The organism is Sporosarcina sp. NCCP-2331 (genome assembly GCF_023707945.1).
Lineage (GTDB): Bacteria > Bacillota > Bacilli > Bacillales_A > Planococcaceae > Sporosarcina > Sporosarcina cascadiensis.
On record NZ_BRCD01000028.1, the window covers coordinates 1 to 47,866 of the forward strand.

At 48.0% G+C, this 47,866-nt stretch carries 40 protein-coding genes and 1 riboswitch; of the genes, 7 read left to right on the top strand and 33 right to left on the bottom strand.

The window, feature by feature from the left end:
• Positions 1-90: 90 nt before the first annotated feature.
• The 6 genes from rho to NCCP2331_RS14725 form a co-directional block, all read right to left on the bottom strand.
• Positions 91-1,374 carry a transcription termination factor Rho gene (gene rho / locus NCCP2331_RS14700; RefSeq protein ID WP_153720831.1) on the bottom strand — a complete coding sequence of 428 codons (1,284 nt, stop codon included), beginning with the start codon at positions 1,372-1,374 and terminating at the stop codon, positions 91-93.
• 159 nt (positions 1,375-1,533) lie between these two features.
• A complete protein-coding gene (gene glpX, locus NCCP2331_RS14705) occupies positions 1,534-2,499 on the bottom strand; it encodes a class II fructose-bisphosphatase (RefSeq protein WP_153720830.1) in 966 nt (321 codons plus the stop codon).
• 134 nt (positions 2,500-2,633) lie between these two features.
• Positions 2,634-3,911: a UDP-N-acetylglucosamine 1-carboxyvinyltransferase gene (locus tag NCCP2331_RS14710; protein WP_251671651.1), complete on the bottom strand. Its 1,278-nt coding sequence runs from the start codon at positions 3,909-3,911 to the stop codon at positions 2,634-2,636.
• Positions 3,912-3,969: 58 nt separating this feature from the next.
• Positions 3,970-4,617, bottom strand: coding sequence for a fructose-6-phosphate aldolase (gene fsa / locus NCCP2331_RS14715; RefSeq protein ID WP_153720828.1), 648 nt, complete (start codon positions 4,615-4,617; stop codon positions 3,970-3,972).
• A 730-nt stretch (positions 4,618-5,347) separates the two neighbouring features.
• Complete coding sequence (locus NCCP2331_RS14720; protein ID WP_153720966.1) at positions 5,348-6,205, bottom strand: class II fructose-bisphosphate aldolase; 858 nt, start codon at positions 6,203-6,205, stop codon at positions 5,348-5,350.
• Positions 6,206-6,295: 90 nt separating this feature from the next.
• Positions 6,296-6,664: a response regulator gene (locus NCCP2331_RS14725; protein WP_251671652.1), complete on the bottom strand. Its 369-nt coding sequence runs from the start codon at positions 6,662-6,664 to the stop codon at positions 6,296-6,298.
• Between the two features lie 1,033 nt (positions 6,665-7,697).
• Between NCCP2331_RS14725 and NCCP2331_RS14730 the strand changes: the two genes are divergently transcribed.
• Positions 7,698-8,225 carry a DUF2529 family protein gene (locus NCCP2331_RS14730; protein ID WP_251671653.1) on the top strand — a complete coding sequence of 176 codons (528 nt, stop codon included), beginning with the start codon at positions 7,698-7,700 and terminating at the stop codon, positions 8,223-8,225.
• Positions 8,226-8,270: 45 nt separating this feature from the next.
• On the opposite strand, the gene NCCP2331_RS14735 is transcribed toward NCCP2331_RS14730, so the two are convergent.
• From NCCP2331_RS14735 to NCCP2331_RS14775, 9 genes are all read right to left on the bottom strand, one after another.
• A complete protein-coding gene (locus NCCP2331_RS14735; RefSeq protein WP_251671654.1) occupies positions 8,271-9,872 on the bottom strand; it encodes a CTP synthase in 1,602 nt (533 codons plus the stop codon).
• A 301-nt stretch (positions 9,873-10,173) separates the two neighbouring features.
• Positions 10,174-10,746, bottom strand: coding sequence for a DNA-directed RNA polymerase subunit delta (gene rpoE / locus NCCP2331_RS14740; protein WP_251671655.1), 573 nt, complete (start codon positions 10,744-10,746; stop codon positions 10,174-10,176).
• A 531-nt stretch (positions 10,747-11,277) separates the two neighbouring features.
• Positions 11,278-14,535 (bottom strand): fused isobutyryl-CoA mutase/GTPase IcmF, encoded by a 3,258-nt coding sequence (gene icmF, locus NCCP2331_RS14745; RefSeq protein WP_251671656.1) that lies wholly within the window; start codon positions 14,533-14,535, stop codon positions 11,278-11,280.
• A gap of 66 nt (positions 14,536-14,601) precedes the next feature.
• Positions 14,602-15,219 (bottom strand): TetR/AcrR family transcriptional regulator, encoded by a 618-nt coding sequence (locus tag NCCP2331_RS14750; protein WP_251671657.1) that lies wholly within the window; start codon positions 15,217-15,219, stop codon positions 14,602-14,604.
• A gap of 17 nt (positions 15,220-15,236) precedes the next feature.
• Positions 15,237-16,376: an acyl-CoA dehydrogenase gene (locus NCCP2331_RS14755; protein ID WP_153720822.1), complete on the bottom strand. Its 1,140-nt coding sequence runs from the start codon at positions 16,374-16,376 to the stop codon at positions 15,237-15,239.
• 435 nt (positions 16,377-16,811) lie between these two features.
• Positions 16,812-17,948, bottom strand: a complete 1,137-nt coding sequence (locus NCCP2331_RS14760; RefSeq protein ID WP_251671658.1) for an acyl-CoA dehydrogenase — start codon at positions 17,946-17,948, stop codon at positions 16,812-16,814.
• Between the two features lie 35 nt (positions 17,949-17,983).
• Entirely contained in the window at positions 17,984-18,832 is an 849-nt protein-coding gene (locus NCCP2331_RS14765; protein WP_251671659.1) for a 3-hydroxybutyryl-CoA dehydrogenase, read from the bottom strand.
• Positions 18,833-18,852: 20 nt separating this feature from the next.
• The gene (locus tag NCCP2331_RS14770) at positions 18,853-20,046 is read right to left on the bottom strand and encodes an acetyl-CoA C-acetyltransferase (RefSeq protein ID WP_251671660.1); all 1,194 of its coding nucleotides are present in this window, start codon (positions 20,044-20,046) and stop codon (positions 18,853-18,855) included.
• A 152-nt stretch (positions 20,047-20,198) separates the two neighbouring features.
• Entirely contained in the window at positions 20,199-22,640 is a 2,442-nt protein-coding gene (locus NCCP2331_RS14775; protein WP_251671661.1) for a (Fe-S)-binding protein, read from the bottom strand.
• A 356-nt stretch (positions 22,641-22,996) separates the two neighbouring features.
• Between NCCP2331_RS14775 and NCCP2331_RS14780 the strand changes: the two genes are divergently transcribed.
• Positions 22,997-24,196, top strand: a complete 1,200-nt coding sequence (locus NCCP2331_RS14780; protein WP_251671662.1) for an iron-containing alcohol dehydrogenase — start codon at positions 22,997-22,999, stop codon at positions 24,194-24,196.
• Positions 24,197-24,226: 30 nt separating this feature from the next.
• The gene (locus NCCP2331_RS14785) at positions 24,227-24,517 is read left to right on the top strand and encodes a hypothetical protein (RefSeq protein ID WP_251671663.1); all 291 of its coding nucleotides are present in this window, start codon (positions 24,227-24,229) and stop codon (positions 24,515-24,517) included.
• Positions 24,518-25,409: 892 nt separating this feature from the next.
• Here the strand turns inward: NCCP2331_RS14785 and NCCP2331_RS14790 are convergent.
• The 12 genes from NCCP2331_RS14790 to NCCP2331_RS14845 all read right to left on the bottom strand — a co-directional run bounded on the left by NCCP2331_RS14790 (position 25,410) and on the right by NCCP2331_RS14845 (position 36,489).
• Positions 25,410-25,991 carry a cob(I)yrinic acid a,c-diamide adenosyltransferase gene (locus NCCP2331_RS14790; RefSeq protein WP_153720816.1) on the bottom strand — a complete coding sequence of 194 codons (582 nt, stop codon included), beginning with the start codon at positions 25,989-25,991 and terminating at the stop codon, positions 25,410-25,412.
• A complete protein-coding gene (locus NCCP2331_RS14795; protein ID WP_251671664.1) occupies positions 25,988-26,377 on the bottom strand; it encodes a bifunctional adenosylcobinamide kinase/adenosylcobinamide-phosphate guanylyltransferase in 390 nt (129 codons plus the stop codon). Before NCCP2331_RS14795 ends, NCCP2331_RS14790 begins: the two co-directional genes overlap by 4 nt.
• On the bottom strand, positions 26,329-26,922 hold the full coding sequence (locus NCCP2331_RS14800; protein WP_251671665.1) for a histidine phosphatase family protein: 594 nt from the start codon (positions 26,920-26,922) through the stop codon (positions 26,329-26,331). Before NCCP2331_RS14800 ends, NCCP2331_RS14795 begins: the two co-directional genes overlap by 49 nt.
• Entirely contained in the window at positions 26,883-27,647 is a 765-nt protein-coding gene (cobS, locus tag NCCP2331_RS14805; RefSeq protein ID WP_251671666.1) for an adenosylcobinamide-GDP ribazoletransferase, read from the bottom strand. Before cobS ends, NCCP2331_RS14800 begins: the two co-directional genes overlap by 40 nt.
• Before the next feature lie 43 nt (positions 27,648-27,690).
• Positions 27,691-28,263, bottom strand: a complete 573-nt coding sequence (locus NCCP2331_RS14810) for a bifunctional adenosylcobinamide kinase/adenosylcobinamide-phosphate guanylyltransferase (RefSeq protein WP_251671667.1) — start codon at positions 28,261-28,263, stop codon at positions 27,691-27,693.
• Positions 28,245-29,318 carry a threonine-phosphate decarboxylase CobD gene (gene cobD / locus NCCP2331_RS14815; RefSeq protein ID WP_251671668.1) on the bottom strand — a complete coding sequence of 358 codons (1,074 nt, stop codon included), beginning with the start codon at positions 29,316-29,318 and terminating at the stop codon, positions 28,245-28,247. Before cobD ends, NCCP2331_RS14810 begins: the two co-directional genes overlap by 19 nt.
• Entirely contained in the window at positions 29,305-30,270 is a 966-nt protein-coding gene (gene cbiB / locus NCCP2331_RS14820; protein ID WP_251671677.1) for an adenosylcobinamide-phosphate synthase CbiB, read from the bottom strand. The genes cobD and cbiB overlap by 14 nt, the downstream gene beginning before the upstream one ends.
• Positions 30,270-31,742, bottom strand: coding sequence for an adenosylcobinamide amidohydrolase (locus NCCP2331_RS14825; protein ID WP_251671669.1), 1,473 nt, complete (start codon positions 31,740-31,742; stop codon positions 30,270-30,272). Before NCCP2331_RS14825 ends, cbiB begins: the two co-directional genes overlap by 1 nt.
• 1 nt (position 31,743) lies before the next feature.
• Positions 31,744-32,736: a FecCD family ABC transporter permease gene (locus tag NCCP2331_RS14830; RefSeq protein WP_251671670.1), complete on the bottom strand. Its 993-nt coding sequence runs from the start codon at positions 32,734-32,736 to the stop codon at positions 31,744-31,746.
• Positions 32,729-33,721 (bottom strand): ABC transporter substrate-binding protein, encoded by a 993-nt coding sequence (locus NCCP2331_RS14835; protein ID WP_251671671.1) that lies wholly within the window; start codon positions 33,719-33,721, stop codon positions 32,729-32,731. The genes NCCP2331_RS14830 and NCCP2331_RS14835 overlap by 8 nt, the downstream gene beginning before the upstream one ends.
• A 141-nt stretch (positions 33,722-33,862) precedes the next feature.
• Positions 33,863-33,994: riboswitch (cobalamin riboswitch) on the bottom strand.
• A gap of 402 nt (positions 33,995-34,396) precedes the next feature.
• The gene (gene argS, locus NCCP2331_RS14840) at positions 34,397-36,064 is read right to left on the bottom strand and encodes an arginine--tRNA ligase (protein WP_251671672.1); all 1,668 of its coding nucleotides are present in this window, start codon (positions 36,062-36,064) and stop codon (positions 34,397-34,399) included.
• Positions 36,061-36,489, bottom strand: a complete 429-nt coding sequence (locus NCCP2331_RS14845; protein ID WP_153720807.1) for a YwiB family protein — start codon at positions 36,487-36,489, stop codon at positions 36,061-36,063. The genes argS and NCCP2331_RS14845 overlap by 4 nt, the downstream gene beginning before the upstream one ends.
• A 161-nt stretch (positions 36,490-36,650) precedes the next feature.
• Here NCCP2331_RS14845 and NCCP2331_RS14850 point away from each other — a divergent pair, with 161 nt between their 5' ends.
• Entirely contained in the window at positions 36,651-38,705 is a 2,055-nt protein-coding gene (locus NCCP2331_RS14850; protein ID WP_251671673.1) for a transglycosylase domain-containing protein, read from the top strand.
• A gap of 159 nt (positions 38,706-38,864) precedes the next feature.
• Here the strand turns inward: NCCP2331_RS14850 and tnpB are convergent, their stop codons facing one another.
• Together tnpB and NCCP2331_RS14860 are read right to left on the bottom strand one after the other, a co-directional pair.
• Positions 38,865-39,998 carry an IS200/IS605 family element RNA-guided endonuclease TnpB gene (gene tnpB / locus NCCP2331_RS14855; RefSeq protein ID WP_251671678.1) on the bottom strand — a complete coding sequence of 378 codons (1,134 nt, stop codon included), beginning with the start codon at positions 39,996-39,998 and terminating at the stop codon, positions 38,865-38,867.
• A 413-nt stretch (positions 39,999-40,411) separates the two neighbouring features.
• Entirely contained in the window at positions 40,412-40,930 is a 519-nt protein-coding gene (locus NCCP2331_RS14860) for a YwhD family protein (protein WP_251671674.1), read from the bottom strand.
• 67 nt (positions 40,931-40,997) lie between these two features.
• Here NCCP2331_RS14860 and NCCP2331_RS14865 point away from each other — a divergent pair, with 67 nt between their 5' ends.
• Positions 40,998-41,183, top strand: coding sequence for a 2-hydroxymuconate tautomerase (locus tag NCCP2331_RS14865; RefSeq protein WP_153720804.1), 186 nt, complete (start codon positions 40,998-41,000; stop codon positions 41,181-41,183).
• A 985-nt stretch (positions 41,184-42,168) separates the two neighbouring features.
• On the opposite strand, the gene NCCP2331_RS14870 is transcribed toward NCCP2331_RS14865, so the two are convergent.
• Together NCCP2331_RS14870 and NCCP2331_RS14875 are read right to left on the bottom strand one after the other, a co-directional pair.
• Positions 42,169-42,675 (bottom strand): YwgA family protein, encoded by a 507-nt coding sequence (locus tag NCCP2331_RS14870; protein WP_153720803.1) that lies wholly within the window; start codon positions 42,673-42,675, stop codon positions 42,169-42,171.
• Between the two features lie 17 nt (positions 42,676-42,692).
• Positions 42,693-43,985 (bottom strand): HD domain-containing protein, encoded by a 1,293-nt coding sequence (locus tag NCCP2331_RS14875; RefSeq protein WP_251671675.1) that lies wholly within the window; start codon positions 43,983-43,985, stop codon positions 42,693-42,695.
• A gap of 292 nt (positions 43,986-44,277) precedes the next feature.
• On the opposite strand from NCCP2331_RS14875, the gene NCCP2331_RS14880 reads away from it, so the two are divergent.
• Complete coding sequence (locus NCCP2331_RS14880; RefSeq protein ID WP_153720801.1) at positions 44,278-44,916, top strand: RsfA family transcriptional regulator; 639 nt, start codon at positions 44,278-44,280, stop codon at positions 44,914-44,916.
• Positions 44,917-44,932: 16 nt separating this feature from the next.
• Here the strand turns inward: NCCP2331_RS14880 and lipL are convergent, their stop codons facing one another.
• Both lipL and pta read right to left on the bottom strand, forming a co-directional pair.
• On the bottom strand, positions 44,933-45,769 hold the full coding sequence (lipL, locus tag NCCP2331_RS14885; RefSeq protein WP_251671676.1) for an octanoyl-[GcvH]:protein N-octanoyltransferase: 837 nt from the start codon (positions 45,767-45,769) through the stop codon (positions 44,933-44,935).
• Between the two features lie 59 nt (positions 45,770-45,828).
• Positions 45,829-46,800, bottom strand: a complete 972-nt coding sequence (gene pta / locus NCCP2331_RS14890; RefSeq protein WP_153720799.1) for a phosphate acetyltransferase — start codon at positions 46,798-46,800, stop codon at positions 45,829-45,831.
• 217 nt (positions 46,801-47,017) lie between these two features.
• On the opposite strand from pta, the gene hemQ reads away from it, so the two are divergent.
• Positions 47,018-47,767 carry a hydrogen peroxide-dependent heme synthase gene (gene hemQ, locus NCCP2331_RS14895; protein WP_153720798.1) on the top strand — a complete coding sequence of 250 codons (750 nt, stop codon included), beginning with the start codon at positions 47,018-47,020 and terminating at the stop codon, positions 47,765-47,767.
• Positions 47,768-47,866: the final 99 nt, after the last annotated feature.

The following is a 47,866-nucleotide window of genomic DNA, read 5'->3' on the forward strand; positions in this document are numbered from 1 at the left end:
GGCTCAAGCCATGCCCGCGGAAAGCGTCCCGTCTGTAGTGAAAATCCTCTAGCACTAAACTAATGCACAAAACTTTTTTATTTAAAATCCTTAAATCAATCCCTTACCCTTACGATGCGCCTTCATTTCTTCATTCAGCTTTTCAAAAAACTCTTCGTTGTTGTCGGATTGGCGGAGCTTTTTCATGAAGCGCTCGGTGAAGTCATTGGAGTCAGAGAAGGTTTTTCTGATGGCCCAGAGTTTTTCGAGTTTTTCCGGCGGAATAAGCAGTTCTTCTTTACGTGTTCCTGAGCGGCGGATGTCGAGTGCCGGGAAGATTCTGCGTTCGGCAAGGCTGCGGTCGAGATGCAGTTCCATGTTGCCGGTTCCTTTAAATTCTTCATAAATGACTTCGTCCATACGGGAGCCGGTTTCAATCAGAGCTGTTGCCAGAATGGTTAAGCTGCCGCCCTCTTCGATGTTGCGTGCGGCACCGAAGAATCGTTTCGGCCGGTGGAAAGCAGCCGGATCAATTCCGCCGGATAATGTTCGTCCGCTTGGGGGGATGACCAGGTTAAACGCACGTGCCAGACGGGTAATGGAGTCCATCAGGATGATGACATCACGTTTACTTTCGACAAGGCGCATTGCCCGTTCCAGTACCAGTTCTGCTACTTTGACATGATTCTGCGGTTCTTCATCGAATGTAGAACTGACCACATCGGCGTTTACAGAGCGTTCGATATCCGTTACCTCTTCCGGTCTTTCATCAATAAGCAAAACGATTAATTCTGCTTCCGGATGGTTTGTTGTGATGGAATTGGCAATTTCTTTCAGAAGCATCGTCTTCCCTGCTTTTGGCGGAGCAACGATTAGTCCGCGCTGGCCAAATCCAACAGGTGAGACGAGATCCATAATTCGTGTCGAAACATTACTTTTTGTCGTTTCCAATCGGATCTGCCGGTCTGGATATAAAGGAGTAAGTGCCGGGAAATGTACACGCTCGCGTGCTACTTCCGGGTTTTGGCCGTTTACTGCTTCTACCTGAAGCAGCCCGTAGTACCGCTCATTTTCTTTTGGCGGACGGACTTTTCCGGTAACTTTATCGCCGTTGCGCAGATCGAAGCGGCGGATTTGGGATGCCGATATGTAAATATCTTCGGAGCTCGAGGAATAGTTGATCGGACGCAAGAAACCATAGCCTTCCGACTGGATGATCTCCAACACACCTTCCATGAAGAAAAAGCCTTCTTCTTCTGCACGTGATTTCAAAATCGCAAATATCAATTCTTTCTTAGTCAGCTTGCTGTAGTTCGTAATCTTGTATTTTTTCGCAAGCGCGTACAGTTCCTTGAGCGTCATATTCTCTAGGTCTGCAAGGGTAATCATCGTCATTTATACGCACACCACTCTTCATTTATAGTATTAGGATTATTTGACACTATTAAACAGAAAGGAGGACACGTAATGTCCTTCCTTTCCGCAATAGCCTGCATTATGGATCGTTGATAGTCTCAGGAAATAGAAACCCGGCTGAACCGGGTGGTGAGGGAGTTAGTCTTGCATAACGAGAAGTGGTTTTTTCTTCATGCTGTGGCGACCTTCTACAAAACGGATTGTGCCTGATTTAGAACGCATGACAAGTGACTGTGTCCGGCAATAGGAACCTTTGAATTGCACGCCGTCCATTAATTCACCGTCTGTTACACCAGTTGCAGCGAAAATACAGTCATCGCCTTTTACCAGGTCATCCATTTTCAATACTTTATCGACATCGATGCCCATTTTGATGCAGCGTTCTCTTTCTTCATCATTTGAAGGAACGAGACGCCCTTGGATCTCTCCGCCCAGACATTTCAATCCGACTGCCGCGATTACGCCTTCAGGAGCACCGCCCATGCCGAATAAAATATCCACGCCTGTGTCATCGAATGCTGTATTCAATGCGGCAGCTACGTCGCCGTCTTCAATTAACTTGATACGCGCGCCTGCTGCACGGATCTCTTCGATAATTTCTTTATGACGCTCACGGTTCAATACAGAAGCTACCAGATCATTAACCGATTTGTTTTTCGCTTTCGCTACAGCTTTCAAGTTGTCTGTTACTGATGCATCTATATCAATCTTGCCGACCGCTTCAGGTCCGACTGCGATTTTGTCCATATACATATCAGGAGCATTCAGCAAATTGCCTTTGTCAGCAACTGCTAGTACAGCAAGCGCATTCCATCCGCCTGACGCTACGATATTCGTGCCTTCGAGCGGATCAACTGCTACGTCAACTGCCGGTCCGTGGCCTGTCCCGAGCTTTTCACCGATATACAGCATCGGTGCCTCGTCCATTTCGCCTTCACCAATGACGACTACGCCTTCCATTGGAATTGTATCAAATACTGTTCTCATGGCTTCTGTTGCTGCATCATCCGCTTCATTCTTCAAACCGCGTCCCATCCAGCGGGCTGCTGAAACTGCTGCCGCCTCTGTTACACGCACTAATTCCATCGATAAACTACGTTCCATACTGTTTTGTTCCTCCTGTTTGCGGTAAGGCGCTTGTCGCGTTTTACCTTTCATTTGCCTACGTCCGCACCCATGATTGCACGCTGTCTGGATGTGTCGTTATGGTCTATTATACACGAAATTACAAATTACTGTCACTCGGAAATTGAAGCTGCGGTCAGACCTTCTACTTTTTGAATATCGGCACCGAGATTTTGCAGCTTGGAGATGATCCGGCTATAGCCGCGTTCAATATGTTCGATATCCTGAATTTCTGTTTCTCCGCTTGCAATCAAACCGGCAATCATCAGCGCCGCACCTGCACGCAGATCAGATGCGCGCACTGTTGCCGCCTGCAATTGAGTAGGTCCTGCAATAATTGCAGAACGCCCTTCCACACGCCCGTCGGCATTCATTCGGCGAAGTTCGTCGATTTGCTTAAAACGCGCGGGATAAATCGTATCCGTTAAAATCGAGGAGCCCTGCGCCTGGGTCGACAGCACGCAGAACGGCTGCTGAAGATCCGTCGGGAATCCCGGATAAACCAGTGTTTTCACATCCACTGCTTCCAGCTTCTCCGTTTTCGGGATAAAAATCTGTTCCTCGCCCACTTCGATTTTGACGCCCATTTCACGAAGTTTGGCCGTAATTGCTTCGACGTGCAGTGGAATGACATTATCAATCGTAATACCATCGCCGACTGCCGCCGCCATTATCATATAGGTTCCCGTCTCAATTCGATCGGGGATGATCGTATGTTTCGTACCGTGTAAACTTTCTACCCCTTCGATTCGAATGACGTTTGTTCCGGCTCCTTTGATGTTCGCGCCCATATTGGACAATAGTGTTGCCACATCAATGATTTCCGGTTCTTTTGCTGCATTTTCAATCACTGTTTTTCCTTTTGCCATGACAGCAGCGAGCATGATATTAATGGTCGCTCCCACACTAACAACGTCTAAATAAATTTTGGCACCGCGCAGTTCATCTGCACGCAGATAAATCGCACCGTGTTCATTGGTCACTTTTGCACCGAGTGCTTCGAATCCTTTAATATGCTGATCGATTGGCCGCGGTCCTAAATGGCAGCCGCCGGGCAGTCCGATAACCGCGTGCTTAAACTTGCCGAGCAATGCACCCATCATGTAGGAGGATGCCCGAAGTTTCTTGACATTGCCGTTCGGCAGCGGCATAGATACAATTTCTGAAGGATCAATCGTCATTTTGCCGTCTTCCACTTGCACTTTGCCGCCGATTTCTTCCACCAGCAGCTGCAGTGTCTCTACATCAGAAATTTCCGGAAGACCTGCAATCGTTACCGGCGAATCAGCGAGAATAGCTGCAGGAATCAAAGCCACTGCACTATTCTTTGCGCCGCTTACTCTCACAGTCCCTTGCAGCTGTTTTCCACCTCTAATTTTGTAAACGTCCATTTCGATCTCCTTTTGTTTTGAATCCAGATACCATCACGCCGGAGCATGATTGATTCCGTCACTTATTCGTTCTGGTTTCCCAGTCTTGTAAAAACTGATCGATGCCTTTTGCTGTCAGCGGATGGGCGAATAAACTTTTCAATACATTAAATGGTGTCGTTGCAATATGCGCCCCTGCTAAAGCGGCAGCCGTAATATGTTGAGGATGTCTGATCGAAGCCGCAATAATTTGCGTGTCCAGATCATGAATCGTGAAAATATCTGAAATAGTTTCAATTAGTTCAGTTCCATTTTGTCCGATATCGTCTAAACGGCCAATAAAAGGTGACACATAAGTTGCGCCGGCACGAGCGGCCAGCAGTGCCTGGTTCGCACTGAAGATCAGCGTGACATTTGTTTTGATGCCCTCTGCAGCAAATACTGAACAGGCTTTCAGACCTTCAGGCGTCATCGGCAGCTTGACGGTAATATTTTCCGCAAGGGCAGCCAGTTCGCGTCCTTCTTTAATCATTCCTTCTGCATCCAGTGAAATTACTTCTGCGCTGACTGATCCGGGAACAAGTGCAGTAATTTCTTTCAAACGGTCATGGAATGAAATATCTTCTTTTGCCACCAATGAAGGATTGGTTGTTACGCCTGAGATAATCCCCCAGCTGTGTGCTTCTTTTATTTCATCAAAGTTTGCAGTATCTATGAAAAATTTCATGTAATGTTGCCTCCTAGTTTTTACTGTTAAAATACAGGCTCTTTATAAAAAAGCACGCTTCACAGTTTACTTTATGATAGTTTACGTAGTATGGGTTAGTAAGTGGAAGAAGACCGTTTCCCTGCGTTCCAGGCGGACGCGTTCGGGAGGGCCCTCGGTGAGCCAACTGGTCGCTTCGCTCCCTTTAGTTGTCTCATCCTATCGGGCTAATCCTCCCCGAGTCGCCGCCTTCCACTCCGGTACACTGGCTGGTATTTCAATACTTTTTATATGAGTGGCAGTATGAGCATACTATTTAGGCTTATTATGATAGGTTTAGCGTTTCATGCAATACTTAGCATTCTGCAAAGGCTTAGGTTCTTGTGATTATCGCGTTTACAAAGTGAAGAAACGAAACCACGCCAACTCAACTTACACTCTGCAAAAAGTCAGCACGTTATTACTTACCCACACCAGCGTAGGCGCAACTGCGGGGCGGTGCTAAGCAAACAGCGTCGGGTTCGCTTTGACGTATTTCTGCATTCTTTGTAGAAATTAAGGCAGTGATACACGTTCTTCGCCAGCTGGCTCAAAGCGTAAGGCAATCCCCCAGCGCCGAAGCATTGCCAAATTACAACATAGTTCTCTTAATACATACCAGACAAGTTATCAAGAAAAGATTTTAATCTAGACAAAAAACACAAAAGAAGGAGACATATTGCGCTCCTCCTTTGTTGCGGGTATTTCTGGATTACGCTTGCTGGGAACTGCCGAATTCGCGCATTTTGCCGATGACAGTTTTTTTGATTGCTTCACGCATCGGTGTAAGGAATTTACGCGGATCATAAACATCTGAATCTGCATTCAGTGTGTCACGGACCGCCTGTGTTCCTTGAATTTGGTTTTCTGTATTGACATTGATTTTAGACGTGCCCAATGAAATCGCACGCTGGATATCTTCAGTAGGGATTCCTGTTCCGCCATGAAGCACGAGAGGAATATCCCCTTGATTCGAGATTTCTTCCATTTCTTTAAAGCCCAGGTTCGGTTCCCCTTTATACGGACCGTGTACGGAACCAAGCGCGGGAGCCAGACAGTCAATACCTGTCTTTTCTACAAGTTCCCGGCATTCTGCAGGATCTGCATAAATTACGCCTTCTGCGATAATATCGTCTTCCTGTCCGCCGACAACACCAAGTTCAGCCTCTACAGAGACATTATGCTGTTTTGCCAATTCCACTACTTTTTTTGTAGTTTCGATATTTTCCGCAAGCGGCTTGGAAGAAGCGTCAATCATAACTGAAGTGAATCCTGCTTCAATTGCTTCTTTGCATTTTTCATAGCTGGAGCCGTGATCTAAATGAATTGCAACCGGCACAGTTGTTCCGTAGTCCTCCATCAGACCTTTGACCATCATGACAACTGTTTTGAAGCCGCCCATATAACGTGCCGCGCCTTCAGAAACTCCTAAAATGACGGGAGACTTCTCTTCTTCCGCAGCCTGCAGTATTGCTTGGGTATATTCTAAGTTATTTATATTAAATTGACCGATGGCATATCCTTCTTTTTTACCTTTAATCATCATATCTTTCATCGAGACGAGTGGCATAAAAATTTCCTCCTTGGCTTTCGACGGTTTGTCTGTTTCATTATTCTTTCTGCTCTCTAGCATATCAAATTCCATTCATTATTACTACTGTCAGACGTCTCGTCTTTCCAACCTGTTCAAGACTGTGTCGCGTACTTCAAATATATCAAAAGGTTTCGTGAAGTGGTGATCGACGCCAAGTTTTCCCGCTTCGTCAGTCAGTTCGATTTCACTGTAGGCCGTCATCATCATGACAAGCGCATCAGGCATTTGCTTCCTGATTTCGCGCAGTACTTCGACACCGTTCATGCCGGGCATTTTCATGTCCAGCAGGATACAGTCCGGCTTCATCTCACTAAGTATATGTAAGGCTTCCTTGCCGTTTGAGGCTAATGTTGGTTTAAGACCCGCTTGTTTGAATATTTCTTCCAGCAGCATACGTATGCCCGGCTGATCATCGACTATCAATATTTGCTTCAAATGAATTCCTCCTCAATACTTTTTTGACCATGAACCTTTTTTGAAATCTATATAAAGGATAGCAGTTTCATTGAACGTATTTTCAAATAAAAACCTTTTTTAATATGTGTTGATAACATAGCTTTTCAATTAGTGCTTTTTCCAGTCTTTAAAAAATGGTTAGCTGGTATGAGACCGTTTCCCTGCGTTCCAGGCGGACGTGTGTCTTGCGGGCCCGCGTTGAGCCAAGCGAACAGCGAAGGGTTCGCTTTGCCGTATTTTTGCGCTCTTTGCAGAAATTAAGGCAATACAGAGTTTCTTCTACATGCTGTTTTCGTTTCGCTCCCGCAAGTTGTCTCACCTGTCGGGCTGATCCTCCCAGAGTCGCCTAAAACCAGTGCTCCTAACGCTACGCTTTTACTCGCAAAAGCCGTTCTTCGTGACGGCTTTCACTCCGGTACACTGGCTAGTGTTTTAATTCTTTTTATGTGAGTGGCAGTATGAGCATAATATCTGAGATTATTGTGATAGGTGTGGTGTTTCATGCACTACTTAGCATTCTGCAAGGGCTAAGAATCTTGTGATCAATGCGTTTGCAAATCGAGTAACGGAAACAGGTCAACTTATCCACACTCTGCAAAAAAACAGCATGACATACATTATCCACAATAGCGAAGGCGCAACTGCGGGGTTAGCCGTTGCTGTGAGACTGCTGGCACGACTTTCGCCAGCAGGCTCACAGCGTAAGGCAATCCCCCAGCGCCGAAGCGGGTTTAAACTGCAAACCCACACTTCGCTCAAACTTCCTGCAAAGTCGGGCAGCGAAACCTGAACACACTAAATCGCGAAACGTACATGACAAGTCTTTTCCAATATTAATAGTTATATTTTTTTATTTGAGAACTTATTTTAGAAAGTTTAAAATGACGGTACTAGATTCATTTCATCCTAATGTATATTATTCGTAATACTTCCATTAATTCCTCTATTTAAAGTCATTGGTTTTTGCACTTCTTGCTTTAATTTCTTATACTGAACATTTGGAGGGATGAATATGAAGATGTTAACGACCCAGATTCGAGGTCTTTTGGAACGAATCGCGGATGGGCAGGAAGAGTCAATAGAAGAAACAGCGCGGCTGCTCGCACAGGCACTTGTTGGAGAAGGACGGATTGTGATAGCCGGTTTTGAAGAGATGGACGCAATCACAGCTACTGCTTTGCATGGAGCTGAGCCTTTGAAGCGAGCTGTCCGTTATACGGAGGACCTGTCGTTCACTGCAGCAGACCGTGTTTGGCTGCTTGCTCGAAAGGCGGATCATCCGTCTGCTCTTCAGCTGGCCAGGCAGCTGGCAGATGAATTCATTCCATTTGCCGTCTTGACAGCAGACCCGCATGACGAAACCAATGAACTCGCCGATCTGGCGTTTACGTATATCTCGACAGGGCTGAAAAAAGGATTGATCCCGGGTCCAGACGGTGAACGGATTGTGCAACCTCATGCCCTGGCAGCCTTGTTCGTCTATGAAGCAGTAAAATTATCGCTCGACGAGATGCTCGGCGATGATGACGATTTCGAATGAAAAAACGCCCGCAAAAGTGTTAAAAAACTTTTGCGGGCGTTTTGATTATTTACGGTTGTCCAATGCTGCACGGATGAATTCGCGGAACAATGGCTGTGGCCGAGTCGGGCGAGATGCGAACTCCGGATGGAACTGGCAGCCGATGAAGAATGGATGCTCTTGCAGCTCCATTACTTCGATCAGACGGCCGTCCGGGCTGATTCCCGACACGATGAAGCCGGCTTCTTCAAGCTGCGCGCGGTACGCCAGATTGATTTCATACCGGTGTCGGTGACGCTCGTAAACCAATTCTTCACCATATGCATTATACGCTTTCGTGTTCTCCGACAATTTACATGGATAAGAACCAAGACGCAATGTGCTGTCTGCTTCTTCAGCAGTATGGCAGTCAGGGTGGAATGTTGTGACATTGTGTTCAGTTACTGTGTCAAACTCCAATGAATGTGCCTTGTCGAGTCCGGCGACATTGCGGGCGATTTCTGCAGCAGCCAATTGCAGACCAAGACTGATGCCGAAGAACGGCACTTTATGTTCACGTGCATACGTAATCGCTTCAATTTTACCGTCAATTCCACGATCTCCGAAACCGCCGGGAACCAGGATTCCATCAGCGTCCCCGAGCAATTCTTCTACGTTTTCCGCAGTTACTTCTTCAGAATTAATCCATTTGATATCGATATCTGTACTGAATGCATATCCTGCATGACGCATAGCTTCCACCGCTGAAATATACGCATCCTGCAGTTCAACATATTTACCGACAAGCGCGATTTTCACTTTTTCTTTCAGTGATTTTACGACTTTCACCAGTTCTTCGATATCGGAAATATCCGGCTGCGGTGTTTCCAGTCCAAGATAATCCACAACAATCTGATCCATATGCTGTTCATTCAGACGAAGCGGCACTTCATAAAGTGTTTCAGCGTCAAGTGCTTCGATTACTTCTTCAGGCTTGATATTACAGAACAATGCAATCTTATCCTTCATTTCCTGAGGAACCGGATACTCACTGCGCACGACAATCATGTTCGGCTGGATTCCGAGACTTCTTAATTCCTTTACGCTGTGCTGTGTCGGTTTCGTCTTCATCTCGCCTGCTGCGTGAAGATATGGAATCAGGGTGTTGTGGATGTACATGACGTCATCTTTGCCAAGATCGGTCTTGAGCTGACGGATTGCTTCGAGGTAAGGCAATGATTCAATATCGCCGACACTTCCGCCGATTTCTGTGATCACGACGTCAGCATTCAGTGTTTCGCCGGCACGTTTGATCAGCTCTTTGATTTCATTCGTGATATGCGGAATGACTTGAACAGTCGCTCCTTTATATTCACCGCTGCGCTCTTTGCGGAGGACGAGATCATACACTTTCCCCATCGTCACATTCGAGTACTGGTTACATTGAATGTCAATGAAACGTTCGTAGTGACCGATATCAAGATCCGTTTCAGCTCCGTCTTCCGTTACGAAAACTTCGCCGTGCTGGTAAGGACTCATCATGCGCGGATCAATATTAATGTACGGATCAAATTTTTGATTCGTTACTTTTAAACCGCGGTTTTTCAGCAGCCGGCCGAGTGATGCTGCGTTAATTCCTTTGCCTAAAGACGATACGACGCCGCCGGTGATAAAGATATATTTTGTCATGTGTAGTTCCTCCATTTGTTCTATTTACATGCGCGAAGGCTGATGAAATCAATCTCGCCTCGGCGTGATTGGTCGGGATTTTGGATAAGCTTTGCGAAATTAGCTCCCCTCAAAATACCTGACATCCGCCGGAGGCCACATCTGAATCCAGCAATGTTACACCGCTGGATTCAGATGAAAATTAAAAAAAGCGCCCCAGTTGTAGCGAACTACAATAAGGAGCGCGTATACACGAATTCATGTGTCCTTTTCAGGAGCCCATACAAATCTTATATTTTCAGGCGCTAAAAGTCAAGTCTTGTTATTCTTCTTCCTCGTACTCTTCGTCTTCCTCTTCTTCTTCCTCGTCCTCTTCATCAAGGTCGAGTTCTTCATCAGGAATCACTTCTAAATCGTCATCAGGATCAATCAGATCTTCTTCGATTTCAACGACTTCTTCCTCGTCATCGTCTTCGTCATCTGCATCATCTTCCTCTTCGCCGAGTTCGACATATTCTTCGTCGAAGATCTCTTCGTCCTCGTCGTCGTCTTCCACTTCTTCGTCTTCATCATCATAATCTTTTTTCTTCTTTTTCTTCTTTCGGACTTTTACGACCGGAGCCGTTTCTTCTTCGATTTGATCAACCGGGTACCACTCACGCAGCCCCCAGCGATTGTCCTGGATCGCAAGGAAACGGCCGTCGATGTTCATGTCTGTGTAGAATTGAACAAGTTTATCTTTCATTACCTTATCAGAGACGCCTGTAAGTTTTTGGATTTCGTCCATCAACTGCTGCAAAGTCAGGGACTCGCGTCGTTCTGTAAGGATTTGGTAGGTAATATTAATGAACGACTCTTCTGCGAGCTGTTCTTTCGTCATTTCATGGATATTCAATTTATGGCACGTCCTTTCTTCAACACATAAGCATAGTTTACATTATATACAGTTTCGGTTCCAATATGCTACATTCTTTTGCTTCTCTTTACGTTTCTATACTCATTAATTGTCAGACATCCCAGATAGATAGACGCAAAGGCAAAGGGAATGGCCCCCAGTCCGCTGCTGTAAAAGATGAATGTGAGAAGAAACAGAAGTGCAATTATAACCGCATGATAATACCATCTCACCTTCATCACATCCCTTTCTCTTCGTTCCTTACATTATACGGATAAAGTTAGCAATTTATCCACTATGGAGCAGTTGTTGTTTTTCATATGTAAAATCCTGCAGAGTGCTATGAGCGCGAATGAAAGCCGCATGATCACGCAGCCGGCCGCTATGAGCATCCGCGCGGGCACTATGATCACCTGAACATTGCGCATGATCACCTGAACGCAGACGATGATCACCAGCCGCTCTCCCATGATCATCCGCAAATGAAATCTTAAAAAAGCTGCGCAAATTCACGCAGCTTTTGAGAGTGCTTTACATATTTCTTCGATACTGGCCGCCTACTTCATACAATGCATTTGTAATCTGGCCAAGGCTCGCAACCTGTACCGTTTTCATTAGTTCTGCAAAGACATTGCCTCCTGATACAGCTGTTTGCTGAAGATTCTGCAATGCCTGTTCCGCTTCATCGGCATATTTTGATTGGAAAGCGCGCAAGTTCCGTATTTGCACTTCTTTCTCTTCTTTCGTCGCCCGCGCAATTTCCATATTATCGATATCTTCTTCAGACGGCGGATTCGGGTTCAAATACGTATTGACGCCGATGATCGGCAGTTCGCCCGAGTGCTTTTTCATTTCGTAATACATCGATTCTTCCTGAATTTTACCGCGCTGATACTGCGTTTCCATTGAGCCGAGAACTCCGCCGCGGTCATTCAGCCGGTCGAATTCCTGCAACACGGCCTCTTCCACAAGGCTGGTCATTTCTTCAACAATGAAAGCCCCCTGCATCGGATTTTCATTTTTCGACAGACCATGTTCCTTCGTGATGATCATCTGGATCGCCATTGCGCGGCGCACGGATTCTTCCGTCGGTGTCGTGATCGCTTCGTCATAAGCGTTCGTGTGCAGGGAGTTACAGTTATCCTGCAGCGCCATCAGTGCCTGCAGTGTCGTGCGGATATCGTTGAAGTCAATTTCCTGCGCATGCAGGCTGCGGCCTGATGTCTGGATATGATACTTCAGTTTCTGGCTGCGTTCATTGGCGCCGTATTTATCACGCATCGCAACCGCCCAGATTCTGCGCGCGACACGGCCGATCACCGTATACTCGGGATCCAGACCGTTCGAGAAGAAGAATGACAGATTCGGTGCGAAATCGTCAATATTCATTCCGCGGCTCAAGTAATACTCGACATATGTGAAGCCGTTCGCCAATGTGAAAGCAAGCTGTGAAATCGGATTCGATCCCGCTTCCGCAATGTGATAGCCTGAAATCGATACGGAGTAATAATTGCGCACTTTTTTATCAATGAAATACTGCTGAATATCGCCCATCAGACGCAGCGCAAATTCTGTCGAGAAGATGCAGGTGTTCTGTCCCTGATCTTCCTTCAGAATGTCTGCCTGTACCGTTCCGCGGACCGTCTGGAATGTCAGCTCGCGCACTTCCGTAAACTCTTCAACCGAAAGCGTGCGGCCAAGCTCCTCTTCTTTTTTGCGGACTTGCTGATCAACGGCGGCATTCATGAACATCGCCAGAATGATCGGCGCGGGGCCGTTGATTGTCATCGAAACAGATGTGGACGGTGCACAAAGATCAAAGCCTGCATATAGTTTTTTCATATCTTCAAGCGTACAGATGCTGACCCCCGACTCGCCGACTTTACCGTAAATATCCGGTCTCTCGTCAGGATCTTCTCCATATAACGTGACCGAATCGAAAGCGGTGGACAGACGTTTCGCATCGTCGTCTTTTGATACATAGTGGAATCTGCGGTTTGTGCGTTCCGGCGTTCCCTCTCCTGCGAACTGGCGCTTCGGATCTTCCCCTTCACGTTTAAACGGAAAGACGCCGCCTGTGTACGGGAATGAGCCGGGAACATTCTCGCTGTACACCCAGCGCAGAATTTCTCCGTAATCTTTATATTGCGGCAAGACGACTTTCGGGACCTTCAATCCTGACAGACTCACCGTGTTAAGTGCCGTACGGATTTCTTTGTCGCGGATTTTCACCACATATTCATCTTGCTTATACGATTCTTTCAAAGTCTCCCAGTTTTCCAGTGTGCGTTTTGATTCACCTGACAACTGTTCTTCCACGCCCTCTTTCAAACTCGTTAATGAATCTAGTAATGCTTCATTAGAATCCGCTTCCCGAACGGCTTCTATCGCTCCTTCGAGCTGGAAAAGACGCCGCGCCAATTCTTCCTGCTGCTTCGATTTCGCGTGGTAGCTGCGGACAGTCGAGGCAATTTCACGCAGATAATGACTGCGGTCAGGCGGAATGATGACGGTCTGCACCTGTTTCGTAACAGAATCAGCATAATCCGTCGACCAGTCCAATCCGCATGAAGTATTCAGCTGATCGATCAGTGCAGCAAACAGCGTATTCGTTCCTTTATCGTTGAACTGGCTGGCGATGGTTCCGTAAACCGGCATCTTATCGAGTTCATCTTCAAAACGCATATGACTGCGCTGATACTGTTTGCGGACCTGATTGAGCGCATCTTCCGAACCTTTGCGTTCAAATTTATTGATAACAATTAAATCTGCGAAATCTATCATATCAATTTTTTCGAGCTGTGTAGGCGCACCGAATTCACTCGTCATGACATACATTGAAACGTCGGATATATCGGTGATCTGCGCGTCGCCCTGCCCGATTCCGCTCGTCTCGACAATAATCAAGTCGTATCCTGCGGCTTTCGTAACGTCGAGGACATCATGAATGGCAGTCGTCAGCTCAGAACGGGAGCCGCGTGTAGCCAGACTGCGCATATAGACACGGTTATTGAAGATGGCATTCATCCGGATTCTGTCACCGAGCAATGCTCCGCCAGTTTTTTGTTTCGTCGGATCGATGGACAAGATGGCAACGCGCTTGTCAGGAAACTCCTGCAGAAAACGGCGAATTAATTCATCCGTCAGAGAACTTTTCCCCGCGCCGCCTGTACCCGTGATGCCGAGTACCGGGGTCTTCTTGGAAAGTTTTCGTGCGTGCTCCAGCAATTCTTCAGCTGTCTGATCTTTTTTCAGATGCTTATCTTCTGCATAAGTAATCAAATTGGCCAGTACGCCCGGCGTTTCGGCCGTCAGCTGTTCAAGATTGGCCTCTTCATTTTCGACAGCAGTGGAGAAGTCGGACAGCTCCATGATGCGGTTGATCATTCCCTGCAGGCCCATTTTCCGTCCGTCTTCCGGAGAGAAAATCCATTGAATGCCGTATTCATGCAGCTCTTTGATTTCCTTCGGGATAATGACACCTCCGCCACCGCCGAAGATTTTAATATGTGAAGCGTTTCTTTCTTTCAGCAGATCATACATGTATTTGAAATATTCTACATGACCGCCTTGATAGGACGAGATCGCGATGCCCTGGACGTCTTCCTGAATGGCAGCGTTTACAACTTCCTCAACAGAGCGGTTATGCCCGAGATGAATGACCTCTGCCCCTGTTGACTGTAAGATTCTGCGCATAATATTGATCGAAGCGTCATGCCCGTCGAATAAGCTGGAAGCCGTCACGAAACGGATATGGTGCTTCGGCTTGTAAATTTCCTCAGTTGCCATTTAAATTCCGCCTTTCCATACAAAGAGACACACGCCGCAGCAAACTGCCCCGGCGAAGTCACTTGTTTATTTTGCCAGACCTTGAATAATCTGATCCGTCTGTATCTGAATGTACTGCTCCAATGAATAACTTTTGCGCAACGCCCATCTGCGGAACGACCACATCTGTCCCTGCACTAGAATATGATGCGCCGCAAGCGCTACTTCATTGGGACCGATCCGCAGATTGCCCGCTTCCATGCAGCGCCGTACGATCGTTTCAAACAGCTCGACCATTTCCAGCTCTTTTGTCAGCACATAGCGCAGCGCTTCACCGGGCAGCGATTTGGATTCCTGGTACATGACCAGGAACTCATCAGACATATGATCAATCACCTCGTAGTACTTTGCAATCGCCACACGCAGTCCTTCCACCGTGTTATCATTGGTGTCCAGTTCAGAAAGACGAACTTTCACCTCATGATAAATATGATCGCAGACAAGATAAAGAACATCTTCTTTCGTACGGATATACTCGTAAAGCGTGCCGATGCTGAAACCTGCCTCCTTGGCAATTTCACGCGTTGTCGTCCGATGGAACCCTTTCGCGATAAACAGCTTCACGGCCCCGCGGCTGATTTGTTCACGCCGTTTCTGAATCAAGTCTTCGTCTTTCACGGTAGATTTCACTTCATGTTTTGGCATAGAGTTCCCTCCCTCTGTTATTTTGTGAGCATACGAGAGATAACGAGGCGCTGTACTTCTTGTGTTCCTTCGTAAATTTGCGTAATTTTTGCGTCACGCATATAGCGTTCCACCGGATAATCTTTTGTATAACCGTAGCCGCCGAATACCTGAACCGCTTCTGTAGTTACTTTCATTGCGGTATCGCCGGCCATCAGTTTCGCCATGGCAGACGCTTTACCGTACGGCAGGTCGTTTGATTCGAGCCAGGCTGCCTGGTAGGTCAGCAGGCGGGATGCTTCGATTGACGTCGCCATATCCGCCAGTTTGAAGCTGATGCCTTGATTGGCAACGATCGGCTTGCCGAATTGCACGCGTTCTTTCGAGTAATTAACAGCTGCGTCCAAAGCGCCCTGTGCGATGCCGACTGCCTGCGCTGCGATTCCATTGCGTCCGCCGTCCAGTGTCTTCATCGCGATGATGAAGCCCTCGCCCTCTTCGCCGAGCAAATTTTCTTTCGGAACACGGCAGTTATCCAAAACGACTTCTGTGGTAGGTGAAGAACGGATCCCCATTTTCTTCTCTTTCTTCCCTACAGAGAAACCGTCAAATGTGCTTTCTACGATGAATGCGCTCGTTCCTTTGTGTTTTGATTCAGGATCGGTTACCGCAAATACGATGTATGTATCAGCAATTCCGCCGTTGGTAATGAAAATTTTCGAGCCGTTCAGCACATAGTCGTCGCCGTCTTTTTTCGCTGAAGTTTTCATTCCGCCTGCGTCAGATCCTGAACTTGCTTCTGTTAAACAGTATGCGCCAACTTTCTTGCCTTCTGCAAGTGGGCGCAGGTATTTTTGTTTTTGTTCTTCGTTGCCGTATTTGAATAAAGGCCATCCCGCGAGTGATGTGTGCGCGGAAAGTACGACGCCTGTAGATGCACAGACTCTGGAGAGTTCTTCTACTGCGATGACGTAGGCCAGGTAATCGCTGCCGATGCCGCCGTATTCTTCAGGCCACGGAATGCCTGTGAGGCCGAGTTCCGCCATTTTGTTGAAGATGTTCATGTCGAATGTTTCATCTTCGTCGCGCTGCGCTGCTGATGGTGCGACTTCCTTTTCCGCAAAGTCCCGTACCATTTTTCTGATCATTTCATGTTCTTCTGATAGTTTAAAGTCCATAGTTTTCTCCCGTCCTTTGTGTTTAATTGAAGTTTTTAATTTAGTGTTGCTGATAAAGGCTTGCTGTTTGGGAATTGGCGCTGCAGACGGGACGCTTTCCGGAGGGCGTGGCTTGAGCCTCCTCGTCGCTTCACTCCTGCGGGGTCTCAAGGCGCACGCTGACCCTCTCGGAGTCGCCCGTCTTCCGCGTCAATTCCCTACATGTATGTGTGATACATTGGTGTTTAAAGTTTTGTTGTAAGCAGTTAGTGAATACAAGTACGCAGTTCACCCCGGAACGAGCGTATCTCTTGAGGTGCCGCACCAATAAGTACCGGTCGCGCGCCAAAACAGTGTTTCAACGAACCAATCTACGCTGCCGGCGAACCAATCCGATCTTCCAACGCGCCAAACCCGCATCTCACCGAACCATTCACCACTCCCACCGCACCAAACTCAGCTGGTGAGGTGCTTGGCGATGACGACGCGCTGGATTTCGCTGGTGCCTTCATAGATTTGGCATACCTTGGCATCCCGGAAGTAGCGTTCTACGGGGTAGTCTTCGGTGTAGCCGTAGCCTCCGAAAATCTGGACTGCTTCTATGGAGTTGTCGACAGCTGCCTGGGAGGCGAATAGTTTGGCCATGGAAGCTTCTTTGCCGCATGGTTTGTCTTGCGCTCTCAGCCAGGCTGCTCTATAGACGAGCAGTCGTGCGGCTTCTGTGGCGGTTGCCATGTCTGCCAGTTTGAATCCCACGCCTTGATTGACGGCAATTGGTTTGCCGAATTGTTCGCGCTGCTGTGCATAGGCAGTTGCCGCTTCGAGTGAGGCTTCGGCAATCCCGAGCGCTTGGGCTGCGATGCCGATCCTGCCAACATCGAGATTTGCCATGGCGATTTTGAAGCCGCCGCCTTCTTCGCCTAAGCGGTTTTCGACGGGCACTTTCATGTTATCGAAGCTGAGTGCTACAGTCCGTGAACCGTGCAAACCCATTTTTCTTTCATCCTTGCCGATTGAAAGACCTGGGGTATCCCGGTCGACGATGAAAGCGGTGATACCGTATGTGCCTTTTTCAGGTGCCGTATTCGCAAACACGATATAGACATCGGCTTCTCCGCCGTTTGTGATAAATATTTTAGAGCCGTTAATCACATAATGATCATCTACCCGCTTAGCCCAGGTTTTCAATGAGCCTGCGTCCGAACCCGATGAAGCTTCCGTCAGACAGAAAGCTCCTAAAAATTCCCCGGAAGCCATTTTTGGCAAGTAGCGGTTTTTCTGTTCTTCACTGCCAAAGTAGAGGATGGGATTCATTCCCACTGAAGTATGGACTGACAGCACAACGCCCATGACCGCGCTTACTTTAGATAATTCGTGAATGGCGATAATGTAGGACAGGAAATCCATTTCGGAGCCTCCGTATTGTTCAGGAGCCGTGATGCCCATCAGACCGAGTTCCCCCATTCTTCCAAGCAGTTCACGCGGAAACTCTCCTGCTTCCATCCGCGGTATCCACGGTTCAATTTCCTTGTTCGCGAAATCACGGACCATCCGGCGCATCATTTGTTGTTCTTCTGATAAGTTGTAATCCATCTTCTTCACCTCACGCTTTCGGCTTATTCAATTGTTCAGTACGTATAGAAACCTCTGCCCGTTTTCTTGCCGAGCCATCCTGCTTTGACATACTTCCGCAGCAGCGGACAAGGACGGTATTTTGAATCTCCGAATCCTTCATACAGCGTCTCCATAATATAGAGGCATGTATCGAGCCCAATGAAATCTGCCAGTTGCAGCGGCCCCATCGGATGATTCATCCCCATCTTCATCACATCGTCGATCGCTTCTTTTGTTGCCACGCCTTCATACAGCGTAAAGATTGCTTCATTGATCATCGGCATTAATACACGGTTCGCGACAAATCCTGGATAGTCATTCACTTCGACCGGTGTTTTGCCGAGCCTGCGGGTCATTTCTTCGACTGCTTCATAGACTGCGTCGTCTGTCGCAAGTCCGCGGATAATTTCCACCAGCTGCATGACAGGAACCGGATTCATGAAATGCATGCCGATAACTTTTTCAGGCCGTTTTGTCGCGGCGCCGATTTCTGTGATCGGCAGTGATGACGTATTCGTCGCCAAAATTGTATGCTCCGGTGTGATTTCATCGAGCTGTGCGAAAATAGATGTTTTCACTTCCATGTTTTCAACAGCCGCTTCAATGACGAGATCCGCGTGTTTGGCATTTTGCAGATCGAGTGACTGTGTAAACCGGCCGAGAACTTCCTGCTTTTCTTCTTCCGTCATCCGCCCCTTCTCCACATTGCGTGACAGGTTTTTCGTAATGACAGCAAAGCCGCGGTTATATGCTTCTTCATTTATATCGTGGAGTGTTACTTGGTAGCCTGCCTGAGCGCAGACTTGAGCGATTCCGCCGCCCATCTGTCCTGCACCTATGATAAATACATGCTCTATCACCATCTGGTCTGCCTCCCCGTTCATTAGTTTTTAGGTACTTCAATCATAATGGCGTCCCCCTGCCCGCCGCCTGAACAAATGGCCGCGATGCCGATTCCGCCGCCGCGCCGTTTCAGTTCATTGGCAAGTGTCAGGACTACACGCGCCCCGCTTGCTCCGATCGGATGTCCGAGTGCGACTGCCCCGCCGTTGACGTTCACTTTTTCTTCGTCAAGATCGGCGATTTGCGAGCTGGCGAGTGCCACGACTGAGAATGCTTCATTGATTTCAAATAAATCGATTTCATCCAGTGATTTACCTGTCTTCTCAAGTAATGCTTTGATGACGTGTCCAGGTGTCTCCGGAAATCTTTCCGGTTCAATCGCAACTTCTGCATGACCCAGGATGACAGCAAGCGGTTCTTTGCCCTGCTTCTTCGCTTCGTCTTCGTTCATCAGTACAACCGCGCAAGCTCCGTCATTGACACCCGGCGCGTTGCCTGCAGTGATCGTGCCGTCTTTATCAAAAGCCGGACGTAATTTTGAAAGCGATTCCAAAGAACTGCCGCGTCTTGGTGCTTCGTCTTCAGAAACGACCAGTGCCTCGCCTTTACGCTGCGGAATGCTGACAGAAACGATTTCTTTCGCGAATAAACCGCTATCCATTGCTGCAAGAGCACGGTCATGGCTTCGTAATGCCCATTCATCCTGCGTTTCACGGCTCAATGAAAACTCATTGGCTGTGCTGTTGCCATATGTGCCCATGTGAACATGATTTGGTGAAAACGCACAGGTCAGGCCGTCGTAAATCATGCCGTCGACAAGTGTCGTGTCGCCCATCTTTAATCCTGAGCGTGCGCCCGGTAAATAATAAGGTGCATTGGACATTGATTCCATACCACCTGCTACGATGATGTTCTCTTCACCTAATCGGATCAGTTGATCGCCAAGTGTGATACTGCGCATTCCGGAAGCGCATACTTTATTGACGGTTTCTGTTTTCACACTATAAGGGATGCCGCCTTTTGTTGCTGCCTGTCTTGATGGGATTTGCCCCTGTCCCGCCTGTAAAACGGTACCCATGATTACTTCATCTACTTGCTCTCCTTGAACGCTTGAACGCTCGAGTGCCGCCTTGATCGCCGTTCCCCCCAGGTCACTGGCTGTCTGCGAGGATAATGCGCCCCCTAATTTACCAAATGGTGTTCTTGCCCCTTGTAAAATAACTGTTCTTGTCATTCCATTCCCTCCTATTTTCACTGACTGAACGCTCGCTCGACTGATGAGTAATAAACTAGAGGGCACAAAGACCCTCTGATTTATCCACTTAACATATTGTTAGCGTTTTAGATACTCTAATTGTACGTTACCACCATACAATTCGCAATAATTTAATTCTGCTTTCCATCCGTGTTATTCGGTGTTTCATCCGCGTTTTCCTCGGTTGCAGCCAATTCAGATTCGGCAACCGGTTCTTTCGTCGTAGTTTCAGCAGATCCCTCAGCCGAGGTTTCAGTCGGCTCATCTGCCGGTTCCTCGATTTTCACTTCCAAGGATTCGACCAGCGGCTCTTCAACTACTACTTCTGCAGATTCTTCCACAACCGGTATTTCAACCGGGGTTTCTTCTACAACTGCTTCTTCTATGACAGCCTCAACAGGTGCTTTTTCCACTGAAATTTCTGCAGATTCTTCAACAATTTCTTCTTCAGGCTGCGGAGCAAGCTGAACCTCGCCGAAGATTGAACGCTCGAGCAATTCTGCGATGTCGTATGTGCCGACCTGCTCTTCGACTTCAATCGCCTTCGTTCCGTCAGACAGCATCGTTAAACAGTACGGACAGCCGGATGAAATGATTCCCGGGCTGACTTCCATTGCCTGTTCTGTACGAGCTACGTTGACGCGCTGGCCAGTATCTTCCTCCATCCACATCATACCGCCGCCCGCTCCACAGCACATGCCGTCCTGGCGGTTACGTTTCATTTCGACCAGCTCTACGCCTGGTATTGCTTTCAGGATTTCACGCGGCTGATCGTAGACATCGTTATAGCGGCCCAAGTAACAGGAATCATGGAAGGTAATCGTTTCATTGATTGCGTGCTTAGGTACCAGCTTGCCTGCCATAACCAAGTCATACAGCAATTCTGTATGGTGTTTCACAATCGCTTTAAAGCCGAAGTCCGGATATTCATTCTTGAAAATATTATATGCGTGCGGATCAATCGTGACAATTTTCGAAACTTCCGCTTTTTCAAACTCTGCAATATTCGCAGTAGCCAGTTCCTGGAATAAGAATTCATTGCCTAGACGTCGCGGTGTATCTCCGGAGTTCTTCTCTTTATTACCGAGAATCGCGAAGCTTACGCCGGCTTCATTCAATAGATGTGCAAATGAAAGGGCGATCTTCTGCGAACGGTTGTCGAATGCACCCATCGAACCGACCCACAGCAAGTATTCGAAGTCTTCTTTTGCTTTCTTCGCTTCTTTCACTGTCGGGATGTGCAAGTCTGGACGTGCATCTCTCCAGTTTTCTTTCTCTTTACGATTCAAGCCCCATGGATTACCCTGACGTTCAATATTTGTCATCGCGCGCTGAGCATCTGCATCCATTTTACCTTCTGTCATGACTAAGTAACGGCGAAGGTCAATAATCTTATCCACGTGCTCATTCATTACCGGACACTGATCTTCACAGTTACGGCAAGTCGTACATGCCCAGATTTCTTCTTCTGTGATGACATCACCAATCAATGAAGGATTATACAGCTCATCAATCGAAACGCCTTCCGCTCCGGCAGCAAATGCCAGCTGATTGCCCTGCGTATTATTGAACATCAGCTGAGGCACCCAAGGCTTTTGCTTTGTCATGACGGCACCTGTATTTGTCAGATGATCACGCAATTTTGTAATCAAATCCATCGGTGACAGCATTTTCCCTGTGCCAGTTGCCGGACACATATTTGTACAACGCCCGCACTCTACACAAGCGTAGAAGTCGATCATTTGTGCTTGCGTGAAATCCGTAATCTTCCCTACACCCAGAGGCGGCATATCTTCTTCATCTTCCACTTCTTCAAGCGCCTCAAAATCGATAGGCTTCAAACGGCCTGCATGATCAAGTCGGTGGAAATACGTATTGACAGGTCCGGCAATCAAGTGCGCGTGCTTGGACTGTGGTACATAGACCAGGAAAGTCAGCAAAGTCAGCAAGTGCACCCACCAGCCAATGAAGAATATTGCCGCAGCAACGCCTTGAGGAACTCCGCTGAATACCATCGCGATGAGCGAGGCCATCGGTTCTGTCCAAGTCGTTCCTTCATTATGCCAAATCATATTTGCGCCGTTTGCAACAAGTGTCGATACCATAAGCGTACCGATGAAAATAAGGACTAATCCTGATTTCCAGCCGCGCTTCAAACGGACAAGTTTTTCAACGTAGCGACGGTAGAATGCCCACACGACTGCTACTAGAATGAGAAATACAACAATTTCCTGGAAGAATGTAAACGCTGGATACAACGGTCCTAACGGTAAATGTGATCCAGGTTTTAATCCTTTCCATATTAAATCAATTGCCCCAAATTGAACGAGCAGGAATCCGTAGAAAAATAGTACGTGGATTGCCCCGCTCTTTTTATCTTTTAACAGTTTCTTTTGTCCAAATACATAAACCCAAATCTTTCGAAGACGTTCTTTGACATTATTATCGAACTCTTCTTTTCTCCCCAGGCGGATAAATTGATAGCGCGTTTTCAGCAGATATAGAAACAGTCCGAATCCGTAAACGGTAACCGCCAGAAATAATATCCAGTTTGCGATGAGTAACACATTCATCTTATTCTCCCCTTCCTCTGTTTTCACGCCAGTGCAATCACGATAAAGCGCTTACGAGTAGTTTAACATATGTACAGTGTAAATTATGAATGAGCATTCAGTCAACTATTTTTCGAAAATTTATTTAAGCAAATATAAAAAGCGAGCAGGGGATATTTAACCTTGCCGAAAGATTGGAATCATTTATTACCTGTAATTCTGCGTGGTTATCAGGCGATAATCAATAGCTTTTGATACTAATAAGTATACTTTTCTATACTTTAAAATTATTTGTGCACATTTATATAATAACAGTATAGCAAATATTCTGATACTATAAGAAGAAATAGTTAGACACAGAATAGGAGCTGATCAGAATGAATCCAATCTACGCGCGCACTTATCAACAAGTTTTCAAGACCGCACTCGGTTTCCTGCCATGGCGTGAACCTGAACTGCTGCAGGGACCGGGAAGTCTAGAGCAGCTGCCGGAGAAAATAAAGAAGCTCGGAATCAGCAGTGTGCTGATCGTCACGGACCAGGACATTGCAAAGCTTCATTTGATGGATGGTCTGCTCACTGGACTTGATTTATTGGGAATTAAATACTTAGTTTTCGACCGCACCGTGCCGAATCCGACAATCGCGAATATCGAAGAAGCCCGCGCACTGTATGCGGCGAATCGCTGCGAGGCGCTCATCGCGTTCGGCGGCGGCTCGCCTATCGACTGCGCAAAAGCGGTCGGCGCCAGAATTGCGAGACCCTCAAAAAGCATCGCACAGCTGAAAGGCTCGTTACGCGTGCGCAAGGCAATTCCGCCTTTATTCGCAGTGCCCACCACTTCAGGCACGGGCAGCGAGGCGACACTTGCGGCCGTCGTGACGAATCCCGATACGAATGAAAAGTACGCCATTATGGATCCGTCATTGCTTCCGCATTACGCTGTTCTGGATCCTCTGCTGACGATGAAATTGCCGCCTTCCATTACAGCGACAACCGGGATGGATGCGTTGACGCATGCTGTGGAAGCGTATATCGGCAGAAGTAATACGAAAGAGACGAAGCAGTGGAGCCGGGAAGTTGTCAGGTTGGTCTTCGGCAATGTATACGAAGCATATTCCAACGGAGAGAACTTGGCAGCACGGACCAATATGCTGCAGGCCGCTTATTTGGGCGGCAAGGCGTTTACACGGGCGTTTGTCGGCAATGTGCATGCCATCGCGCACACCCTCGGCGGATTCTACAATGTGCCGCACGGCCTCGCGAACGCCATTATTATGCCGCATGTACTGGCGTATTACGGCAAGCATGTGTACGAGCCGCTGTCTGAGCTTGCAGATATAATCGGGATTGCCGCGCCTGGCGATACGAAGCAGAAGAAAGCGGAGATGTTCATTGAGGAGATCCGCGCCTTGAATCGCGCGATGGGTATTCCCGAGAAGGTGAGCGGGATTAAGCCGGAGGATATCCCGCTGATGGTCGGGCGGGCGGATGCAGAAGCGAACCCGCTGTACCCGGTGCCCCAGATCTTAAGCAAGAAGCAGTTTACTGAGCTTTATGAGTTGATTCGGGAGTGAGGTTACTAAGTACGTATGCGGATTTAGTTGATGTCCGTCCCGTTGCTCGACTATGCAGGAATTTTGAATGAAGTGTATGTTTGCAGATTGAAGCCGCTTCGGCGCTGGAGGATTGCCTTACGCTATGAGTCAGCTGGCGAAAAGCGCGGCTGCCTGCCAGAAGAAACTTCGCGGATGATCATAGTATCCGCTCAAGCGCTCATAGCCCAGCCTCAGTCGCTCATACACACCGGCCACGTGATCATTCAACTCGGCCGCATGATCATACCGCATCCCGTCATGATCATTGAACCAGGTTTCGCGCTCATAGCCGCTCCGTAGTTGCGTCTTCGCGGGTATGTGGAATGCAGGACATGTAGTTTTTGGTATGTTGTGAGTTTAGTAGTAAGGTTTCGTTGCACGACTTTGCAGGAGGTTTGAATGAAGTGTGGGGGCTTGCAGTTTAAACTCGCTTCGGCGCTGGGGGATTGCCTTACGCCATGAGCCAGCTGGCAAAGACCACGCCAGATGTCTCATAGCAACGGCCGACCCCGCAGTTGCGCCTTCGCTATTGTTGGAGAATGTATGTCATGCTGCTTTTTTACTAAGTGCAAATTTAGTTGGCGTAGTTTCGTTGCACGACTTTGCAGGAGGTTGGAATGAAGTGTGTGTTTACAGTTTAAACCCGCTTCGGCGCTGGGGGATTGCCTTACGCCATGAGCCAGCTGGCAAAGACCACGCCAGTTGTCTCATAGCAACGGCCGACCCCGCAGTTGCGCCTTCGCTATTGTTGGAGAATGTATGTCATGCTGCTTTTTGGCAGAATACGAGTTTAGTTGGTGTAGTTTGGTTGCTCGACAACGCAATTGTATCGATCTCAAGAACAGCCTTTGCAGAATAATAAGTATCGCGTGAAACACTGCACCTATCGTAATAATCTCAAATAGCATGCTCATACTGCATACTCACATAAAAATTATAGATCAGCCCGATAGGATGAGACAACTAGAGGGAGCGAAGCGACCAGTTGGCTCACCGAGGGCCCTCCCGAAAGCGTCCGCCTGGAACGCAGGGAAACGGTCTCTCCCCACCTTCTTATGCACTGAAAATCCTACTTGATTAGCATGCACTGCACAGCAAATCCCAATCTGCACACTAAGCATCTGCTGGCATTCACCCCATGACTTTATTCAAACAAAAAAACAGAAGCCGCAAAGCTCCTGTTTTTTACTGCTTACTTATCCTTCTTCTCACCCGTACGGAACACTTTCGCACTGCGGACATACTCATTATCCTTGATGCCGAGGCGTGCATTGACGATGCGGGCCGCTACGAAGAGGTAATCGGACAGGCGGTTCAGGTAGCGCTGGACAACCGGGGACACATCGTCAGCTGCGTTCATTAATGTTACGGTCACTCGCTCTGCGCGACGCGTGATCGTGCGTGCGATATGCAAAGTAGCAGCGGCCGGCGAGCCGCCCGGCAGGATAAACCGCTCCAGTTCAGGCGCTTCTTCCATCAGTTTGTCAATTCGCTCCTCAAGTACCGTAATTGGCTCTTCATCGAGTTTATAATGGCGCTCCTTCATCACATTCGCCAGATCACCGCCGCCGTCGAACAGTTCATTCTGAATCGTTTCCAAATCCGTCAGAATATCCCCGAACGTATCCTTATCCAGCTCCGTCATCGCTTTGCCGACGAAGGAATTCAGTTCATCGATCGTGCCGTATGCCTCCACGCGCAAGTCATCTTTTGCTACACGCCCTCCAATTAAACTAGTCGTTCCTTTGTCTCCTGTTTTCGTATAAATCTTCATTTGTCTTCACTCCTTTTAATTATTTGGGGTATGCCGTACCAGATCCGTGTGACGTCTGACGCTTCTTTGCATAATTGCTGATAGACTCTGCTGCAGCGGTCGCGCAGTTCACGCTGTTCTGCTTCGAGCGGCACCACGCCGCGGCCGATTTCTGTCAAAATGAATACCGTGTCCCGCTTGCTTACGGCCTGCACGGCTTCATTCGCCTGCTCTTCCGTCAACTGTGTGTTCTTCAGCCATTCATGCACATCCGTAATGACTAGACGTTCGCCGGGCTTTGCGGATGCTGCTGTTTCCATTGTACAAAAAAATGCCGGCTGATCTCCAATCCAGCGCTTTACGTACTCCGTTTTACCGTTATAGGCACCTCCGATATAGATGTGCATGGCTTCCCTTCTTTCCATTGCTGTTCATCCGCCCATTCGAATTGCCAGGCCGAACCATTCTGTACATTCCATTCCCAGAAGGGTTTTTGGTCTCTCGAAAACAAATCGAGCAATAAACGGATTACGCCACTGTGCGTCACCACTACCATTTCATTTGGCAATTCATGAACAGCAGCGAGGACCCGTGATTTCACTTGTTCCAGTGTCTCTCCGTTGCGCGGCGCTTTCTGCCACGGATCATCCAGCCATTGCCGGTAGTCCGTGTCATCCTTCAATTGTTCATATGTTTTCTCTTCAAAATCGCCGAAATGACATTCCCGCAAGCGCGGATCTTCCGTAAACACCGCCTGCGGAAAATAAATTGCTGCCGTCTGCCGGGTTCTTTTCAGGTCGCTGCCGTATACTTGTTCTACTTCAATTGGAAATTCAATAGCGTCTCTCTGAGTAGCTAGTAAATCGCAATCTGTCCAGCCGCAGTACTGTCGTTTTTCATTGGCAGTCGTTTTTAGATGGCGGACGATAAACAGACGATAAGGACGAGCCATAACAACACCTCCATTCCTTCAATAAATGCACCGCAAAGATCGCCCGTGACACCACCGAAATGCTTGACGGTCCAGCGCCGGTACAGCCAAACCGCGAGCGCGATTGTTATGGGCAAGACAAACACTATGGCGAATGAATGATATAGAACAACAAGTGCGATTATGATGATCAGACTGATAAAGACTGCGGCCAGCTGCATCCTGCCCAGCAGGAAATGTTGCTTAAAAAAGTGTGCCAGACCGCTTTGCTTGGCTGTTTCTGTTGTGGTGAAATACAAGATCATTGCTGAACGCGAAAGAATCGGCACCGCTATGAGTAAAGCCCAGCCGTGCGCCAGAGCGATGATTTCGATAAACAGGCCGATTTTCAAACCGAGCAATAGAAGTAAGGACAGTGTACCGAATGCGCCGAGCCGCGGATCTTCCATGATGGTCAGCCGTTTTTCACGATCCTGATAAGAGAAAAAGGCATCACCGAGATCTGCGAATCCATCTGCATGCAGACCGCCTGTCGCAATCAGCCCCGCCAGCAGAATGAGCATCGCGGCGAGAAAACTGTTCAGATCACTGACGATGTATGCTGTTCCTGCCAGCAGCATGCCAATCCCTCCGCCGATAAGCGGCAGCGCCATATACATGCCCGATACTTCTTTTTTCCCGAGCGGCAATTCTTTTTTAACAGGCAGCGAGGTGAAAAATTGGAGCGCCAGTAAAATGCTATTCATCTTCTCGCTCCTTTACGCCAAAATAGTTTGAATCGGCATCCATTCATATCGGGGCCTCACCTTTCCAGACGAGCGGCAGACCGTGGTCCATTTCGATTGCGTTATGGCTGAATTGAACGAGTTGCTGATGCTGCACACCAATTGCCCTGCGGTAGACTTCCGTTTCTTCCTCATAGTGCGGCCATTCGTCGAGTACTTCATTCGATACGATAACGAGCTGGGCAGCGATTTCACTTATCTCCAGCAGAGTGTTCATCAGCTGTTGCTGCTTCTGCGCAAGACATCCGGAGCGCCGCCAGCATGGATTACCGTCTTCGATTCCTTCATACATTTCATTCGCAAGCCACGTCGTCATGCAGTCCCAGAGTATGAGATCGCCTTCCTGCAATTGCGGGAGTGCAAGATGAAGATTGGTCGGCTGCTCGATCGTCAGCCACTGCGCATCTTTTCGATCCTGCCGATGCTTCGCGATCCGCGCCTGCATTTCTGCATCAAACGCCACGCCGGACGCAATATAAACGAGCCTGCCGCGCTGTGAGACGAGCAGGGTTTCAGCGTACGCACTTTTACCGCTGCGCGCGCCTCCGCTGATGAATGTCACTGTTGCGCGAACCATGCGTCCATCTCCTCCCGCAGTTGCTCCATCATCGCTGCCGTTTTCATACCAACACGCAGCCATCTGCCGTCCATTCCCCGAAAGTTCTCAGAATGACGCAAAACGTAACCTCTTCCCAATAAATAACGATAGAGCTTTCCGGCTTCCTGCGCTGGTTTAAATATCAGATAATTTGCCTGGGAGTCGACTACTTGGCAGCCGTGCAGGCGCAAGAAATCACTCATTTTCCGGCGTTCCTTTTCTGCATGGCGAACGGCTTGCTCACGGTACGCTTCTTCTTTTAAACAAAGCACACCAATTTCAGCCGCCAGCCCGTTGACATGCCAATGAGGAGCCTGCTGTTTGATCGAAGCAATAATAGCTGGTTCTGCCACCAGATAGCCGAGACGGATTCCAGGGATGGTGTACATTTTCGTCATGGAACGGACAACGATGACATGCGTATGCTGCTGTATATGTGCAATGAATGATTTTTCTTCATCTGCAAAATCAATGAATGCTTCATCAAGAACTACTTCTGCCCCGCAGTTTTTTGCTGCTTCCATAACAGTCAGCAATTCTGCAGGTGTCGGCAGCAGACCCGTTGGATTATTCGGCGTGCATAGATAGACTGCGTCTGCATTTGGCAAAGCCGCCAGAATTTTTTCGACAGGCAGCCGGAAAGCTTTTGCTTCATCTGCCTGAATGCAAACTACTTCTGCTTCATTGGCCGCTAGTGTCGCGCGGTATTCCGAAAACGTCGGGTCGATCAGTAAGACCCGTTTTTTCCGATAGCGTCTTGCAAGAAGTGACAATAGCTCAGCAGCTCCGTTGCCAGCGAGCACCTGCTGCGGATCGATGCCATGGTAGGCTGCAGCTGCCGATTTAAACGGTTCACCGTCCGGATCTGGATAACTTATTAGTTTCGTTATCAAATCAGGCCAAGCAGCTTCTACAGACGGTGGCAGCCCGGCCGGATTGCAGTTTTCACTGAAGTCGAGTACTTTTTCAGGAACGGGCAAGCCGATTGAATGATAGAGTCTCGCACTATTTGCGCCATGTTCAGGCAATTGCATACACCAACACTCCAATCACAGTAAATAACAGCCAGAACGTCCAGGATGCGATATGCATTTGTCTGATGGACGAGCGGATGTGTGACGCGGCAATGCGTAATGAGGCAGGCTGAGGAGGACCCATCTTCGCACGTTCTGAAACTTTGCCGCGATATGTATTTTTGCCGCCAAGCTCGATATTCAGCTGCCAGGCGGTTGCCGCTTCCAAGTAACCGCTGTTCGGACTCGGATGGCATTTCGCATCACGAAGCCAGCCTCCAAGACGCTTGCCCAATGAATGCCCGCCTTCATTCAGGCTGAATAAAATGAGCAGCAATCCAGTAATTCGCGATGGTATCACATTCAGCAGGTCATCCATGCGCGCGGATACTTTGCCGAATTGTTCATAGCGTTCATCTTTATAGCCGACCATGGAATCCAGTGTGTTGACCGCTTTATACAGCCACAGACCCGGCGCTCCGAGAAGAAACGCCCAGAACAGCGGTGCCGTGATGCCGTCCGATGTGTTTTCTGATACTGTCTCAATCGTACCGCGAGAAATCTCCGCACTGTTCAATTTATCCGTATCCCTGCCGACGATCCAGCTGAGTTTCTCCCGCGCTTGCGGCAAATCACCCGCCTCCAGTGGTTCACATACGGCAAGCGCTGCGTCCTGGAGGCTTTTCTGCGCTAAACCAGCCGCGATCAACAGTGCTTCCACCGTAATCCCGGCAAATATATGCAGCCGATAAGCAAAACTGACGAGCCAGAGGACGAGCGCAAATGTCGCGCCGACAATAATCAGCCACAGCAATGCACCTTTCATTGTGCGAAGCCTGCCTTTATTCAGCAGCTTCGTTAAATTGGCAATTGATGTGCCGATCCACTTGACGGGATGCGGCCAATTTGGCGGGTCACCGATGAGCCAGTCGAGCACCATACCGATCGTGATGGCAATAAAGTGAGCAGGTATCATTCGGATTCACCTTTCGCTTTCCGGTATGCATGAATTGCGCGCACCGTACATTCGTAGACACCTTGCCCGATCAGTTTCCCGAGCTGTGTGATTGGCCCTGCATACGGCAGTGAAGCGCCTTGCTGGGTTGACGCGATCAACAGGCTGTCCGTTGAGGTCCCTGTCGCAATCGTGCCGGATTCGGGGTCTTTGACTTGTTCATCCTGCAAGGCTTTCGTTTTCGCTTCCGTTGCGGTAATCATCGCTTGGACAAATGCTTCTTCCGAAAGCTGCCCGTTGATGAATACCCATGTATTAATGGTGCCGATATAGGGAATATCCTCACGCTGCCAAGATTTCGATACATCTACGGCATTGCCGACACCTGCAGTAACAGCGATGACAATGGAGCCGAATTCTCCTTGAAACTCTTCTATTTCCACATGTTCCGAACCAACCGCCGTCATCATCGCCACTGTATCAGTCAGATGATAGCCGTGTGCCCGTAAATAATCCGTGTTCTCACGCTGCACATCATCAATATCGTAATCCGCACGCACGCTTCGATTGACAAATGTCCGATACCAGCCAATTCCTGCATTATGCACGGCAGATGAAATCGTCTTCAGCGGCTGCTTTGTCTGCAGGAAAACATGATCTCCGCGAATCTCCAGCTCTTCTTTCATTACTCGGAATGGCTGGATCTCACCTTGCAGATCCGGGAGAAGTGTCATCTGAGGTTTTGGCATTTCAGGGTGAGCCTGTGTTTTGACGCGCGCCTGATAAACTGCATGTATTTCCTGCTCCAGCACCACCTCTTGCGGTGTACCGATAGCCGCCACTTCCCCCTTCTTCAACAATAACAACCGATCACAATAAAGTGCCGCCAGATTAATATCATGGAACACCGAGACAACAGTAATGCCTTTTTGATGTGCTTGATTGCGGATCGTATCGAGCAATTGCTGCTGATGCGCGATATCGAGATGATTCGTCGGTTCATCCAGCAATAAAATTGGTGCTTCCTGCGCGAGTGCCTGCGCAACAAAGACCCGCTGCTGCTCGCCTCCTGACAGCAATTCAATCGGCGTATCCACGTAGCGTGTGATGCCCGTATAATTCATTGCGTCCTGAACTGCCCGCTCGTCCTCTTCAGACCAACTTGAAAAAATACCCGACTGATGCGGATAGCGTCCGAGCCCGACCGTATCTTTCACGGAATGGGAAAACGCGTGCGCGTGCAGCTGCGGCAAGACTGCCACTTTGCGTGCGAACTGCTTCTGTGTGTAGGCAGCGGAATCCTGGCCATCGATCTTCACCATGCCGTGCTGTTTGGGCAGGATGCCTGAAATAATCTTCAGCAGCGTTGATTTCCCGCTGCCGTTCGGTCCGAGTATGCCGAGGATTTCTCCTTTTCCCACATGAAATGATACCTGCTTCACAATCGGTTCTTTGCCGTATCCTCCTGATAACTCCTGTACCTGCAGCATGTCACATCGCTCCTTTTCTGCGCTGTTTATAAAAGATATAAGCAAAAACCGGAGCCCCGATGAATGCCGTAATGACGCCTACAGGCAGTTCCGCCGGCGAAATAATGGTCCGTGCCACCAAATCGCAAATAATTAACAAAGTTGCACCGTTACATAACGACAGCGGCAGCACATGCCGGTGATCCGATCCCCATAACAGCCGCGTCATATGCGGCACCACTAACCCGACAAAGCCGATCGTCCCCGAAACAGCGACCGCCGAACCTGTCAGCACCGACCCGCCAAGTAAAATAAGCAGCTTGCGGCGTTTTACATTGACGCCCAAATGATGTGCCCGCTCTTCACCGAACAGCATCGCATTCAGTTCCCGGCGATTGAGCCAGAGAATGAACGAACCGCCAATAAAAAACGGCAGCACCATTGTAATATACTTCCAACCGCGCATCGATACGCTGCCAAGCAGCCAGCCGACAATCTGCCGCAGCTCTTCCTGTGTCAGCGCAATCATCAGCGACAGGACGGAGCCGAGAAACGAACCGAAAATAATTCCTGTTAATATAATCGTCTCCATCTTCATGGATCGATCGACCATACGGGCAAAACCGATGACCAAAAACATCGTAATCGCCGCACCGGCCATGCTGAATACCGGAAGTGTGAAAGAGCCCAGGAACGGCAGCGAAATACCAAAAAAGAGTGTGATCACAGCGCCTACAGAGGCACCGGATGACACTCCGAGGGTATATGGATCTGCTAATGGATTTTTCAGGAGCCCTTGGAAGGCTGCTCCCGATATGGCAAGTGACGCACCGACAATTCCTGCCAGCAGCACACGCGGCATGCGTATTTTCCACAGGATATTGCTCGCAGTTGCGTCCGTATGATTCCATAGCGTCTCTATAGGTATATTCACTGCACCGATCGATACACCAAGCCAGATTGCCACCAGGAAGGTGGCAATCGACACGGCATAGGCGAGGGCTGTTTTATTCACCAAAAACCTCTGGATAAACAGCTTTTGCAAAAGCTTCTAATCCGTCCGCTAAACGAGGACCTGTCCGGCTTGTGGTATTCTCATCTACTTGTACTACTTGATCTTCTTTCACTGCCGTGACTGTATCGAATCCGTCACGCTTTTTCACGCTTTCAATAATATCCGGCACATAGCTGTACATGACTAGGATCACATCGGGATTTTCATCGACGATCGTTTCAGGGCTCATCATCACCCAGCCATCTTCGGTCACTACGTTTTCCGCATTGATCATTTCTAAGAATTGTTGTGGGAAAGTATTTTTACCAGGCGCATAGATTTCAGGCGCATCGGATGTTTCCGCGAAGACGCGTTTCTTTTCCGTAATATCCGCTGCCTTCGTTTTGATTTCTTCCACTTTCGCTTTCATGTCTTCCACGATTTGATCGGCTTCTTTATTTTTATCCATAATTTCGCCGATCACTTTGATTGATTCATACGTTTCATCAAAAGTCTCTGCAGTCGGTACGACAATCACCGGAATGCCGGCTTCGCGAATTTGGTTCAGCCCTTCTTCGCTTGATGCCATCATCATTTCATGAGCAAACACAGCGTCAGGCTTCAGAGAAATCACCTTTTCGACGTTCACATTATAATCACCGACTGTATCCAATTTTGTTGCTTCTTCCGGATAATCATCGTTTTCTGTTACAGCAATCACTTTATCGCCTGCACCAATGCCGAATAAAGTTTCCGTGTTGCTCGGGATTAGCGAAATGACTTTCTCAGGAGCGCTTTCGAATGTAATATCTTCTCCTGCTGCATCATTGATTGTATACGGGTAGTTAGTTCCGTCTGTATCTTCCGCTTGTTTCTGATCAGAGCTTGCGTCTTCAGTAGCCTGACCGGAATCAGCCGGTGTTTCTTCTTTTTTATCGTTTCCGCATGCTGCGAGCAGCAAAACGGCGAGCATCGCTGTAAGTAATAACTGCCAAAATTTCTTCATTAACTATTTCCTCCTCGGGTGATTGTGGATGATTACACATGCTGCTTACAAAGACAAAAAACCCTCCGTAGATGCGGAGGATTAAGCGGATGAAGACCATAACAGGCTTCTTCCACTTTACCTATCCTCGTAGGCTGCTGCGGAACTGAATCCTAAAAGGCAGGTATCTGGCTTGTGCGCTTGGCACTTACAGTGGCGGGACCGCATCGGCTTTGAACCGATTTCCCCTTTCATCTCTGTTTGACTGAGAGAACCTTTTAGAATGTATGTAATTCGTAATCTGCTTTATTATACTACAATTCGACTGAATGTACAGAGAGGGCGTTGCGTGCTTGGGCTGTCTCCATTATCACATAGGGCGGACTGTTTCACCCAGCGCCGAATGAAAACAGCAAACGCGCGAAAATGATGTTGGAGCGCACCAAAACAGTGCTGCAACGCGCGAATACAGAACTTTCCCGCACCAATACAGCTTTGCACCGCGCCAATACAGACTTCAACCGCACCATTCCAGCCAACCACCGCACCATTCGGGCTTTCATTCGCGCAGAATGATCTTAATGCACTCCCGCCGGTGCTCATACTCCTCCGGCTATGATCACGGCCAGACAAATAAACAGCAAAAGCTGCCCGGTCAGTCATATAACATGACTCAGCGGACAGCTTTTAGATATCTTACATCCGTTCTGGTGCTTCGACGCCGACTAGTTTCAGTGCGTTTGCGATCGTCGTGCTTGTGGCGGTGATGAGTGCCAGACGTGCTTCGGAAAGCTCTTTGTTTTCCGGGTCCAGTACTTTATTGGCGTTATAGAAACTATGGAATGCGGCAGCGAGTTCCTGGATATAGGTCGTCACCCGGTGCGGTGCACGCAGACGGGCTGCGTCACTGACCAATTTCGGGAAGTCGCCGAGTTTCTTCAATAGTTCCAGTTCTTTTTCGTCATGCAGCAGTGTCACGTTTTCTGTTGACGGCTGCATATTCTGCTCTTTTGCCTGACGCAGGATGGAGCAGATGCGGGCATGTGCATACTGTGCATAGTAGACTGGATTTTCATTGGACTTGGAAACAGCAAGGTCCAGATCGAAGTCCATTTGTGCATCGCCTGAACGCATGGCGAAGAAATAACGCACCGCATCCAAGCCGACTTCTTCCACTAATTCGCGCAGTGTGACGGCTTTTCCTGTGCGTTTGCTCATCTTGAACTTTTCGCCGTCTTTGTACAATTGCACCATTTGCGCAACTTCAACTTCCAGCGTGTCCCGATCATAGCCGAGCGCCTGGATTGCAGCTTTCATGCGCGGAATATAGCCGTGGTGATCAGCGCCCCATATGTTGATGAGCTTATCGAAACCACGGCGCAGCTTATCTTCATGATAGGCGATATCCGGCGTTAAATAGGTGAACGATCCGTCCTGTTTGATCAGCACACGGTCTTTATCGTCGCCGAACGTAGTAGAACGGAACCATGTGGCTCCTTCTTCTTCATAGACATGACCATTTTCACGCAGTTTATCAAGCGCGACTTCAATTTTGCCGTTGTGGTATAACGAAGTTTCAGAGAACCAGTTGTCAAAATGAACACGGAAGTCCGCCAAATCTTTCTTCAGCTTGTCGAGTTCGATCTGCAGACCGTGTTCGCGGAAAAATGCCAAGCGCTCTTCTTCCGGAACTTTTGTATAACGGTCGCCATATTCATTGGCAAGTTCCTTCGCGATCCCAATAATGTCTGCACCCTGGTAGCCGTCCTCCGGCATTTCCTTCTCCAAACCGAGCGCTTCGAAATAACGGACTTCAATTGACTTAGCCAGATTATTAATTTGATTTCCCGCATCGTTAATATAGTATTCACGCGATACATCGTAACCCGCGAGATCAAGAATATTGCATAATGCATCACCTAAAGAAGCGCCCCGCGCATGCCCGAGGTGCAAGTCGCCTGTCGGATTGGCGGAAACGAATTCCACCTGCACTTTCTGATGCTGTCCACTTTCGGAATGCCCGTATTCGCTGCCCTGGTCGAGAATAAATTTCACGACGTCCGCTAAGCTGCCTGCCTTCACACGGATATTCAAAAAGCCGGGACCCGCAATTTCGATTGATTCGATCGCTGTGTCCGTTGTATCTAAATGTGCCAAAATCGCTTCTGCAATTGCACGCGGCGGTTGCTTCGCGAGTTTCGTCAGCTGCATTGCGATGTTCGCTGCATAGTCACCGTTCTCTTTATTTTTCGGCGATTCCAGTTTGATTTCCGGAATATCCGCTGGTTCCACTAGACCTGTTTTTTCAACAGCCTGCTGCAAAGCCGCTTTTATTTCTGACTGAATCTGTTCCACTGCATTCATTTTGGTACCTCCGAATAGGTTATAGTCAATTGATGTTTCCCCAATAAATTTCCTTCTGCATGCAAATCATAAGCCACTGAAAACCGTCCCGGTGTCCAATGAAGCTCCTTTGTGTCGACCAGCAAATCCATGACTGCCGGGCCGTTTCCGTATGTGCCGAAACGCGCATCGTCCGGACGGAAAGGCAGCCTCATCTGAACGCCGCCTTTGCGCATGATGAAGGCATCTTCTGCGTGCAGTTTCACCGTTGTGCGAACCGGCGGCATTCCTTCGTTCAGTTCCTCAAACAACAGATAAGCCTGTCCCTTTTTTTCGACGACCTGCCCTTTTGCCTGTATTTCATGCGCTTCCGCCGGTTGTCCGGGATGCTGAATCACTGAACGGAGCCGGACTTGCACCGCTTGCTGCTGGTTTGGTGCTTCCATTCGCTCACCGCCTTATGTAGATAGATTCACTTATTATACACTTCTTCCGCCGGTACTTTCAATGTTACCGAGTCCAAACTTTTTGCCATTCACCGTTTAATCTATGGGAAACCATACCATACTGACAAAAGATACTTGAATGGAACGGGATGGGATGTTCAATGAAACGTACCGACTATATAAAATCTACTAATCGAAAAAAGCTCAGAAAACGGTTTTTCTCACTCACCATCATGATGACTACAGCTGCCGTCACTGTTTTGATCGCACTACGACTCTATGCCCAGATACTCGGCGCACCTTCATTAAGTGTACCGAAAGCGTCTCTCTTTCTCGATCACAGCGGACATCAGATCGGCGACCATTTCTCACAGCAGCGCAGATATTGGATGAAACTTTCCGATATTTCACCGTTTCTGGCCGATGCATTTGTGGCAACAGAGGACCGGAAATTTTTTGAGCATCATGGATTCGATTACAAGCGGCTTGCAGGAGCCGTGCTGAAAGACGTCAAAACGATGAGCAAAGCACAGGGAGCCAGCACAATTACTCAGCAATATGCTAGAAATCTTTATTTAACGCATGAAAAATCGTGGACGAGAAAAATTCAAGAAGCACTTTTCGCTTACCGCTTAGAAGTGTTCTACGATAAGGATACGATTTTAGAAGGCTATTTAAATACGATCTATTTCGGACACGGGATGTACGGGGTAGAAGCAGCAAGCCGGTTTTATTTTTCAAAGTCCGCAAAGGAACTGACCCTTGAAGAAGCTGCTGCCATTGCAGCGATCGCGAAAGGCCCTTCCCTTTATTCGCCTCTGGCAAATCCGGAAAACTCCCGCAATCGCCAGTTGCTTGTGCTGAATCAAATGGAGAGCGGCGGTTATATTTCCGAAAATCAGCAAAAGCGTGCAATAGATGAGCCGATTGTATTGAAAACGGAAAGTTGGAAAGACGCGAAGCAAGTGGCACCGTATTTCTTGGACGCGGCTTGGCAGCAGGCCGAAGAACTGTTGATTGCAAAAGGCCGCGTGCCCGCTGAAGGCGGCTGGAAAATCCGTACGACTCTGAATCAGCATCATCAGAAAACGGCAGAAGAGGTGATTGGGCAGTGGATGCCTGAAAATGATTTACAAGTAGGATTCGTTTCAATGGCGGCAGATACAGGTTTTGTTACATCGATGGTGGGCGGAGTGAATTTTGCAGATAGTTCATTCAACCGGGTTACACAGGCAAAACGGCAGCCCGGTTCCGCAATGAAACCGATTTTATATGCGGCGGCTCTGGAAAAAGGCTTCAATCCACTGACGTTCATGACAGCCGAGAAAACTATTTTCACCTATGATGATGGCCGCTCAACGTATGAGCCGAGCAATATTAACGGCAAGTTTGCAGGCAAGCCGATTTCATTGGCACAGGCAATGGCAATTTCCGATAATATTTATGCAGTGAAAACGCTGGAGCAAATCGGTTATAAACCCTATACCAAAATGGCGCAGCGCCTCGGAATCGATGTATCGTTTCAGGAATCACCCGCCGTTGCACTCGGAACATCCGATGTGACGCTGATGGAAATGACGACCGCTTATAACCGCATCGCGTCAAAAGGCGCTGAGGTTGAGCCGCAGATGATTTTGTCGATTACGGATGCGAACGGGAAAATCGTCTATGAGTACGCGGATAAAAAACCGAAGCAAATCATTTCGGCGCAAGATGCTTTTGTATTATCACAAATGATGACCGGCATGTTCGACCCGGTGTTCAGCGACTATTTATCCTCCACTGGATTATCGATGCGGCCAAAACAGTCCCGCCCGTATGCCGCAAAGTCCGGCACAACGATTTCCGATCAGTACTTAATCGGTTTCTCTCCTTCATTGACCGCAGGGATTTGGACAGGTTTCGACCGCGGCAAACAGCTCGAAAACCTGGATGATAAGGCGGCATCGAAGAAGATCTGGATTGATTTTATGGAAACCGTGCATGAAGGAAGCATTCCGGAGCCTTTCCTGCCTCCTACAGGTGTTCAAAGCGTGATTGTCGATATCGAGACTGGCGGCATCGCGGTAAATGAATGCCCGAAACAGCGGGTTATGTATGTGAAAGATCAAGATGTCCCTAAAAAACTGTGTACCGACCGTTCACTAAGGGAACAAAATTCAGGTACAAAGAAAGAATCCAAACTGGAATTGTTTCCCTTTTCATTTTTCGAATGAAATGAATCGATTGAACTACTCCCACTTATCGCCCTTGCGGTCTGATTGAAGATGGGAGATTCTTGGGAACAAAGCATACTTGCCAGCGTATTTCTTTACTCGCAGAGGTTTCTTTTATTTACCAAGCTACTCCGTAGTTCCTACGGTTTTATTGTGTAGTTAGGCTAAGGATTGTAATCGAAGCCCTTCGCTTAGGATATTCAGACTGGCGTTGATATCTCTATCGTGAGGTGTTTGGCAATTAGAGCAAACCCATTTCCTAATGTCTAGTGACTTTTTTCCATCATTGTGACTACAAGTAGAGCATAATTGACTAGATGGAAACCACATGTCTATTTCAACTAGTAATTTTCCATACCAATCTGCTTTATATTTTAATTTCGTCACAAAGCTGGACCAGGACACATCAGAGATACTTTTAGCTAGTTTATGATTGCGTAGCATTCCTTTGACATTCAAGTCTTCGATACAGATCATATCGTGGTTTTTGATTAGTTCTGTAGTGACCTTATTAAGGAAGTCTTCTCGCTGATTCATTACTTTTTCATGTAATCTGGCTACCTTACGCTTTTGTTTTTGATAATTTTTCGCATCAAGAAGGTTAATCCCATTGTTTTTGGCTAACAAGGCACGTCTTGAAAGTGTCCGTTGTTCCCTTTTTAGTTTCTTCTCCATTTTTGATGTGAACTTATTGTTGTTGATCTTTCGACCGTCAGAAAGAATGGCGAAGTCAGTAATACCTAAGTCTATACCGATAGATGAACCTGTTTTCTCCAGGGGATGTATTTCGGTTTCGACTACAATGGATACAAAGTATTTGCCACTTGGATTTCGTCTGACGGTCGCATTCAGAATGCGCCCCTGTACTTCACGACTGTTGGCAAAACGAACAAGCCCTAGTTTAGGCAATTTCACTTTGTCGCCTGCAATGGCAATATTTCCATTGGTACACTTGGTCGTATACGATTGAACAGGGTTCTTTTTAGACTTGAAGCGTGGTGCTTTGTTTTGTTTCTGGAAGAATCTTGTATATGAATCCGCAAGATTTTTTAATGAGGACTGGAGGGCAATACTGTCAACTTCTTTTAGCCATAGTAATTCCTTTTTCAATTTCGTTAATTCAGCAGAACAAGTATGATAGGTTAATCCTTTGCCTGTCTTCTTGTAGGTATCATTCCATTGCCCTAAAAATTGATTGAATACGAAACGACTACATCCAATGGTTTTAGCAATGAGGACTGCCTGTTCCTTGGTTGGATAGATACGAAACTTATAGGCTTTATTGATGAGCATTGTTTTCACCTCACTTTGTATAGGAATACATGTTCCTATTCTATCACAATTAGAATCACTTTGGCCATCGCCAACCGGCATTCATCTCCCCTTATCGTTGGTCTTTGCCCTTCACACGATTGAAGAGGGAGTCTTCTGCCGGGAAATGATAAAAAAGCCTCGCCCTCCGATCCGCGGAGAGTGAGGCTTTTTTGACTGTTGCAAAGCTATTGGATGAATTTGCCCGCTTGGGTTTTACGGCGTCTTCAAAGAATAGTAATCTGCACCAGCTGTCCTAGATTACAGCAGCAAAGCTGTATGTACAGTTTACTTCCTTTACAGCCGACATTCAACCTCAAAGGGATGCCAAAATGAATTGTCACATTTTCGACTTATTTAGACGTTTTGCAATTCAGCCATTCTGGCAGAAAGTATTATTCGGTACGCAGTCCTTCATGCAATTCCGGCTTGCTGCGTTCCCATAATTCTGCATTGTGGGAGCGCAAAAAGTCAGCCAGGATCTTCTTTGAACGATCGTCCATTTCATCGACGATAATCTGGCGTTTCATCGACTTATCCATTCGGTTTACGTGATCCGCCAGCAATTTATAGCCTCGGCGTTTCTCCCGGTTAACGACCATTTCACATGCGGTGACACCTGCATAATATGGGCCTTCTTCACGATAATCAATCGTGACCCAGACGAGCCAGTATGGTTTTCCGCCTTCGGAGTCTTCGCGGTTGGTCGTAAATTTGATGCCCCGCTCTGTATCGCTGCGCGCATGCATTGCGCCCATTTCCACCTGCGCCGTGCCTTCTTCCACGTCAATGATGACAGGTGAGATATTTTCCAGCGACAATGATCCGATGCCAAATCCTTTATGGCCATCTGTCGGGTCGTTTTTAATAATGGTAAAGCCTAATTTCGGCTTGGAGTTTTGTTCATTCGCCATGTAAATCCCCCTCTATGTCTGTTATTATATGTACTATACCTGAATTTTCTGCTAAGGAGGAAGTAATATGCCAATCGTGACCGTAAAAATGTTCGAAGGCCGCACGGATGAGCAGAAGCGTGCGCTTTGTGAAAAAGTGACCGAGGCCGTGATTGAATCTGTTGGCGCACCTATTGAAAACGTCACTGTCATCATCGAGGAAATGTCCAAGAACCACATGTCCAAAGCCGGCGTCAGAGAGTGCGATAAGTAAACGTTAGGAAGGATTCTCTTGGTGAGGATCCTTTTTTTGCGGCCTGAATTTAGCATGATACAGTTCGCGTTGTGGATAGAATTCCGTTTCCCCTGCGTTCCAGGCGGACGCGTTCGGGAGGGCCCTCGGTGAGCCAAGCGAACAGCGAAGGGTTCGCTTTGCCGTATTTCTGCGGTCTTTGCAGAAATTAAGGCAATACAGAGTTCCTTCTGCACACTATTTTCGTTCGCTCCCTTTAGTTGTCTCATCCTATCGGGCTGATCCTCCCCGAGTCGCCTAAAACCAGTGCTCCTAACGCTGCGCTTTTACTCGCAAAAGCCGTCCTTCGTGACGGCTTTCACTCCGGTACACTGGCTGGTTTTTCAATAATTTTTATGTGAGTGGCAGTATGAGCATACCGTCTGAGACTTTTATGACAGGTGGTGTTTCATGCAATACTTATCATTCTGTAAAGGCTTAGATTCTTGTGATCAATGCATTTGCAAAGTCGAGAAACGGGACCAAGCCAACTAATCCATACTCCGCAAAAAAGCAGCATATCATAAATTCCCCACGCCAGCGTAGGCGCAACTGCGGGGTAGGCCGTGGCTATGAGACAACTGGCGCGGTCTTTGCCAGCTGGCTCATGGCGTAAGGCAATCCCCCAGCGCCGAAGCGGGTTCAAACTGCAAACACATACATTCTTCAAACTTCCTGCCAGGCCGAGCAACGGGAGCAACATCAACTAATTCCGCTCTCTGCGAAAAAGCAGCATAACATACATTCCCCACGCCAGCATAGGCGCAACTGCGGGGTAGGCCGTGGCCATGAGACAACTGGCGCGGTCTTCGCCAGCTGGCTCATGGCGTAAGGCAATCCCCCAGCGCCGAAGCGAGGTTAAACTGCAAACACACACTTCGCTCAAAACACCAGCAAAGTCGGGCAACCGGAACCAACCACAACCAAAAGGACCCTCAGCGATGAGAATCCTTTTTCATTTGCGTATTCAGCTGGCGGAGCAGGTTTGGAGTTCTTCTATGAACGCGAAGGCCTGGTCCATTTCCTGGTCCGTGAAATTCAGTTTATTTTTTACGATGCGCACCTTGGCCACTTGCTCTTCTTTGTCCAGCTGATCGAAAAACAGCAGTGTAGACACCAGCTCCAGAAAACGTGAAGACTTCTCATTCAGACGGCCGATACAGTCCGGCAGCTGCGTTTTTGGTTCATCCGCTGTGCCGAGAAACTTTGAACCTTCATTTGTCACCTGATAGCAATATTGTTTGTACGATCCCTTGTCCTCAAAACGTTCCGCCAGAAAGCCCATTTCGCATAATTCCTCCACCCGCAGCGTCAGTTCCTCCGAATACGGCCCGTACATATGAAGCTCGTACTTTTCAGCAAACGGGAAATCCATCTTCTTCAATATATAAATCATCTTCTGCATTTTCTTGCGGCCATTTACCTCATTCGCCAACGATACAAACTGAACGATTTTTGCGTGCTCTTGCAGCAATTCGCGCAACCCCTCTCTTATCTTCGTAACACTTCTAAAATCTTCTCATGCAGCAAGTTCGATCCGTCCATCAAAATATCTTCCGGATAATAAATTTTATGGTCTGTACGGCGTTTGCCGGAAATGGCTTCCACCACGTCAGACATTCTGGACAGTTCGCGCAGGTCGCCGTTTTTCATTTGCAGATAAATCGGGACACGCTCATTTTCTTCGCCCGGACGGTAAAAGTCATACGGCAGATCGGATGAAGAATCAGTCACCAGATAATAGTCCGGATCCAGTCCCGCCTGCTCGAACAGTTTCATCAGCTCGCCGATTTTCATGTACTGTGAAGCCGGATCAAACTCTGCATACTGAAACAGGCGCCGATTGACGAAACGGTCGCATAAGTCAGCCAGGATCGAGTCTTCCTCTTCCATCCACAGCTGAAAATACGTTAGAAGAACACCTTCATCGAGTGCTATGTATTGTTTTAATCCGAACTCTTTCTTGAAGAACGAAATGAAATGGGCAGGCTCTTGTTTAAATGCATACCCTGTTTCAAATAAATATCTCGCCCGGTGAAGAATTTTGATCAGAATGACTTCCGCACTCCGCGACACCGGATGAAAATACACTTGCCAGTACATTTGATAGCGGCTCATGATGTAGTGCTCGACCGCGTGCATGCCGCTTTCCTTGATGACGACTTGCTCCTCGGTCGGCCGCATGACGCGCAAGATGCGTTCCATGTCGAAATGACCGTAGGAAACGCCTGTGTAATATGCGTCGCGCTGCAGATAATCCATCCTATCCGCATCGATCTGGCTGGAGATCAGGCCGACGACCAGTTTATCAGGATAAGTTTTATCAATAACATCCGCTACTTTTTGCGGAAATTCCGGTGACACACGGCTCAATACTTCATTGACCTCCGTCTGTCCCAATAAAATCTGCTGGGTGAATTGCTCATGATCCAAATTGAATACCTTTTCGAAAGCGTGGGAAAACGGTCCGTGACCGAGATCATGCAGCAGTGCCGCACAAAGTACGACGAGCCGTTGGTCTTCATTCCACTCTTCGCGTCCGCTGAAGCCGTCGTCAATAATCCGGCGTACGATTTCATAGACCCCCAGGGAATGCTGAAATCGGCTGTGCTCGGCGCCGTGGAATACCAGATAGGTTGTCCCGAGCTGGCGGATTCTGCGCAGGCGCTGGAATTCACGCGTGTTGACCAAGTCCCAAATGACACGGTCTCGCACATGGATATAGCGGTGCACCGGATCTTTGAACACTTTTTCCTCAGGCATTTTTTCATTTGCATACGGCATGTCGTCACCTCATCCTTCATTCTATCCAGTATAGCAAAATTCGACGCAAGACAACATAGACTCAATGGTGTATTTTGAGTTTCGAAAGTTTGGTTTAGAAAAGCTGGGAAGAATGCCCACCGGCCGTATGGGGAACCAGATGCCGAAAAACACAGCAAGCCTCCCACTGTGCAACACCTGATTACCATGCTTCTCCTGAACTTTTAATAGAATTTTCCAAGTCTCTGAATAAATGTTTCATTGGCTGGCCATAATGGCAGTAGAAAGAGAGTACAAGACAGGAGGCATGGAGATGGTGAAAGTTAGACAGGATGCATGGTTGGAGCAAGATGATGAATTGTTGGCAGAGACGGTGCTGAGGCATGTGAGAGAAGGAAGTACGCAGCTGAGTGCGTTTGAGGAAGTAGGAGACGCACTGAACAGAACGGCAGCAGCATGCGGATTCAGATGGAATGCGGTAGTTCGCAGAGAATACGAGGGTGAACTGTCAGAAGCGAAGAAAGAGAGAAAGCAGACACTGCGTGTGTTAGGCACCGATTTTAAAAGACGCAATCAGCAGATGTACAGCGCAGAGCCGGGAGCAGACGGCCAGGAGAAAATCCAGGTTCCGCTATCCGCACTGTCGCTTGATACAGTCATTGCCTATCTAATCCGCATGCATCATAACGGCGGTGCCGACACAGATGCACTGCGCTGGAAACAGACAGCGAAAACGGCGGCGGAACAGCTGAAATCGATGGAAGACGAACTGGAAAAGCTAAAAAAAGAAAACCGCACATTGAAAGAAGATTATGAGCAATTCGTTCAGATCATGAACCGCGCACGCAGACTGATCGCACTCAACGAAGAGAGCGAACACGTCGCACCGCTTTTCACAATGGAACCTAACGGAAATTTAGTATCATCAAAAGAGCCGCCAATCAGTCATTGATTGGCAGCTCTTTTTCTTATGACAGCATTTTCTGATTGCGGTCAAAGACACGCTGCAAATAAAAACCATACAGATCCAGTTCTTCATCAGTCAGCCCGCCGTGCCTGATATCTTCAGTCAGTGAACGCAGCAATAACTGCAGGCGGATCACGACTTCATTGACAGTCAGCTGAGTATTAAGAATCTCCGATAAAGAAGCCATGACTTCCGGCCGGATTTCCGGATACGCGAACTTCATCTCTGCTCCCTGCAAGCCCGTCTCGTACACATCACGAATGAAAGCCGCCCGCTCAGAGCCGCTGCCTTCCACGCAAAGATAGACTTGCACTGCCACGCCTGAGCGGAGGCGGCGCTGTGAAATACCAGCAAACTTCTTGCCGTCCACACTCAGGTCATAGGAACCCGGGCAGTAGGAGCCCGCGATTTCATAGGCTTCGATGCGCTCACCGAGTTCCGGAAACAGTAGTCTGACGAACGCAAGCATTGCATCATAGCCTACCGGAATATCGATGGAAGACTTCTGTTCAGAGAAAATCAGCGAGATATTCAGTACACCTTCGTCCAGAACAACTGCGAGACCGCCGGAATTGCGGACGATGGATTGAAAACCACGCTGTTCAATCAGTTCAATCGCCTGTTGAATAAACGGCATGCGATGATCCTGGATACCGAGGACGATTGTTTTGTCATGCACCCACGTTCTCACAACCGACACACTTTTTTGCTGCCCGACTAATTGACAGAGCGCATCATCCATCGCAAACGATTCCAGTGCAGATCGATTCCGCGCGGTGATGGATTCATCAATAAAACGCCAGGACGGCTGATTCAATAAATTTTTATGCTGTGACATGTCCAGCTCTCCCATTGCTGTTTCTCTAGTATGTATGCAGACGCTTCACAATGTGCGGTTTACAGGCTTTGTGCTGCTGTAATTAATGAAAGTTTATAGACATCTTCAGCGGAACAGCCGCGTGACAGATCATTCACCGGTCCATTCAACCCTTGCAGAATCGGTCCGATCGCTTCGTAGCCGCCCAGACGTTCCGTTAATTTGTAGCCGATATTTCCTGCATCGAGCGTCGGGAAAATGAATACATTAGCATCCCCTTTAATAACGGAATCGGGGGCTTTTTTCGCTGCAACAGACGGAATATACGCTGCGTCAAACTGGAATTCTCCGTCAATCAGCAACTCAGGCGCCATTTCCTTTGCAATGCTTGCAGCTTCCACCACTTTTTCCGTCTCTTCCGTTACAGCAGAGCCCTTTGTCGAGAATGAAAGCATCGCGACGCGCGGATCGATTCCGAACGCTTTTGCTGTTTTCGTACTTTCCACTGCGATTTCCGCCAGTTCTTTTGCGGAGGGGTTGACTGTAATTGCACAATCTGCGAAAATCAACCGCTCTTCTTCTTTCATCATAATAAAAGCGCCGCTTGTCTTTGAAATACCAGGCTTTGTTTTAATAATCTGCAGAGCAGGCCGTACAGTATCTGCCGTAGAATGCGCAGCACCGCTCACTAAGCCGTCTGCACGTCCTGTATAGAGTAACATAGTTCCGAAATAGTTGACATCCTTCAACTGCTCGCGCGCCTGTTCAATTGTTGCCTTTCCCGCACGGCGTTCGGTAAACTTTTCCGCCAGTTCTTCACAATAGGAAGCGTTTGCAGGATCAATCAGCTCAATCTCACTGATATCAAAACTGCCTTCTGCCGCCGCTTTCCTGACCGCTTCTTCATTGCCAAGCAAAACAGGCGTTACAATACCTTCCTGCTGCAAATGAACTGCCGCTTCCAAAATCCGTGCATCTTCTCCTTCTGGCAATACAATTGTTTTGCCCTTCCCTTCCAGTTGCGCTCTGATTCCATCAAAAAGATCTGCCATATCCAAGTCCCACCTTCTGTTATATTTTCCTATTCATCATACCTGAAATTACTATACAATTCACTATGAGTTTCGAACTTTTCAGACATTTCCTTCCTATAGGCACAATTTCGTCAAACATCATTTATATGCACCCCCTATATCGTTATCGTCTGCAGAACGTTTATGATACACTTGAAAAAGAACATATTTTGAATTAAAAGGAGACTGAATTACAGTGAACGAAGCAGCGATTACATTAGATGGTTGGTACGTACTTCATGATTTCCGAACAATGGACTGGGCCTCTTGGAAATTAATTTCCAAAGAAGAGCGTCAAGCAGCAGTCAATGAATTCCTAGGCTATCTGGAACGCCTTCAGCAAGCAGATGAAGCGAAGACAGGCAGTCATGCATTTTATACAGTGATTGGTCAGAAAGCCGATTTCATGCTGATGACTCTGCGTCCGACAATGGATGAGCTACAGCAGCTCGAAGCAGAATTCAATAAACTGACGATCGCAGACTACACGATTCCGGCATACTCTTACGTGTCCGTTGTGGAATTGTCCAATTACCTGGCAGGCGAATCTGACGAAGACCCGTATCAGAATCCATACGTCCGCGGGCGCCTGTATCCAGAATTGCCCCGCAGCCAATACGTCTGTTTCTATCCAATGGACAAAAAACGCGAAGGCAATGACAACTGGTATATGCTCGACATGGATAACCGCAAGAGCCTGATGCGCAGCCACGGCATGATCGGACGCGGTTATGCAGGCAAAGTGAAGCAGATCATTTCCGGATCTGTTGGTTTTGATGATTACGAGTGGGGCGTCACACTGTTTTCAGACGACGTACTGCAATTCAAGAAACTCGTTTATGAAATGCGATTTGATGAAGTGAGCGCGCGTTACGGCGTATTCGGCTCATTCTTCATCGGTACGATTTTGGAAGACGATAAACGTGCAGCATTCTTCGAAGTATAAGAAATTCCCGGCCGCGAATTCATTTCGCGGCTTTTTTGCGTTCATTCGTCGGATGGGCCGCGTCTGGCGCGCGAAAGTCCGGTGAAGTCCGTAAAGTCC

Bases quoted from the DNA above. Each gene is read 5' to 3' on its own strand.
- NCCP2331_RS14860 (WP_251671674.1), bottom strand. From the start codon at position 40,930: ATGGCGAATGAACAAAACTCCAAGCCGAAATTAGGCTTTACCATTATT.
- cobD (WP_251671668.1), bottom strand. From the start codon at position 29,318: ATGCAATTGCCTGAACATGGCGCAAATAGTGCGAGACTCTATCATTCA.
- NCCP2331_RS14730 (WP_251671653.1), top strand. From the start codon at position 7,698: ATGAAGATGTTAACGACCCAGATTCGAGGTCTTTTGGAACGAATCGCG.
- lipL (WP_251671676.1), bottom strand. From the start codon at position 45,769: ATGTCACAGCATAAAAATTTATTGAATCAGCCGTCCTGGCGTTTTATT.
- tnpB (WP_251671678.1), bottom strand. From the start codon at position 39,998: ATGCTCATCAATAAAGCCTATAAGTTTCGTATCTATCCAACCAAGGAA.
- cobS (WP_251671666.1), bottom strand. From the start codon at position 27,647: ATGAATAGCATTTTACTGGCGCTCCAATTTTTCACCTCGCTGCCTGTT.
- NCCP2331_RS14850 (WP_251671673.1), top strand. From the start codon at position 36,651: ATGAAACGTACCGACTATATAAAATCTACTAATCGAAAAAAGCTCAGA.
- NCCP2331_RS14825 (WP_251671669.1), bottom strand. From the start codon at position 31,742: ATGCTGCAGGTACAGGAGTTATCAGGAGGATACGGCAAAGAACCGATT.
- NCCP2331_RS14880 (WP_153720801.1), top strand. From the start codon at position 44,278: ATGGTGAAAGTTAGACAGGATGCATGGTTGGAGCAAGATGATGAATTG.
- NCCP2331_RS14755 (WP_153720822.1), bottom strand. From the start codon at position 16,376: ATGGACTTTAAACTATCAGAAGAACATGAAATGATCAGAAAAATGGTA.
- NCCP2331_RS14790 (WP_153720816.1), bottom strand. From the start codon at position 25,991: ATGAAGATTTATACGAAAACAGGAGACAAAGGAACGACTAGTTTAATT.
- NCCP2331_RS14865 (WP_153720804.1), top strand. From the start codon at position 40,998: ATGCCAATCGTGACCGTAAAAATGTTCGAAGGCCGCACGGATGAGCAG.
- glpX (WP_153720830.1), bottom strand. From the start codon at position 2,499: ATGGAACGTAGTTTATCGATGGAATTAGTGCGTGTAACAGAGGCGGCA.
- NCCP2331_RS14770 (WP_251671660.1), bottom strand. From the start codon at position 20,046: ATGACAAGAACAGTTATTTTACAAGGGGCAAGAACACCATTTGGTAAA.
- NCCP2331_RS14765 (WP_251671659.1), bottom strand. From the start codon at position 18,832: ATGGTGATAGAGCATGTATTTATCATAGGTGCAGGACAGATGGGCGGC.
- NCCP2331_RS14735 (WP_251671654.1), bottom strand. From the start codon at position 9,872: ATGACAAAATATATCTTTATCACCGGCGGCGTCGTATCGTCTTTAGGC.
- NCCP2331_RS14780 (WP_251671662.1), top strand. From the start codon at position 22,997: ATGAATCCAATCTACGCGCGCACTTATCAACAAGTTTTCAAGACCGCA.
- NCCP2331_RS14875 (WP_251671675.1), bottom strand. From the start codon at position 43,985: ATGCCGTATGCAAATGAAAAAATGCCTGAGGAAAAAGTGTTCAAAGAT.
- rho (WP_153720831.1), bottom strand. From the start codon at position 1,374: ATGACGATGATTACCCTTGCAGACCTAGAGAATATGACGCTCAAGGAA.
- icmF (WP_251671656.1), bottom strand. From the start codon at position 14,535: ATGGCAACTGAGGAAATTTACAAGCCGAAGCACCATATCCGTTTCGTG.
- NCCP2331_RS14845 (WP_153720807.1), bottom strand. From the start codon at position 36,489: ATGGAAGCACCAAACCAGCAGCAAGCGGTGCAAGTCCGGCTCCGTTCA.
- NCCP2331_RS14750 (WP_251671657.1), bottom strand. From the start codon at position 15,219: ATGCCAAAACATGAAGTGAAATCTACCGTGAAAGACGAAGACTTGATT.
- fsa (WP_153720828.1), bottom strand. From the start codon at position 4,617: ATGAAATTTTTCATAGATACTGCAAACTTTGATGAAATAAAAGAAGCA.
- NCCP2331_RS14785 (WP_251671663.1), top strand. From the start codon at position 24,227: ATGTCCGTCCCGTTGCTCGACTATGCAGGAATTTTGAATGAAGTGTAT.
- argS (WP_251671672.1), bottom strand. From the start codon at position 36,064: ATGAATGCAGTGGAACAGATTCAGTCAGAAATAAAAGCGGCTTTGCAG.
- NCCP2331_RS14800 (WP_251671665.1), bottom strand. From the start codon at position 26,922: ATGGCTCGTCCTTATCGTCTGTTTATCGTCCGCCATCTAAAAACGACT.
- NCCP2331_RS14760 (WP_251671658.1), bottom strand. From the start codon at position 17,948: ATGGATTACAACTTATCAGAAGAACAACAAATGATGCGCCGGATGGTC.
- NCCP2331_RS14710 (WP_251671651.1), bottom strand. From the start codon at position 3,911: ATGGACGTTTACAAAATTAGAGGTGGAAAACAGCTGCAAGGGACTGTG.
- NCCP2331_RS14835 (WP_251671671.1), bottom strand. From the start codon at position 33,721: ATGAAGAAATTTTGGCAGTTATTACTTACAGCGATGCTCGCCGTTTTG.
- NCCP2331_RS14810 (WP_251671667.1), bottom strand. From the start codon at position 28,263: ATGGTTCGCGCAACAGTGACATTCATCAGCGGAGGCGCGCGCAGCGGT.
- NCCP2331_RS14720 (WP_153720966.1), bottom strand. From the start codon at position 6,205: ATGCCACTCGTCTCGATGAAAGATATGATGATTAAAGGTAAAAAAGAA.
- NCCP2331_RS14775 (WP_251671661.1), bottom strand. From the start codon at position 22,640: ATGAATGTGTTACTCATCGCAAACTGGATATTATTTCTGGCGGTTACC.
- NCCP2331_RS14795 (WP_251671664.1), bottom strand. From the start codon at position 26,377: ATGCACATCTATATCGGAGGTGCCTATAACGGTAAAACGGAGTACGTA.
- pta (WP_153720799.1), bottom strand. From the start codon at position 46,800: ATGGCAGATCTTTTTGATGGAATCAGAGCGCAACTGGAAGGGAAGGGC.